This window comes from Anaeromonas frigoriresistens (genome assembly GCF_016820655.1).
GTDB lineage: Bacteria > Bacillota > Clostridia > Tissierellales > SIT17 > Anaeromonas > Anaeromonas frigoriresistens.
The window spans coordinates 1-54434 of sequence record NZ_WSFT01000048.1 but is presented as its reverse complement, the minus strand read 5'-3'; the positions used below and the strand labels follow the sequence as shown (position 1 = coordinate 54434).

The window sequence follows — 54434 nt, the reverse complement described above, 5'->3', positions numbered from 1 at the left end:
AAGCATAAAAAGTACCCTTATATCACAAATGTGACATAAGAGTACTATCTAAGCTCTTTTTTTAAAATGTCCTTGACATGGGGTCCACTTTAATGAATTCATAACTTATACCTTCATATTTATTATTTATCTATATTAATATTCTTACTTTTTTATTCACATCATAAAAGATAATATAATATCACATTGCAAGTATTCTATATTTTTAGCATTTCTATATAAAATCAAAAATCCATTTATCTTATTAGAATTTTTAATATTAGTTTAGTTTTAAAAAGAAATTATTTTTAATTCTTCTTTAAAAAGATCTGTATATTATAGTTCGAACCAATTGTTGCTAATAGAATGTCCTTAATCTCAGTTTTATATCTTCTATTTAGTGTATCAATAAGCCATTCCTGTGTCCTATCTATATCTTGTAATGCATTAATATCGATAGTTCCCTCTCTTATCACCACCGAGGGTAGTGAAAAAGGAGGTTTTAATATTTGCATATCCTGAGATGTAACAGATTGATAAGAAGAGTCTAAAAATACAGATATTCTACCTCCAGGTTCCCATAAGGCAATAGCAATCTTTTTGATATCATCTATCTTTTCAACCCTTAGTTCTGATAATAGAAAATCCAAGGAAATCTTAGCTTTAATTAAATTTTTATATATAATTTCTCCATTTCTTATAATAGGAAGTGGTGCAGGAGAAAAAAACTTTTCTATCACTCGAAATTTTAACGTTAAGTTTAAAGAAAAAATATACATAATTACTAAAACAGCAGTAGTAGTTATTGAACCTACCATTCCTAATCCTTCATCAGAAAGTGGATGAGCTAATATGTTACCTAAGGTAATAGCTATAATAAAATCTAGAAGCCTTAATTGCGAAATTGAACGTTGACCTAATATTTTTACAGCTAATAGAAGCACAAGATATGCTATAACTCCTCTTAAAATCCATTGAATAATTGTTAAAGATTCTTGCCCATAGAAAAAGTTCACATTTTATACCTCCATAGCAATTCATTCAAATTATTGCTACTAGTATACCGACTTCTATTCTTAAATATGTATTTCTTCAAATTTTAATCAAGGTTAAACATTTCACATTTTGGTAATATGATACTTCGTCTATTGCATTAGAGTTAATTATATTATAAAATTAGGCGTGTAAAGACATAATATTTAGATAATATATTTTAGAGAGGATGGTGTATATGCCTTTTGATTTAGATGTTCTATTTATGATATTTTCCTTTATAACTATATTTTTTACTTTTGTATATATAGTGAAGAATTATGATTTGAGCTTAGGTATATATCATAATATCGATATTTCAAAGGCTAAAGATTGCTATTTTAAATACATCATGCTTAATAAACTATCTACCAAAAATTATGATACTTATAATAAATTTCAATTATGGTTGTATGTAGTAGAATTCTAATATTGAAAATACTAGACTACCAAGTATATCTCAATATTAGAAGGAGTTGTATAATTTTGATGAATTTATTACAAATATTATTTGATAACATGAACAGTTTAACTAATGATTATGGATTAACCATTATACTAATAACGATGCTATTTAATGTGGTACTCTTACCTCTAACTATAAAGCAAAAGAAATCTATGAAATCCATGCAAGGTTTAACAGAGAAAACTAATGTAATAAAAGAAAAATATAAGAATAATGAATCTAAGATGAATGAGGAACTTCAGGCGCTTTATGCTAAAAACTCTAAATCTTTTTTAGGTATTTTATTAATGTTTATTCAAATGCCTGCTTTCATTGTAATGTATAGATTATTTACAAATAATATTACTAGCGTGTCAACTAATATTTTCCCTTGGTTGACATCATTATCAGTACCGGATCCATATTTCATACTTCCTATTTTATATGTACTAGTACAAATAATGCCAAACATTTTAGTAAGTATGAGTATTATAAAGACTACTGAGGTACCAAAGATATCTAAACAATTAGTTATTGTTCCAACTATAATGGCAGTTTTATTGGTATCCAATGTACCATCAGCCTTGGGAATCTACTTTGTAACATCTTCATTTATTCAAAGTACTCAAAGACTGTTTCTTTAATTTAATGATAAAAATATATCCCTCTTTTCCAATGGAAAAGAGGGACTACTTAATAGTATATTAAATTTCATTATTCAACCACTCTTCTAATTGAGCAATTTCACCTTCATAACCTACTAGAAGATTTATAGTTTCCATTACCTCAGAAGTCCCTAGATGTTGTTCTTCCTCATCAGCACATTCAATACTCAAAGACCTTTTCAAGTTATACTCTAACCAACCTAATTTATTGGAAAATCCATTTAATAATACATTATTCCAATTTGCCTGTAATTTTCCATGTTTCTTTTTATAAGCATTTATAAAGGCTAGAAACTTTTCTTTGTTAATATTTCCATTTACATCTTCAGACCAGTATATAGCTGTTTCGATTAAATCATGCATAGGATTTATATATCCAGCCGATTCCCAGTCAATAATTGTGGGAGATCCTTGATTCCACATAACATTTTTACAGTCTAAATCTCTATGGCTGATAACCATATTCGATGAAAGACTTCTGACAGATTCATTTGCCTTCTCATTCCAATAATAAAGTTTATCAATGATTTCAGATAACCTATTAGCCCATACCACATTTTCATCTTTTCCCTTTTGTACATAGTCATTCCAATCTATTAATTCTTCATCATTAGTAATATGTTCTTTTATTTCAATTTCAGCAAAATTTGTATGATGTATATCTGCTAGAATATTACCTATTTTTTTAGAATGCTCTATATTAAGTTCATTAGCTTTAAGTATTCTACCCTCTATCCAATCAAATACAAGATAAAACTGATTGTCAACTTCTTGGATAAATTTATCATTAAACCTTTTAGCCGGTAGGGCAGGTACATTATTAGATATAATCTTTGCTATTTTTTCAGAGTTAATATAGTTTTCCATTGCAATAGGTCTAAACATTATTTGAGGGTTTAATGCTTTGATTGCATATTTACCTTCTAGGGTTTTAATAGAATACATTTTGTGTAAAAGTCCTCCTGATATAGGTAAAGGAGTATCTACTATATTTCCTATTTGTAATTTATTACATAGTTTTTCAAACTGTAAATTATAGCTTTGATTATTCATTTTTATCCCCCTTCACTCTAAATTTTATTATTCATATTCTTAAGTACTCTTCTTATCGAAAAACAAATAGGTATTTAAATTGATTTTAACTATCTAAGTATTGGTAGATATTCATTGGTAAAATATCTATCGCCATTGTATCTATTCCATATAGCTTAAAATGACCTTGTCTCATACTATACACAATTCCAGCTTCATTCAAAACTTTTAGATGTTTAGAAATACAAGCTTCAGTTAATCCCAATTGATTGGAAAGCTTTTGAGTGCTCTTAGGATTTCGATATATAGCTCTTAAAATTTTAAGACGAGAATCATCTCCTAATGCCCTAAGACCTTTTTTTAAGTCCTGAGGTATTGTTTCTGTGTAATCTTCATTCCCACATGCACGAATAGTCAAATTTAATAACCCTCCTGGCATGATACCCAATAGTAAATGCGGATCAATAAAGGAACTTATATTAATAAGAATTTTTGTTATCTCTTTGAAATTTAAATCAAATCGATAATATTTATGAAAATGGAAGGCTTCGTCGTCAATCTCTATTCTATTATGTAATGTCTTTATAAACTCTAAAAATTCCATTTTTTCACTATACACCTTATGTCTTTTCAGACTTCTTACTAAGAAAGGTTCAATCTTTTTAAGTTCATCTTGAAAATGTAAGTAATAATATTCTTTAAGTATTGAAATGAATTTTTCCCTTATCTTTTGCCATTGCTCTATATCATACTCATTGTTTTCCTTACACCTTAACTTCCCAGAGTGATTTTTAATTTTATCTCCAGGTACAAAATATTTATTATTTAATACATCCATAAATACATCTAGATCAATATTCTGAATATACTCCAAAGCTTCTATGATACTTAAACTATTGACCGATTCAGATAATATTTGAAAATCCAGGGCTGAGGACCATTCAAAATATCTATTGCCAAAGTCATCAATGTCCCTTAATAATTTTTCATTTATTGCTTTTCTCTGTTCTTTTGCCCATTCTAATTTCTTTATATGATGATCTGGATTCACTAATACATGCAAGCTACAAATCATTTCAAAATAAGGAGAATAAAGAAATTCTATCTTCCAGCCATTATAAGATTGTCGGTATATCTTCATACTTTCACCTCAATACAAGAAATAAATCCATATCTATTTCATCTAATTAGTATTTTAAATTTCATATATATATCTACTTTATTGAATTCTACAGCAATTAAGATATACCTTTAAAATAAAGCCATATTTCCTGTTTTCTTAGCATATTTTTCTCCTGATTTTAGCAATAAAATCGTAATAATTATCATAATTAGTGTTACCAAAGATATTAGTGCTAAAATAGGTAGTAATTGTACCAGTTCCTCTCCTTTGAGGAAAATTCTTCTTAATATTTTAATAGAGTAAGTTAAAGGAAATATATAGCTTATAATCTTAGCCCATAAAGGGAAAATAGCCACTGGTAGTTTTACACCTCCAAATAACTCCATTGGTTCCTCTAAAATAGTAAAAAGTATTCTTGTATCTCGGGAAAATAAAAATAATGCATTCAGAAACATCCCCCAAGCTATAGCAGGAATTATTAATGTTATAGTACCTATCACCGTTAACCCAATCCCTGGAAAATATAATTCTCCATAAAATTGAAACATCATAATTGCAAAAATTATAAATAACCAAACATTCTCAAAAAGCGAAGATATGGCATTGCCTAATACAAAAGCTAGCCTACTAGCTGGAGATAGATATATTAATTCTAATGTACCCCAAAATCTTTCTGAAGAAAATCCCCAAGCTGATTGGACTAAAGAATGAAAAAACATATGGGCAATATAACCAATCAAAATAAAAATCACTAGATTATTATCATTTAAATATCCTACCTTTTCTGCTCCCGCACTCAATTTAAAAGGTTTATATGTAAAATATGCCACTGCAAAGGTTAATATTGGCCAGATTAGCATTGAAAAATACACTAACTTACTATGAAAAGTAGTACGATGTTTTTTTAATGCTTCAGCTTTTACCACTCTCCAAAAGAATCTATACATTTTTCTCCCTCCTTGCTAAGCTAATAATAGTATCTTCTAACTTAGGCTCTTCGGATAAAAATTTCTTGATTGAAGCATTATACTGAGTTAGAAGAGTTGCTATACTGGTACTAACATCTTCTTTTGTTGTTAAGTATATCTCTGCATGCTGCTCTCTTCTTGTATATTTGACCTCCCCACTAAATTGAGTGCAAATATTGTTAATAGCTTTTTCTAGTTCAAATGATAATTCATCTATCTCAATTCTTAATATTTTGTGATCATTAACTAATAGAGCTAATTCTTTAGCACTTCCTTCAGCAATTAATATACCATTATCTAATACATATATATAATCACATAATTCCTCTACTTCATTCATATAATGAGAGGTTAAAAGAATCCCCTTTTCTTCCTCATCAGCTAATTTCTTTACATATTCTCTTAAATCTCTGGCTATAGGTGCATCTAATCCTAAAGTAGGTTCATCCATAAAAATATAAGTTGGATCATTAATAAGTCCCCTTGCTATTTGTAACCTTTGCTTCATTCCTTTTGAATATCTTTCTACTGGAGTATCTTTATCATCAAAAAGACCTACAAGTTTTAAAAGCTTATTAATTCGTTTTATCAAAATGTCTTTTGGTATATTGTAAATCTGCCCATAATACCAGAGATTTTCTTTTCCGGTAAGTCTCCAGTAAAGCATTCTCTCTCCTCCAGCTATCATATTGATTTTCTTCTTGATTTCATTAGCATCCTTTTTTAAATCCAAGTCATCTATAATAGCTGTTCCTTTGGTTGGTTCTATTAGAGTAGATAGCATCTTTATAGTTGTGGTTTTCCCTGCCCCATTAATACCTAGCAGCCCCGTGATTTTCCCTTTATTAATTACCATATTTAAGTTTTGGACAGCTTCAACCTTCTTCTTTTCTTTATGAAATAACCCTTTTTTAATCTTTGTAACATATGTCTTACTTAATCCTTCTGTTTTTATCACCTAGACCCCTCCTATGCTAAGTTATTTTCTAAAGCAATTTTTTCTATTCTTTTTAATAACTTAAATCCTATAACACTATATAATATTGCTAATATCATAAGATAACCAAAGTTGTTTAGCTGCTCTGGTATTCCCATCCCTAATATAACACTATTTCTTATCATATTTAGTGAAGTAGTCACCGGTATTATATGAGAAATATATTGAACCCATTGAGGCAAATATTCTATTGGATATGTAATACCACATAAAAGTAAAATAGCTAAAAAAACTGTATTCTGTGATATATAGGTATCTCTAAAGTAAAGCATTCCCGCTGCTAAAATTAAAGACATACCAAAATAGGCCACTAAAGAAATCAAAAAAGCTAATATTGTAGCTGGTATGTTGATCCCTGTGAGATTTATCCCAAAAGGTATACTGATGATAATTGCTAATAGAAATTCCATAGAAGTAGTGAAGGTTTGTTGTAGCATATTTCCAAAAAAATAACCTACTCTATCAAAGGGAGCAATCATCAAACTATCAATTGTGCCTGTTCTCATTTCAGTGATTAAGCTTCTACTTACATTTAAAAAAGTACCTACCACAAAAAGATATATACCACCTCCTAAAATTACGTAGGACATATAATCTGATGTTCCAGTAAATTCAGAAAATGAGTCATTCAGTTGCCCTTTAAATAAAAGATTATACATAAAGTAGGCTGTTAAAACTGTATAGAAGGCACTTAAGATTTTACCTATGAAAAATTCTAATGGGTAGGCCCTCCTTTGAATAATAAAGTTTCTCTTAAATGTTGCATATAAAATTCTTGTACGCATTTTTCTCCTCCTTCTTTTAATTAACTCGTCAGTTAATTAAAAAATCACTTCCCTTAAGGTGGATGTATTATACTCACTATATATTAATCTGTCAATCTTTATTTTCTCTTATATAATTAAAATTAATAATGTACCATCTGCCCTAGGAATATACCTTCTAGCATCCTCATTTTTTCTTTAGCTTTTTCAATAAACTCATATTCAATTTAACCTCCTGAATTACAAATCTACTTATTATATTTTCTAAATAAATAAAAATATAACAAAAACTTATTAATATTCATACAATAGTATGAATATTAATATATACAATTCATTTTTATACATCTTAAGATAAAAATTAGTGAAAGAATATTTTAAAATATCTGAGGAGTTTTTATATGAAAAAAATAACTCTAAGAAAGGTTTTTTTATTGATATTTTTGATTAGTATAGTTTTTGTGTCCTGTAAGGAGCTGAGAATTAATCTAAAAAAAATCAAGTCTGCATATAAAAGTAAAGAAAATATGGGCAGTATTGATATAGAATATTCTAATAAAAAACCTGATCTTAAATTTAAAAAATCATATGATACCAGTGGTTTTAAGAAATTAATTAAAGAAAAGTACAATAATAGTGATTGGATTCCCGTAGAAAGAAAAGATAGTTATAATAATGAATTACAACTCTATAGTGAAGATAATGTTACTCTAACAGATAATATAATCACAATCACTTCAAAAAAAGAATATAAGGAAAATAAGCTTTATACCTCGGGACTTGTTGAAAGTAGAAATGCCTATAAATATGGTTATTTTGAATTTAATATTAAATTTTCTAAGGGAAAGGGACTCTTCCCAGCTATATGGTTCCTTCCTATTAGTGGAGAACCCCTTCCAGAAATTGATTTATTTGAAATGATAGGTAGTGAACCTTATACATTCTATGGTGTAATTCATTTTGAAAAAAATAATATACAAAGCTCAGATTATTTTAAATATAAGGTGTCAATAAAAGATCAATACTCTGTAGCTCTAGATTGGAAGCCTGAGTCTATTACTTGGTATATTGATGATAAAGAGATCTATACTACAACAAAGAGTATTCCACAAGAATACATGTACATAATAATAAATCAAGCAATAGGTGGAAATTGGCCTGGAAATCCTACTGATGACACAGTTTTTCCTAATACTTTTGAAGTTATCCCTACTGACATAAGTCCAACACTTAAGAAAGGTAGGGATTAATTGATGTTATTCTTTATAGTTATTTTCACCAGTACTTTTTTTTCTATATATCATTTAATAAGCTCTCTTAAATTTAAAAACATGAGAGTTTTATATGATGTTAATCAACAAGGAATCTCTATGTTAATACCTTGCTATAATGAAGAACCTATAATAAGTCATACTATAAAAGGACTAATGAATTTAGACTATGATAATTTTGAAGTTATATTTATTAACGATGGTTCTGAGGATAGTACATTTACTCTTTTATATGATTTATTAGATTTAGCTATAATAGAAAACTATGCTCTCTCTTTGTTATCTAATGAAGTAAAAGGAATATATCAATCAAATAAATACCCTTTTATTTACGTAATTGATAAATATAACGGTGGAAAGGCAGACAGTTTAAATGTAGGTACTCTGTGCTCTAAAAAAGAACTGATTTTAACCATGGATGCTGATTGTGTTTTAGAAAAAAATGCTCTTCTAAGTATGAATAAAGTATTTGATGATAAAGATGTGATTGCGTCAGGTGGTGTAATTCACATTATGCAAATGTTTAAACTAGATAATAAACTTAAGAAAATAGTTTTAATGCAAGCTCTAGATTATATAAAAGGGTTCTATATTTACAAATCATCCCTTGCCTATAATAATGCCTTAAGTATAATTTCAGGGGCCTTTGGAATATTTAAAAAAAGTATTATTTTTGAAGTTGGTGGATTCAAAACAGGTTTAGGTGAAGATATTGATATAACACTAAAGTTTCAAGAATACGGAAAAAAGCATAATAAAAAACTTGTCTTCAATAAAAATGCCATTTGTTATACAGAATGTCCTGAAAACTTAAAAGAACTATCTAAGCAACGGATTCGCTGGCAAAAAGGCTTTATTGACGCTATCTTAAATAATAGTAGTTTTCTATTTAAAAATATTTTTAAAAGTAATGTTTGTTTTTATATGATTATAGATGCTCTACTAAGCAACTCCTTTGCTACTATTGTATTTATAATTAACGTGATTTTAATCTTAGCGAAAATAATTTATAATTATCCACTATATTTATTTATTTATTATGTTAATACCATATTATTTAATATTTTTTCTTCTATCATAGCTATAAGATCAGCAAAGAAGAATATTCCAAATTTAAAGACTAAAATCCTTTATTCTATGATTATCTTTGATATGATTTTTTTTCAATTTTTAAGAATATTCTTTTTTATAATTGGAACTGTCACTTACTATTTTGATAATAAAAATTGGAATAAAGTTAGTAGAACGAATAATAGCTATAAATTGTAGTGTTTTTGGGGGGCTAAGTTTGAAAAAACAAGATAATCTATTTAGACATGAAATAAAATATTTCATTAACCAAATTCAAGCTGCTGAATTAAGATTATTTTTACAACAAAACATGGACTTAGACCCTAATTGTGATGAAACTGGTTCTTACTGGATTAGAAGTCTATATTTTGACACTATAGATAATAAAGATTATTATGAAAAAATTATAGGCCATAACATAAGAAAGAAAATCAGACTTCGCCTATATGATATAGACTCCCCCTCCATAAAATTAGAAATAAAGAATAAGTATGATAGTTATATTTTAAAAGAAACTGTTACTATGTCCCGTAAAGATGTACACAAGCTTATAAATGGTGACTCTAGCCCCTTACTTAATTACAACAAAGCGACTGCTAAAAAAGTATTTTCCTTCATGCATAGAGACCTTTATCTTCCAAAGATCATTATTGATTATGATAGAGAAGCTTATATATATCCTTTTGAAAATATTAGAGTAACTTTAGACAAAAATTTAGCTGCGTCTTTTCACTCTCATGATTTCTTTAAAGATAATAAATCTATGATACCTATATTTAATAGTCCTATATTAATATTAGAAGTTAAATACAATCATATAATCCCTATATTTTTTCAAAATTTATTATCTAATTTTGAAATACAAAGATCAGAAATAAGCAAGTATTGTTTAGGAAGAGATATATTAAAGAGATAAAAGGAGGTAGCTATGATGGATAGGTTTATAGATCAAGAAATTTTATTTAACTTATTTAACGGCATGGATTCTTTTACTATAGAAAATATAATTTTTAATATAGTCGTTACTACACTTCTGGCTTTATTTATATACTTTGTATATAAGAAGACTTTTTCTGGTGTTGTATACTCACAAAATTTTAATATCACAATAGTGATGGTTTGTATAATAACTGGTATTGTAATGATGTTAATTCAAAATAATTTAGCTTTATCTCTTGGGATGGTTGGTTCACTTTCTATTATACGTTTTCGTACTGCCATTAAAGAACCTAGGGATATTGGTTTTCTATTTTGGGCTATTGCAGTGGGTCTATCTGCTGGAACAAATAAATTTATTATTGCAATTATTGGAAGTATAATTCTATCTATTATACTATTTATATTTAATAGAGTTGTATACATCGACTACGCCTACCTATTAGTATTAAGGGGTACAAAAATAGAATCTAAAGAAGTGTCAGATATTTTAAATGAATATAAAATACCCTACAAATTACGTATGAAAACAACAAGAGATAACTTTATGGAAATAACCTACGAAATAAAATTAAAACAAATTGGAGAGGACTTCTTAATTAAGTCTCTTAAATCAATTGACAGTATAGAAGAAGTACATATCGTTTCTTATAATGGTGAGGTCAGTGGATAAGTTTAATCTAAGAAGGTGCAAATTATGAAAAAGTCATTGAATATTAGGCTCATGTTTGTGTTTGTATGTATGTTTTTTATAGCTTATATATTTCTTAAAAGAGACATCTCAGTGTTTAATCACCAAAGTGAATATAAAAGATATGATTTAGTAATTAATGAAGTAATGATAAATAACCGTAATAGTATCAGAGATAATGAAGGTGACTTTGAAGGTTGGGTTGAAATCTATAATAGAGGAGATAAAGCTGTAAATCTAAAAAATTTCGGATTATCAAATGATTCAAAACAACCTTTCTTATGGAAATTTCCCGATAAGATAGTAGAGCCAAAATCTTTTTGTTTAGTTTGGACATCATCGAAGAATATCAGCGAATCAGATTCTCCATTACACACTAATTTTAAATTAAATAATAATGATAAGGTAATAGTTCTTACTGGTCCTACTGATAACTGGAGAGATATATTTCTTCTTAAAGCTATGGAAACTAATATATCCTATGGTAGAAAGCCTGATGGAAGCTCTAGTTTGTATGGATTTGATGAAGGTACCCCTGGAAATCCAAATAGTATTAAAAGTTTAGTCAATGGACCTAATGGAGCAAGGCTTAGTCCCCCTACTTTCTCCCATGATAGTGGCTTTTTCACTGAAAGCTTTAACTTAATACTCAAAAAGAATTCTTCTGATTCTAATATTCACTACACAATAGATGGATCTACCCCTACTACCAACTCAAATATCTATACCAACCCTGTATTAATACCGTCAAATGATAAAAGTCCCACTATAATTCGCGCTAGAGTATATAAAGATGGATATCCCACAAGTAAAACCATCACCCATAGCTACTTTGTTAGTAGTGACATATATAACAAATATAATACTCCTGTAATATCTTTAGTTACCGACCCTGAAAACTTATTCGATTATGAGAAAGGAATATATATTACTGGAAAGGTATTTGAACAATGGAAATTAAGTAATCCTGAAAAAGAAATAAATAGTGCTACCCCTGCCAACTATAATCAAAGAGGTAAGAATTGGGAAAGACAAGGAACTATAGAATTAATTAATGAAAAAGGTAAATTAGACTTAGTTCAAGATATAGGTATCAGAATTTATGGAGGATATTCAAGATCTCAAAATCTTAAGTCACTATCACTATCAGCTAATAAAGACTATGATAATACGGACTATTTCTACTATGATTTTTTTAATGAGAAATCTAAAAGCCAAATTTATGATAAAGATATTGATAGATTTTCTCGAATACTTCTTAGAACTTCAGCTACAGATAGTAAACATTCTTTATTTAGAGATGTACTCATTCAAAGTTTAATAAAGACTCCTCAGTACTTAGACACACAAAGTTTCAAACCTTGTATCCTCTATATTAATGGAGACTACTATGGTATCCATAATATTAGAGAAGCCTATGACAGTGACTACATCAATGATCATTATAATATAAAAAAAGAGGATATTGTTATCATTAAAAATCCTACCGGGATAGCAGGAGTTGAAGTTGAAGAAGGATATCCTGGAGATGAAATGCACTATAATCGAATGATTAAGTATTTAAAAGTCCATGATATAAAAGAAGATGATGTTTATGATTTTATAAAAACTCAAATTGATATAGAGAATTTTATTGAGTATAATGTATTACAAATTTATTGTGATAATAGAGATTGGCCCGGAAATAACCTTCGAATATGGCGAAATAGAACCCCCACTTATGATCCAAATTCTACCTATGGTCATGATGGTCGGTGGAGATGGATGGTATTTGATTTAGATTATGGATTCGGGTTATTTCAAGGTGAGAAAGCAGTTATGAATAACTCCTTAAAAAGAGCCACAGAAAAGAATGGACCAGATTGGCCTAATCCTCCATGGTCAACTTTTTTATTAAGAACTTTACTTGAAAATGATGAATTTAAATATCAATTTATTAATACCTTTGCCGATAGACTTAATGACTCTTATTCACCTAAAATGGTACTAGATAAAGTTAATACTATTAAAGAAATCTACTCTCCTAATATAGAAGAACATATTAAAAGATGGAACCTTCATGATAATGATATAAATAATTGGATAGAAGAAATTGAGGTTATTAAAGCCTTTGCTATAAAAAGACCTGATTATATTAGACAATATATTATGGAATATTTTGATCTTAGAGGTTTGAACAAAATCGAAGTTAATATGACTGAAGGTGGATTTATTAAGGTTAATTCCTTAGAGATAAAACAATCCGATACCCCGTGGGCTGGTATTTATTTTAAGGATATCCCCCTAACTATTGAAGCTGTGCCACAAAAAGGTTTCATTTTTACAGGTTGGGAAGGAAGTAATAATTCTCAAGATAAAAAAATCAAAATAAATCTATCACAGGATAGTAATATAAAAGGAATTTTTAAAAAAATAGAATCTAACTAAATACAACCTGTTTCTAGGGGATGATTATCATTAAAATAAATAAAAAAATATATATTATATCGTTGATTATAGCAGCATTAATGTATCCTCAAACTATATTAAGCATAATTAATAATGCAAAAAATATTTATATAGCAAAACAACTTAGTATGATTCATATGGAATCTGAAAATAAAGATATTGATACAAATAATGATAAAACAAAAATTGTTTTTATGTTTGATGGTGGCTGGAAAAGTATTTATTTAGATGCTTATAAAATCATGAATAAATATAAATATCAAGGAAATATAGCGATTATACCTTCACTAATTGGTACAGAAGAACATTTATCTTATAACCAACTTTCCAAGTTATACTTACAAGGCTGGGAGCTACTAAATCACTCCTATTATCATAAGAATGATATGTATGATAAATGTGATGATCTTCTTTCGGACTTTAATAAAGCTAAAAAATGGATGGAAAATAGATATATTGGAAAATCTAGTAATAAGATAGTAATGCCCTATGGGGAAATCAATCCATATTTGATTAATCAATTAAAAAATATAGGATATCATAGTATAAGAACATCAGATAATATTCTTATTTTAGATAGTGATAAAATTCAATATCATCCAGTAACAGTGGTTAATTTATTAGCATATATAAGTGTTGATGAAGTTAAAGATATACTTATCCAAAACCAGTCCAAAGATAAAACCATTATTTTCATCTTAAATAGGATTCAAGATACTGATGATGGACTGGAATCAATATATAGCAAAGAAAAATTACAACAGATAATTAGCTTTATCAATGAGAATGAAGATAAGTTTCAAGTTATAACCTATTCTCAGATTTTTTGAAAATTTGAGAATGATAAAGAAATCCAAAACATACTTTTTTGATTTCTTTATCATTTGCCATAAAATACTCAAGTTCTTTATTTATGTCTGAATATAAATATTAGGTATATTATATGGATAATTATTGCTAACATGACTGTAGATAAACTAAAATCAATAATTAATTTAGTTATCCAATAAAAAGGAGTAAGCCCTCCAACTATCCTGAACCACTTAACATTAAATATATCAGCTAATGCTAGTATAGTAAATACTCCGAACCCTTTAGAATATGTTAATCCTTGAACTTTATCTGTTGCTAAATTGTATAATAGATATGCTATCTGTATCCCTTCTATACCTATTAAAATAGCAATTAATATTAATTGTACAAACTCTAGATTGTAAATATCTAAGAGTAAGTAAGTTAAAATGGTATACATTATACTCCCTATAAAAGGTAACAATAATCTATTGGAGATATATCCAAAATATCCTACCGGTGTTATTTTAATTAACTCCTGTATTCTAGAGTCTCGTTCATCTATCAATAAAAAAGCTGAAACAGTTCCCAGCATTAGGGGTGTTATGAGGATGCTTACCATTAGTACATATCCGTAGTACTCTATCAAATTTACCCCAGTGTATCTAAATATTAAGGGTACCACAAAGTTTAATGCTATTTTAATCAATATAGGAATAAAAATTGGTAATATAAAGAAGAGTATCAATATTGGATCTCTAACCACCATCTTGAAATCTGCTTTAAAGGAAGTTTTACTAATCATAATGCTCCTCCCTTAATTATATTTTTTATAAAAATATTCTCTACAATTAATAAAGTGAAGAAATTAATAACTGACATATATGCTATATAACCTAGTGCTTCTATCAATTTAATTCCATTAAAAGCTCCATATATTAAATTAAATCCTGACACTGGTGGCATAGCCTTTAAGACTGTTATATTAGGAAAAGAAAAATATACAAGTAGTGGAATAATCAAAATCAATAAATATGGTATCATTTTAACAAAATATTGATTAATTGTGTTACAACCACTAGCTACAATAAATCCATATAAAGTATAAAATATAGATGTTAGTAAAATACCTAAAAATAGTATAATCCAATTAAAACTATCTTTATATGTAACTAAAGTGATGGCGAATCCAGCTAATTCTGCTAATATTGTCAATGATATTGTCTTAGAAATCAAATACTCCTTAGGGCTTAGTGGTGTTATAACTAAATATTGCAAAACACCTTGAATCTTTTCTAACATAACAATTCCACCTATAAAAAAGAAACCTATAAAGGATGGATCTGTGAAAATTACTATCGGAACTACATAGTTTATAAATTTATTAGGAATTTGACCAATTACAATCATATATAATAAAGTCAATATGATATACACAAAATAAAACCCCTGTTTAAATTGAAATTTTACATCTGACTTTAATGCATTTAGTATCCTCATACAAGCTTCCTCCCTGTTAGCTTAATGAAAATATCCTCTAATGTAGCTTCTTGACTATGAATAGTTTTTATATCCTTAGTTTTTAATATCTCTCGAGGTCGTGAATTTTCTTTAAGTCCCTTTATGGGGAACTCTTCAACCCTTGTAAATTCTCCTTCATAGTACTCCATTTTAATAGACTGATTACCATACTTTACTTTAAGCTCTTTAGGACTGTCTATAACAGGAATTTTTCCTTCTACTATGAAAGCCACCCTATCACATAATTGTTCAGCTACTGTCATATTGTGAGTTGTTAAAAATATGGTCTTTCCTTCTTTCTTCATTTCTAAAATCATTTCTTTTATAATTTTAGCATTTAAAGGATCTAAACCTGAAGTTGGTTCATCAAAAAAAATTATTTCCGGATCATGAATCAAAGATCGAATAAAATTCAATCGCATTTTCATTCCCTTAGAAAAACCGTCTATCTTTTTATCTTTATCAGAAAGTAATCCTACCCGCTCTAATAAGCTTTCCATATCTTGAGGTTTCTTTTTATAATAAGAAGATATTAATTGCAAATTCTCTAGGGCTGTTAATTTGAGATATAAATTGGGAAAATCAAAAGCTACTCCAATTCTCTCATAAAACTCCCTCCCCCATGCTTTTCTCTCTTTCCCCATTATTTCTACACTACCCTCATATTCCTGTAGTAGACCTATGATTATTCTCTGAGTGGTTGTTTTACCAGCTCCACTAGGTCCTAAAAAACCAAATATTTCTCCTTTTTTTATATGAAAATTTATTCCCTTTATTACTTTTGTCTTACTCCCCTTATATGAAAAATCTAAATCAGTTACTTTAATCATATACATCCCCCTCTTATGAACAATTTACCTTTGTAAATTTAAAGATTTTAATCTTATTTACCTATAATGGCCATCATTCCACTAATATAAAAAAGTATATGTTCAGTAATTAATCTATGTCTTAACACTTTATCTTTATATTTTTTTACTATTAAAATTATTCCATTAAGAAATTGCTCTGCAGTTATTTCAGCCATTTCTAAATCCATAATTTTTGATTCGTACTTTTGAATATGCTCTATAAAATGATCTTTTAGCAATTTTATTATGATATCCTTAGTGCCTTCAAACTTTGTTCCCTCACTCCCTTCTATTAATAATACAAATTTCTCAGAAAATACAGGTATAATATTTTGTATTATTTCTGACAAAACCTCACGGTATTTCTGTAAGTCTTCCGTATCTAAAAACTCCTCTATTCCCTCTTCATCATTATGCTTCTCAATTAATTCAAGAAAATTATTATATTCTTCTTCCACTAATTCTTCAAAAAGAGTCTCTTTGTTTTCAAAATAATTATAAAAGTTACCAATAGTGGTTCCTGCTGACTTTACAATCTTTCTTAAAGATGAGTTCTTAAAACCTTTTTCTAAGAATTCTTTTTCTGCTTTTTTTAATAAACTTAGTCGGACTTGTTCTTTTTTTACTTGCATTAAAAATCACCTGACCTTTTTTAAATTTTAGCAAATATACTAAGTTGAGTCAACTAATATTTACTATATCCACAACATAATAAAAGTCTTATCATTAAAAACTTGTTTTTAATGATAAGACTTTTATTCTCACTCCAAAACAACTTAAATTTTTATTATTACTTATATAGATAGACTTTTACGATTAAAAATAATAATTCCCAATATATAAAATATTAGTGAGATTACTAATATTATAGAGGAAGATAGTATCACATATCCACTACTTTCTAATATTTTATCTATATTTATAAAAGAGTACAATGTCATATACCTCATCCATTCTAAATCTGTATTAAGTTCGCTAAGCATTTTTATAACTAAAAAAATCAAAGGTACTCCTCCTCCAAAAGCGAGGGAATACTTAGTTTCATTGAAAAGACAAGAAAAGAAAAAACCAATACTACTAACTGCTAATATAACCAAATAAGTAATAAGGTTCAATGATAAATACTTATCTATTTTTAATAACCCACTAAACATTGATTCACTTAATATAATTCCTATTACAATATTAATAATAAAAATAATTGCAATACTACTTGCAAGATATATAGCTTGAGTAATAGCAATTTTGATTCTAGAGTTTGGAGTAGTCAATAAGTAAGCCATTGAACCACTATCTACATGCTTTGCAATGAGCTTATTAGCAACTATTACACTATATATAACTGGAAATATTATATAGATAAACCCATAAAGATAGCTAGAAATATATCCCGTTAATTCTGTTCCTAGATTGCTAAATCCAAAGGCTTTTATCATTCCTTTTGGTATCATCTTTAGCATCCCTTCTACCATATCCGCACTCTCAGGATCAAACATCGTAATAGCTATTGAGGTATACATAATTAACATCAAAGTTATAAACAATCCAATTAACCAATTTGCTCTCAAGGTTGCCTTAAATAAAGTTTTATTCATGAGATATACCATCCTTTCCATAATACTTCATAAATATATCTTCTAATGTTTGTTGATTGACATCTAAATTTATTACACTACAACTAGATAGAACTTGAAAAAACTCTTTATAGCTATCACCGATAGTAATTTCAACTCTATTTTCAGATAAAGTCTTAACATCAAAACTGTGATTACTAAGTTTCGATATATCCTTTGAGTCTTTTAATGTTATTATGTAAGATTCTTTTTTCATGGCATTTAAAGCTTTTATTTCTTCCACTGCAACTATTCTTCCTTCTTTAATAATACCAGCTCTATCACAAGTTCTCTGTACTTCTTCAAATATATGAGATGACATCATTATAGTTTTACCTCTACTCTTCTCTTCTTCTATCATTTTTATAAATATATTTTGCATAAAAGGATCAAGACCACTAGTAGGTTCATCTAATATATATACTGCTGGGTCATGCATAAAGGCTGTTATTATTCCTAATTTCTGTTTCATTCCCTTAGACATTTTTTTAATCTTACCCTCTGTATCTAGATCTAGACGTTCTATTAATGAATCCCTTATAGAATTATCTTTAGTTTTTCTCATATCTCCCATAAATTTAAGAAATTGCATTCCACTCATATTATCAAAAAAAGCAATTTCACCAGGTAAATATCCTATATAGTTTTGTAAACTTGCGGCTTCACTTCTACAGTCTTTTCCATTGATAGTCGCTCTTCCCCTTGTGGCATTAGAAAAACCAAGTAAATTTCTAATAGTTGTTGTTTTACCTGAACCATTAGGTCCTAAATATCCAAACACTTCACTTTCTTTGATAGTAAAATTCAAATCGAATATCCCTTTACCACTTTTATAAATCTGAGTTAAATTTTCTACTTTTATCATTTACCTTCCCCTCCTTTTATACTTATAAAAAAAATATAAGTATATTAATAAAAATATAACTAATTTACTATACCTTTATAATAATTGTAGCAAATTTTTATAAGTAAAGTAACAATTACTTTATAATATGACTGCGAATATATAAGATAAACAATCATTCCTATTTTAGATAAACCTTTTATCTATTAAATATTATGTAAAAAATGTATATCTTATAAGATATACATTTTTTTATGTTTGATGATTTAATTTTATAGTTCTATACAGAAACTTTTTTTCTATTTACACTACATGGGCTATACCCCTTTGGAAAAACACTTCCAACCTTTATACCTAATCTATCTACTAATTCTAAAGGAGAATTTGCCTTTTCTTTTTTACATGCATTAATTAAAACATTAGCACATGCTAAACAATCATCTAAGGCATCATGATGTTTAAATTTAAATTTCAAAAAGTTGGAAAGAGTATCTAGCTTATGATTATATAAGTCAGGCCAAGTTTTCTGTGCTACTTTAACGGTACAAAGATAATTAAAAGATGGATATTCTATATTGTATAAATCTAGAGTTTTCCTTAAAACACTCATATCAAAACTTGCATTATGAGCTATGATTAATTCATCTTGAAAGTAATCTCTAAATTTTTTTTCATATAATTCATTAAACTCTGGCTGTTCTTTAACATCATTGGGTCTTATACCATGAATTGCTATATTCATAGAGTGAAACTCTAATTCTTTAGGTTTAATTAACCAAGATTTCTTCTCGACTATTTCTCCATCAACCACCTTCACAATACCAATTGAACAGGCACTGGCCCTTTTACTATTTGCTGTCTCAAAATCTATCACTGTAAAATTCATAATAACCTCCATTGAAAACATAATTAACAATACAAGTTTATCATAAAGTATCTAAAATTTCATATAGAGTAAGAGAATCCCTATTATATCTCAGTAATAAAGATTTTGATTATATTATTAGTAAATTCTGTTTTAATTAATTTTTGATCAATTAACTTATTTATTGCACAAAACCCTGTTGACTATTGTAGCCAACAGGGTTTTGAAGGACTTATCTATTTCGAATAAACAATCTTTTTTATACTATCATATGAAAGACAGAATAGATTCATCAACTGGTCAATAGAATCTCCTTGTTTAAATCGTAGTTTAATCTCCGAATTCCTTTTCTTAAAATATTCTCTTCTCCCAGTTTTCTCCCCCCAGGATTTACGTTGATCCACAGGGCTTGGAATATATACTATTTCACCTTTAACATATTTCTGAACTTCCTCAAGTAAGTTATTAGGAAGAACTTCATCAGCATTTATATATCTCATCTCAGCTCCACTCCTTAAAATAGTTTATTTTTAAGGATGCAAAGTCTGCTATATAAACTGATTATTAAGCTTTCAAGTACTTATTATGGCGATTATTTATTTCTCTCCATGCAATCAATCGCCTCTGTTTATATTACAGACTTTGCATGGAGTATGATGTGCAAGTATCCAGTACCTATGATTCTATTCATACTACTCCCTCCAATCCCACTTAATAGTATATTAAAATAATAGCAAATACTTAAGTTTCAGTCAATTCTGAATTTTCATGCCAAAACACAGACTTATTCACTTATACCTCTCTCAATATAAATAGTAATCTCTTCATTAATATTCTCTCTAACAGAATTCAATAATTTCTCAGTTGTTTTTTTATCTAGTTTTATAAATAGCTTTATTATTTCAATAAATACCTCTTCCCCAAATTTTACTTTTAATTCATGAAATAAATAGGTTCCAGCAGCATGAACTCCTTCAGGTCTTTTTCCGTCTCTAGTTTTTATTTGAGGATATTTTTGAGCTCTTTCTCTAATACCTTCCATATACTCATCATACTTTTCTTCTCCATAAACTTCTTTTATAAAAGTAAGGGCCATACATTCTGCAAATGTTTCATTTAGCCAGTCTTCCCAAGTATTAATATCCGCCCCTATTGCCCATAGGTGAGCTGCTTCATGTCCTATGAAGTGATCAATCATGGCATCATCATTCTCTGGGAGTTTTGATAATACAATCAACCCCTCCCTACAATACCCTCCTGATTTGACACTACTGTTAATAAGAATATTGAAATTACTTTTTGAAACTTCTTTCGCCTGAAATTTAGATGTATAGAATTCTATTACATTCCTAAATGAATTAATTATATAATTTGCATGTTTTTTATCCTTTTCTGTACTACTATACACTCTAAGATTAAGACCATTAATATTTGATGATAGAATATCCCAGTCCTTTACCGCAATTATATTACAATCTAAGTCTTGCGATTTATAAATCCACTTATCTTGATTTCTTTCACCTTTTAATACTCTGAATTCCTCTAGGCCTAGTAACGTTACAACCTTTTCAGCTTTCTCATCTTCAATACTTTTAAACATTGGATACCATGCAGAATAAAAATTTAAAGTTACTATATCATCTTTAATATCATTATGCCATCCTTCTACTTTTCCATTATAGTATACAGTAATACTATCTATATCTTTTGGTATATCTACAATTATTTTCTGACATTCTGATCTAAATTCCAAGTTAAAGCCTTCTTCTGTAGTATAGTTTAATCCTTCAGTTTTAGTAGTGATTTCTTTTATATTTAATAATTTGCTTAGATAGAATTCAAATATATCTACTTCTTTATCAATATTGATTTCAGTTTTTACATCAATTAACTTATTATCTACTTCTATTTTATTTTCTATATACATCCTCTTTATCATACTAACCCCCCCCCCATAATTATTAACTGTTCCCATTTTCTTCATTATCCCTTTTTTTGTTATACTATAATTTCAAAATATAACCTTATATCTATTATTACAAAATGATCTCCTAATTTTAGGAGATCATTTTGTATTTAACCAAATATCAATACAGCAATAACATGTAATGTTATATCAGCAAAAAAGTGGGCTATCATTGCATATAATAAACCTTTCTTCCAATACAATAATCCAAAACCAATTCCTGCGATACTATTAAGTAAAATTGCTCTTATTACTACAAGCGCTGTTAAAGATGCTAATGAGGTAGTCATTGGAAGATGTGCCAAAGCAAATAATATAGCTGCTGAAATCATTGATACCCAAATAATCCAAGGTTTAGGTGTGTTTTCTTTGTGGCGAACAACTAGATTTATTAACCATACTAATAGTGACATAAAAAATAATCGATAGATAATTTCTTCACCTATTCCTCCAAAAAAACTTCCAATTAATCCTTTATACCAAGCAGGTAATTCTGATGCAAAGAATGATAAGGATGAACCTAATTTGTAAAATATAAAATCAGACAATAGTAGAAAAGAACCAATAGAAAACCCAATAGCTATTGAAGACAATATAAAAGATGACCACTTAATATTGGTTTCCTTTTTTGTAACTATCGACTCTAAAACAGGCGCTCCTAAATTCACCTTTCTTGATATAAAAAGACCAAGAGTTGCAAAAATTGATAATTGAATTACCATTAATAATCCCAGTACAAAATCGGATGGTATAATTCCAACTGCATCCTCAGGCAACTGAGAGAGTAGCTCTTTTGCATAAGGAACTGCTCCAAATGATGCTAAAATGATGCCAATAAATAAAACCATTAATACTCTTTTAAAACTTTGATTTGATTTCACATTTTCCAATAATAATACCCCCTAATACTTTCCTAGTACTATTATACTATATATTTGAATTAATCAGTGTTAATAATTATGAAAATTCAGAAAGTTCCGGCATTATCATAAGATATAAGGAATAAACATTTTAGTGGATTTCATGTATTCCCTATACTTATTGCCAAATTCCATAATCATATCTTTTTCTTCTCTTTTTGCTAATCTTACATACATACCAATCATTACTGGGTACATTATTAACAAAGGCAATGTAGCCCAGTTTGCTATCATTCCAAAGGAAAGTAACAATAAGCCTGTATACTGAGGATGTCGAACATGTTTATAAACCCCTGTTTTTACTAGCTCACCTTTTCCATCTGATTTAGACCAATAATTTTTATATATATTATGCCAGCCATTTAGTATTAAAAATAGAGCTATAATACTGCAAATGTAACTAATATATAATCCTAAATGTCCCACTGAAGAAAACAATGTATGTCCCCATAGTACTCCTTCAGGAAGATTTTTCCCTAGGACCCCAGAAATTAAATACATACTAAAGGGAATCCCGTGCATCTCAATGGCAAAAGCAATTACAAAAGCAATGTAAGTACCTATAGGTTTTTTATCCATCTTTCTATAAAAAGGGATAAATAAAATTACGATTCCATAAAGAATAATAAAAAATAATACACCAAACCAATTATGAAAATGATTACTAAACTCCTCCATTTACCATACCTCCTATACAATATAAATTGATTACACAACTAAATATTTGTATTCTTAAACCTTTATTTATAATATATCAATCAAATCTTAAAAGAAGATACGATTAACCTTAAATCTATCTTAAATTGAATTGATGGTTATTCTAAATATATATATCTTTTGGTATGAACTTTTACTTAATAGACTTTCTCCTATTCTTCAAAACTTTCCCTTATTAAATATATATTCTAATATACTTTCTGTTTTTTTATGAGTAATATATTACATATAATTTTACAGAGTTATGATGTCTCATAATATAAAAAATGAGCTTGTGATAATATAAAGCTTATCACAAGCTCATTTCAATTATTATTCTAATTCTTCATCATAAACTTATTATCTACATTATCCCATATATAGAATTATTTATTATTTGAAATAAATAATTAATCTATTTCAAATAATGGACCTTCCTTGTATAGGATTTCTTCAATTCTATTTACTATCTCCGGGGTTTTTATAAAACTATAATTACTCAATAATATTATAGTTAAATCCTTTGGTGGATATATAACATATATTGATTTAAATCCTGGTAATCCACCATCTTGATAGAAAAATTCTATTTTATCATTTTTCTTATAGAATATTTTGCCGTATCCATAATAGAAATTATCATATATGAGACCATAGTCTTCTAATAGTTTTGTGTTGTATTCTTCACTTAAAAGCTTTCCTTTTACTAAACCTTCAGTCCACTTATATAAATCTTCAATAGTAGAATATATATCTCCAGAACCTTTAAAGTTAGAAAAGTCCCAAATATCACTGTTTATAATTTTATTATTCTTTTTTTCATATCCTGAGGCCATATCTTTTATTATATTCTCATTTCTATAGCATCCAGTATCTTTCATTGAAAGCTTTTTAAAAATATTCTCTTTTATAAACTCTTCATACTTTTTCCTAGATACTTTTTCTATAATATAAGCTAAAAGTGTATATCCCATATTTGAATATTCAAACCTATCTCCTGGTTCAAAATCTAGAGGTTTATTCTTATATCTATCTATGAGTTCATCCATAGTATGTGACTTTTTAACTATATCCAAGAAATTAGGATCTCCCCATATGCCTGATGAATGATTTAATAAGTTATGAATAGTAATTTTATCACCATTTAAGAAATCTGGTATATACTTATCCAAGGTATCGTGAACATTTAATTTATTTTCTTCCTCAAGTATCATTATTGCCATAGCAGTAATTGACTTAGTTATTGATGCTATTAAAAACTTACTATTTATCGTATTTGGTATGTTATAGGTATGATTCGTCACCCCGTAGCTCTCTTTTAATATGATACCTTCACCCTTGGCTACTAGTACAGTCCCACTAAATTGTTGATTTTCTTCAAGTTTTTTAAAATATGTATCAATTTTTGATTCCATAATCCCCTATCTCCTCTCCAATTATTTCTATTCCTTATTAATAAATTTAATTTATTAAAATATTCTGTCTTTTTTCTGTTCTACATAATGATAAGTAAATCCTTTATGTTTATTATAATAAACATAAAGGATTTACAATCTATAAAACATCTCAAACTAATATTCATTTTGTTTATTCTTCTTCATATTTATTGTTTTGAAAATTAATATAGAAAAGTATTCTCCAATCTATTTACAATGAATTTCTTCATTTCTCTTACCTGTTCCATGAGCTGAATATCTTTTTCTTGATTCATACACAAAATACATAACTTTCTTAGATGTTGTTTTATATGCTCAATTCTTATCCCAATATCTATCTGATCTAAATGATCCTCAGGATCATAATATTCTATAAATTTCATCGCAATATATTTATCATCTATGTAATATGTAGTTCTTGCTATTTCATAAACCCACCAGTTGGCTCTACACTCATCCCAATCAATTATTCTAGGCTCATCTTCTTTGTATATTATATTAGATGGAAACATATCTCCATAAATAAGTACACTTTTCTTAGTAGATACTTTTTCAGCTAACTTAGATATACCTTCCAGAGCATATTCAAGAAACTCTTTCTCTAATATACCTTTATCAACTAAATCACTAAGAATAATACCTTCATCTTTCACATTTCCAAAGGACCAGCGAATAACTTCATCTATATTTCTATAATACTCTTGAAGATTATCAAATTTTACAATCCCTCTAATATCTCCAAAATGGTCGAATCTAATTCTATGCACCTCTTTTAATACTTCAGCAAAATCTCTAAGCCAAAGTATTTCATCATTTTCTTCATAGTCTATATCATCATTAGAAATTCTTACATCTCCATCAATCCACTCCTGAATAATGAATCCATAGGGTGCTATATCACTAGTTATATCATGATGGATTATATTATAGTATTTAAATCCCCTTGACTTAAGTAACTCATAACATTTACTCAGATCTTCTACATTTGGGTAACCATCTTTAGATATTATTTTAAGAAATAATTTAATATTTTTATCGCTATTTACTTCATTGCCTTCGATAAAATAATTCAAATTCTGTCCATCTTCAATCTCTAATATTCCTTTCACTTCTATCTCATATTTACATTTAAGTAACTCTTCAATTTTCAATAGTATTTTTCTCATTTCATCCTCTGTAGGAGTTAAAAACTTCTTGATTTTTAGTATAATATTTATCATCTCCTGAAGTCACTTATCTTTTTTCCATGAATACCGCTTCGCCCTCAACTACTAAACCACATTTTTCGTAAAGCTTTTGAGCAGCAATATTATTGGTATATAATCTAAGTGCCATTGCTCCTGTCTTGGTTTGAAGTTCACAAGCCTTTTTCATTAATTCATAGGCTATGCCTTTTCTTCTAAACTCTGGTGCTGTCCAAAGCTCATCTACAAATATTGTTCCTTTTTGCCATTTACCTATCTTAGGTATATAGGTTAAGGCAATCCAACCGATAAATCTTCCTTCATATTCCGCAGCATACACATAAAAGTCTTCATGTTCTAACTCCTTGTAAGCTTCTTTATATATAGTATTCTTACTTCTTTCTTTTTCTTCATCGGTTCGTTCATTACCATTTATTCTCCAATATACCATATCATTAAATTTATGATAATTATATTTATTGATAGGTTTTATATTAAAATTTATAGTATTACTCATTTTAATCTCTCCAATTTAATTATTTAGATGAAATTTTAACCTTATTACAAGTCATTTTGTATATTATCATAATGGCTTTCTTCCTATAATGATTACTTCTTTCTCATAGGATAATCCAAACTTCTTTACATTCTCTTTAATTTCTTCAGCTCTTTGCTTAATTTCTCCATATTCATCATAATCTTCTATTGTGTTAACCCTTTTATCAATCTTATCTAAAAAAGAACTTATTGATTTTTTATCTTTTTTAATTTTATAATCAAATAAAAAATCAAAATCTTCTATTGATTCCAATCCTACATTATTTGTTATTTCTAAAATTTCATTTCTTTTAAGTGTCTTAAAATGATTTTTCCCTAGGATTGCATCTATATCTGCTATAAAATGATGATAGTCTACTACTACTTGACCTGCCCCTTCATGATTATCACAAAACATTTCCTTTACAATAAAAAGGCCACCTGGTTTTAATACTCTCTTCATTTCCAGAAACATTTTACTTATATCTTCTTTTGTAGGTATATGATGAAGGACTTGTGCAATAGTGACTGTATCAAAATAATCATCTTCAAATTCAAGTTTATCTCCTGACATTAATTGTAGTTTAACTCTAAACTGGGATAAATTTTCTTCAGCCTTTTTCAAAATCTTAGCATTAACATCAATTCCAATAATTTCATCATATTCTTTAAAATTTTCAGCCATAATCCATGCAAATTGTCCTCTTCCAACCCCTACATCTAGTACTCTGCCAGCTGATATGTCTTTAAGTCTATTTTTTAATGTTTCCATAAACAAACCATCTCCTTTAGGAATATAAAATTATTCTATCATAATATTTTCTGAATTATCAGTCTATTTTCAATTATTTTTATATGATATAATATAGATATAAGAAATGTCCTCTTTCAAGAGGACATTTCTTATATTTTTAATAAGTTTTTCTCATAGCAATAAATTCTTTTTGTTCATCATTTACATTCCATACAAATTCTTCAATTATTTCAAAGTCTAACTTTTCATATATTCTTATAGCTCTTTGATTAAATTTAGCAACCAATAATACTAAAGTATTAAAGTCATATGTTTTTTTACCAAAGTCTAATATGGTTTTAACGATTTCAGTTCCCTTGCCTTTTCCCGTCAAGTCTGGTCTCATCTGGACACCAAACATATACTCTCCGTCTTCTAAGTCAAAACTACAATTACCTATTAATTCATTATTTTCATTATAAATAACATAAGCATTTTCTTCATTATGAATATTTCTAGCCCATTCATTTTTAGTTTCTGTTTTGTCATTATCATAAAAAGAATATTCTCCTTCATACTTCCAAGTAGCAATATCACTACCATCTTGTTCTGTTGGTTTTCTAAATTCAAGATTCATCATATTCCATCCCACTCCCTAAAGTATTTACATTATTAGTTTATCATCACAATCTTTATATTAAAATCTCATAGTTAATTATGAACTAAACTTGAGACTCTATATAAATAGAAAAATTTCAGCACTAGACTATTCTAATGCTGAAATACTACATTGTTATAAGTTTATAGACTTTTCGTTATTTATTATTCTTCTTATGCTTTTATCTGATAGATGATACATTTCAGCCAACTCTATTATTGTAAGTCCTAATGTATATTTCTTAAATATTTCTTCATTTCTCTTTCTAAAGTAGGCCTTTGTTCCATTCTTCTCACCCCAGGACTTTTGATTTTCATCCTTTCTTGGAACATATAAATATTCTCCATCTATATATTGCTGAATTAGCTCTATTACTTGTTCAGGTAAAACGTTTTGTGCACTAATATACCCCATATCTTTGCCCTCCTAATTAATATTCCTATATGAGCAAAGACTACTTTAAAGTGCTTAATATGTTAGTTCAGTCCTTCATAGCAGTCTTTGCTATGAAGTAATAAACTTCTTTAGAGAAGGATATTTCATAAAAATCACCTCTATCATCCATAATATTTATAAGATTCTGACTAATATTAGTTTGATTTTATCATTTATTTTATAAGAAGTCTATTTTCTTAATAGTAAAATTTTCTTAATCTTACCATTCTATATCAAACCTTTCTCTAATTATATTACACTTATTTTCTAACTTGTTTCTTACCAAATCTACCCAGACAGTATTTAAGTTCAATGTAGTCATATACTATTAATCTGTTATAACCTATAAATTCTACTAGCTAAACCCTAATAAATAAATTGATTTTCCAACACCTATCGTTTTTATTAATAATGAAATCCTTGGCCCACTATCGCCATTAAGAATCAATCTATATATTATATTAAATAATCTTTTTTGATTATTTCTTTTCAGTTTTTTATCTTCATTATCACATATAGAATATATTCTACTCATTAATTCATCGCTATTTAAATCTTCACTATTCCTAATTATTATACAAAGTTCCTTTAACCACCCTCTTTCCTTTTCAGATAAAGTATTATAGTAATCATTATCTCTTTTATCCTTTAGTGTTATAACTTTTTTACTATTATAGTTTTTTATCCAGTATTCTGCTCTATTACTTATTTCTTTTATATTATCTATAGCATAGACTTCTCCATTTTGTCTTAAAACTTCTCTCAATATCTCATCTTCAAAATTTATCAAAGGTAAAACTCCTGCAACTTGATTAAATCTAGGTAGGTTAGAATTATTATCATCAACAGATGCCAATTCTAATGTATAACAAATATCTTCATTATTTAATTTCCCTAAAGAGAAACTAGATTTATATCTCTCATATTCTGTATAATTCTTGATAACATCTTCATCAAATCCAATATTAAATGCAGAACTTGGGTTGTATTTTGCAAACATAAATAGAATTAATTCTGGAATATAGATATTTAATAATTCTTTTGGAGTTAGAGCATTTCCTTGAGAACTGGACATTTTACCATTTACACCTTTTATTCCAATAAACTCGTAGGGAATATATTCTGGAGCTGGATGATTAAATATTTTATCTACTATTTTTTTTGACACATTATAACTTCCCGTTTCTGAAGAATGATCTCTACCCCCTGGCTCAAATACTACATCTTCCACCATCCATCTCATGGGCCAATCAACTTTCCAATTAAGCTTTATATTTTCAGACTTTAACACATCTTCTGATCCTTCATTGCCACATTTGCAGTTATATTTCATTACTTCTGTTAACTCATTAAAATCAACTATTTTTGTATCATCTTTCCTACATTTGTTACAATAAAGAGTTATAGGGTAAAAATTATTTCTATCTTTTTCACAAGGCTCTTGAGTTTTAAATTCCATTAAAATATCATATATTTTCTTTCTTGCTTTTAATGCATGAAGTATATATTTATTGTATCTTCCGGACTTGTATTCTTCACTTTGATATATAAATTCAACATCAATACCGAATATATCTAATGCTTCTTCAAATTCTTTTTCAAAATGCTCTGCATAGGATTCATGACATCCATAGGGATCTGGTATCTCAGAGTAAGGCATCCCAATGTATTTTTCAAAAGATCTATCTATATTCTTAGGGACTTTTCTAAACCTGTCATAATCATCCCAAGAAAATATAAACCTAGTTTTCTTGCCTAATTCATCTAATGATTTCACTACAAAATATGTTGTAATTATTTCTCTAAAGTTCCCTATATGAACAGATCCAGAGGGACTTATTCCTGAAGCACATACATATGTTTCTTTTTCAGGATATTTATTAATAATTTCTTCTGCTACTATTTGTGACCAATGCATATTATCACTCCTTTATATTTATTAATTCTCTATTTAAATAAATTCATTAATTTTTGGTAAATAAAAAACCCTCACCCCCAAGACTTCTAATCTTAAGGACGAGAGTTGTTAACTTCGTGGTACCACCTTAGTTTATCTATATATCACTATATAGATCTCTTCGAGTACGGTAAATAATACTTATACTCTATCTCTATAACGGGAGATCCCGTCGTATCATCCCTAACATTAAGTTAGTTCAATACGAAGCTCCAAGTCTTTTTTCATTAAGAGATTCAATACTCCTTCTCAGCAACCGGAGTTCTCTGTAAAATCTTCCACTTAACTACTCTTCTTTTCACAGCTTATAATTTCTTATTTAAATTGACCTAATTTTATCAAATTCAAAATATTTTGTCAACATTCATTTTCCTTAGTCTACTAATAAATATAATTGTCCCATATTATGTAAGTCTATTACTTGATTTACCATGGATCATAAAGTACATAACTATTTTACTAGTAAATTTTATTTTAATATTATAAATTTATTGAATATTACATAACTTTTTCTTGCCTTGGAAAGAAATTAGTCATACAATAGTTATTATGTGAGCCATATTATTTCATAAAAAATATAAAAAAGGACTGTTGCATTTATGGATATAAATAAGAAATTTGTTACATCTATCAATTGTATAGATGGAAGAACTCAAGAACCTATTATTAAATATCTAAAATCTGAGTATAATGCAGATTATATTGATATGATAACTGAAGCTGGACCCAATAAGATTCTAGCTGAATATACTGATACTTCTATTGTAGAATCTATCAAGTCAAGAGTTGAAGTATCAACTGGTAAGCATCTTTCAAAAATTATATCAATTGTTGGTCATTATGATTGTGGTGGAAATCCTGCTGATGAATTAACTCAAAAAGAACAAATCAAATCTTCAGTTAATAATGTACAAGCTTGGAATGAAGCTGTCACAGTTATTGGTTTATGGGTGGATGACACATGGACAGTTAATAGAGTAATATAAAAAACTTATACTTTAAGGAGGAATAACAATGAATACCAAAACAATAAATCGTTGGTATGTTGTATTAGGTGCAGTATTATTACAAATGTGTATAGGTGCTATTTATACTTGGAGTTTATTTAATGAACCCCTTATAGAAAAATTTGGGTGGGAAAAAAGTGAAGTAGTGCTTACTTATTCAATAGCAATTTTTGTTTTTGCTTTTTCAACTATTTTTTCAGGTAGATTACAAGATAAAATGGGACCTAAAAAAGTTGCTACTATTGGTGCTATTCTTTATGGTGGAGGATTAATGCTAACTTCTACTGCTACATCTCTTATGCAATTATATATTTATTATGGGGTTATAGCTGGTGCAGGAGTAGGTTTTGCTTATGTTTGTCCATTATCTACTTGTGTTAAGTGGTTTCCTGAAAGGAAAGGATTTATTACAGGTATAGCAGTTGGTGCTTTTGGTCTAGGAAGTTTAGTTTTCAAATCAGTAATTCAATATTTCATAGCTAACAACGGAGTATCAGAGACATTTCTTTATTTAGGAGTAATTTATGCCCTGTTAGGTTTAATTGGAGCTCAATTCTTAATACTTCCTCCAGTGGGACATGGTAAGGCAGTTAACACTTATCTTGCTAATAAAGAAACTAACTTTAAAGTTGGAGAAATGATTAAGACCAAATCTTTTTATTTTGTTTGGATAATGTTTTTATTTGGTTGTATGAGTGGACTTTTAGTTATAGGTCTTGCAAAAGATATTGGTATGCAATTGGCTGGGCTAGACGCTGCTGTGGCAGCAAATGCAGTTGCTATGATTGCATTATTTAATGCTGGTGGAAGACTTATATGGGGTACTCTTTCAGATAAATTAGGTAGAATAAAAGTTGTAACTATGATGTTTATAATAACTGCAATTGCCATGATAACAATGAGTCTAGTTACTTTGAATTATATTACTTTCTTCGCTTGTTTAGCTGGTATTGCATTCTGTTTTGGAGGATTCCTAGCAGTATTCCCAACACTAACAGGAGAATACTTTGGTATCAAAAATCTAGGTGCAAACTATGGCATAGTTTATCAAGCATATGGGGTAGCGGCATTAGTCGGACCAATAATAGTTGCAAATGTTGGAGGATTAAAACCTACATTTCTAATAGCTGCTGTCCTTGCTATCATAGGCGCTGGCTTAACTTTTATAGTAAAGCCCCCTACAATAGATACTATATAAATATTAAATGCGATCATTGCTTCATATGATCGCATTTTTTAATGCTTATTTGACACTATAAAAGCAGCCAAAATAGCCCCAACTATATTAAATATCAAATCAAGATTCGTATCTAATAAACCATGCTGATTAGTAGTATTAAAAATCATATCTAGACTAAATTCAAATATCTCCAATAAAACACCAGTGGTTATTCCAATAGAGCTTATCAAAATAAAAACTAATATTTTCGAGTTTAAATCACTTCCCCATAATGATCTTAGAACTTGATACGAAAACAAAGATATCGTAAATGTACCTATTACGTGAAGTATTTTATCAAAATATATACTAGTTTCATATAGCTTAAAATATTGTCCTATTGCTAAATGTAATATTAATACAAGAGCTATTAATAACTTAACTAAATTACTAATATCAATTTTTTCTTTCCTCTCAAAATAAATCATCAATATATATCCTATATAAATAAAAATTGTATTATAAATAAATCTATATTCTCTATTCAATATAAATCCTATTATTAAAGTAATGTTTATAGCAGTAAATAAAAAAAATAAAACCTTTGAAAACTTGTTATTTTTCAATGTTATGATCCTTTCGTGCTAATATATTTATTAAGTATTGTTATTTAAGTAGTAAATTTAACTTTTCTTGTTGTTCTTGAGAATGACATGAATTCCTTCATCTTGTTTCCATTCTGCATATAAAACATCTTTTATATTTTCTATACCATAATTATGTATTTGATTTTTTAACCACTGTTCATCAAATCCTATAGTTTTGAGATTATCATATATAACTTCCCCATCTAATATTAGATTTATAGATAGATAAATAGGTTTTTGTGATAAATTCAAATCTTCAATTGTAGGTATAGCATATTTTGATTTTTTCAAAACACTGATTGCACCACTTGACTCTAATATCGCAAATTCTACTTCCCTTATAGAAAATATTTCTTTTTGTCTTAGCATACCTAACAATTCATTTATATCTAATTTTTCCTTCTTTAAAACATTATAATCTATTTGACCATCTCTAATTACTATAGCTGGATCACCTTCTAGTATCTTCCTTGATCGTCTAAATTTTTGAGTAATTTTTTCTATAATAAACATCAAACATCCCCATATAAAAACTGCATACAGTATATATGTAATATTAATATCATCATCATATATTGCATTTCCTACAAGTTCTCCTAATACTAATGCTGATATAAAGTCAAAGGGTGTTATTTGAGTTATTTGAGTTCTTCTTAAAAACTTAGTTATTGCAAATAGTGCTAAAAAGCCAACAGTTAATTCCACCGTTAAATCAAAAAACTTTGATTCCATTCTAATTTCATCCCCTTATATTTTTAAATGATTTATCATTCTTCATTCACTATGATTCCCTATACTAAAGATTGATATAAGGATTTTATAAATATTAATTAATTCAATAAAAATATATGTAATTTATTGACATTTATAATATGTATTATTATAGTTCCATTAGTTAAAATTAAATATGAAATATAAAAATTTTGGTAGGTGATGAATATGACTGTTGCTTCTCAGGTAAAACAAACTATTGCAACTCTAAAGGGTATTGAAAGCACCTTAGAACTATATTCTTTACAATCTTATAATGAAGATGAAAAGTCAGTATATAACAATTCTTTGGATACAACAAAGAAAGTAATATATGATTTAGAAAAAAGATTAAAACAACTTGAATATGAAGAACCCCAATATAAAGGTCTTTAAGTGAGGTTATAGAAATGTCAAATTGGATTGAAATATTACTTAGATCAATAAGCTTATTTTTTATAGTCTTAGGACTAACTAGAATAATGGGAAAAAGACAATTAACTAAATTAACCCCATTTCATTTCATTAGTTATTCCATAGTTGGTATATTAGCTGCTTTAATCTCAACCAAAGTTATTGATAATTTAGTCTTTGGATTTTTATCTTTAGGTACTTGGGTAACTTTTTATCTAATACTAGATTATTTTGCTTTAAAAAGTAAAATAATACATGATTGGATTAATGGGAGAGAAACAGTTCTAATAAAAAATGGGAAAGTAATGGAAGAGAGCCTAAAACAAGTAAGATTTACAGGAGAGGAATTGCTCAGAGAACTTCGCACAAAAAATGCATTTAATCTGGCTGATGTTGAATTTGCTGTTATGGAAACTACAGGTGAACTGAATGTTCTCTTGAAATCAGATAAAAAACCTGTCACTCCCTTTGACTTAGGTAAAAGAGTTTCACCTAAATCTGCTCCTCAAACTGTTATTTTAGATGGAAACATTTTGGATGAGCCATTAAATAACATAGGTTTAAATAGAGGATGGTTAAGTGTAGAGTTAGATAAAATTGGAGTCTCCCTAGACAATATATTTATTGGTCAAATAGATTCTTCTGGTGATCTATATGTTGATCTTTTTGATGATGCAATACAGGTTCCTCAACCTAAAGTCAAAGAAGCTCTTTTTGCTAATCTTCAAAAATGTCAATCAGATCTTACTAAATATGGATTAGAAACTCAAGATAATAATGCACAACAAATGTATTCACAAAATTCCGATAAGCTAAAAGATTTAATCGAAACCCTAGAACCCTATTTATTACATTAGAAGGGAATGAAAATATGTCTAGTAAAAAAAATAAAAAATTAACTCCTACTCAACAAAAGTATCAAGCTTTTGCAAAAGCGAGAGAACCAAAGCCTTCAGTATTAAAAAATTGTTTTAAAGCTTTTTTAGTTGGAGGTCTTATATGTACTTTTGGTCAAGTACTTCAGATGCTTTATATAAAGTATTTTAATTTTACAGAAGATACTGCAGGAGACCCAACTGTAGCAACTTTAATAATTATTACTGTTCTTTTAACTGGGTTTGGTGTGTATGATCATATAGCTCAATGGGCTGGAGCAGGTACAATTATACCGGTTACAGGTTTTGCAAATACTGTTGCCTCCGCTTCAATAGAACATAGAAGTGAAGGCTTTGTACTGGGTGTAGGTAGTAATATGTTTAAGCTTGCTGGATCTGTAATAGCTTATGGAGTTTTTTCAGCCTTTGTTGTTACACTTATAAAAGTTACTATTCAAGCGTTAGGTGGGATATAAATGCTTAAGGGTCATCAATCATGGATTTTTAATTCTAAACCGGTAATAATATCTTCTGCAGCAGTTGGAGGTCCCTTTGAAGCAGAAGGTGCTATATCTGAAGATTTTGATATGCTTCACCAAGATATATGGTTAGGTCAAGATAGTTTTGAAAAAGCAGAGAAGAAACTTCTAGAACAAGCATGTGAGATTTCAATACAAAAAGCAAATATGAAAAAAGAAGATATTGATTTTTTTATTAGTGGAGACTTAATGAATCAAATCATATCTAGTAGCTTTACAGCTAGAACCATAGGGGCTCCATATCTCGGTATTTTTGGTGCCTGTTCAAGTTCTATGGAAGGCTTAGCAATTGGTAGTTTACTTATAGATAGTAAATCTGCAAATTACGTTCTTGCTGGTGCATCTAGCCATAATGGATCAGTTGAAAAACAATTTAGATATCCTACTGAATATGGATCCCAAAAACCCCCTACAGCTCAATGGACAGTGACAGGTGCTGGGGCAGCTCTATTAGCCAAAGAAGGCAAAGGTCCAAGAGTTACTTCAGCTACTATTGGCCGAGTTATAGATATGGGATTATCAGATCCATTTAATATGGGAGCAGCTATGGCTCCTGCAGCAGTAGATACTATAGAAGCCCACTTTAGAGATTTAAATATAGAGCCTTCTTATTATGATTTAATTGCCACAGGGGACCTTGGTACTATTGGCCATCAAATTACAGGAGACCTTTTAACTGACCATGGTCTTCATATACCTAAAGATATATTTAATGATTGCGGTCTTTTAATATATAAAAAAGAACAACCTGTAATAGCTGGTGGAAGTGGTTGTGCCTGCTCAGCTACTGTAACTTATGGTCACTTGCTTAATCGAATGATAAAAGGAGAATTAAATAGAATATTAGTTATAGCTACTGGAGCATTGCTATCCCCCCTTTCTTATCAACAGAAAGAAAGTATCCCTTGTATAGCTCATGCAGTATCAATAGAAATGTCATAATTTATATTTAGTATAGAGAAAGTGAGGTGCTATTATTTTATGGAAAAATTTTTTTGGGCTTTTATTGTAGGTGGTTTGATATGTGTTGTAGCCCAAATAATGATGGATATATTTAAACTCACACCAGCTCATACCACTAGTACCCTTGTTGTAGTAGGAGCTATCCTAGGAGGTCTTGGCTGGTATGAGCCTATAATAAAGTTTGCAGGAGCCGGAGCATCAGTTCCAATTAGTAGTTTTGGAAACTCTTTAGTGAAGGGTGCACTAGAAGAAGCAAATAAGAGTGGAATTATAGGTATACTCACAGGAATATTTCATGTTACTAGTGCTGGTATTTCAGCTGCTATCATTTTTGGTTTTATGGGAGCTTTAATATTTAAGCCTAAAGGATAATATATTATATGTTGAGAGGAGGTGAAATTAATGACTGTAGGAACTCAAATGCAACAAGCAATTGCAGGTGTTCAGAGTGCAGCAGCTACAATGAAAACTTTCGCACTTGAAACTCAAGATCAGAATGCTAAACAAGAATTCCAACAATTAGCTCAAACCCTTGATAATACTCTTCAAACATTACAAAACAGACAACAATATATTGAAACTCAAGAACCCCAATACAAACAACAATAATATCCACTGTTATTATTAATGTTAGTGAATATATTTATATTGTTAATAATAAAATTATAGTAAAACCACCTAATCTAAAAATAAATTAGGTGGTTTGAGTTACTCTCCAAATTACTCCTGTATTAGGAATGTATCCATGATGTCCATCCTCAGCTTGTATTCCAAAATCTACAATAAACATCTCTTCATCCATTCCAAATAGAATATCTATTGGTCTTTCTAATCCACCGTCTCCAGTATAAGATGCTGCAAAACCTGACTTATTTATGGCAAAAGGATATATACTTCCAGTATTCATATCAATTCTAGATACTCTATGACCTACTTCAGGTAAAGGTTTACCACCAGTAGTACGAGGAGCCTCACTTCCAAACTCTGCTATATAAACATCTCCAGAACTCTCAAATTTTTGTGTGTAATTAAAGTCAAATCCCATTATTGCAGAGTGAGGAGTAAATACAGATATAGGTTTAGGAGGAGTCATAGGATGATATCTTAATAAAAATTCAGGCTGTGGTTTTCCTTCAGGCTTAAAATTAGGCGAAGTTATTGGTATACCTCCAGTATAATCGGGCCATCCGTACCAAATTCCTGGAACCACCATATAAAATTCATCTGGTGAATTTGCTATAGGACGACTTCCCCTAATATCCATCCCGTGATTAGTGGAAAACAAATTATTCCAATAATCAAACTTCATCCTAAATGGATTTCTTAATCCCCATGCAATTAACTCCAATTCCGATCCATCTGGATTTGCCCTTAATATACTTCCGCTAGCTCTTATTATTCCTTTTACTACTTCATTTGGACAATTTGATATATTAAAAGGTGAAAATCCTCCTGTTATAGCATAATCATACTTATCAGAAGTTAAGTAATTTTCAGTGATAAAGTTATTCCCATTTAATAATATTGACTCGCCAGGATAATCATGAAAAAACGGGTGATTTTGAACCCAGTCCATATTATCCTCACCTACTACTCCAGAGTTGGTTGCTGTTCCTTGTCCAAAATACATTTTTTTATCAGGACCAAAAACAACTCTATTATTATGATGATCTCCCCAACTTGGCAATCCAGTAATAATATCCTCCTTTGCACCCCCCTCTTTAACTAAGGTTATTGCTCCTCTATGGGCTACATAAATACCATTTTCATGGCTAGTAATCCCAGTAAGAGGTGGATTAAATCCTTCCGCTATTAATTCAAGTCCATTAGTAGTTATCTTTAATACTTTTCCATTTCCAGAGGTTATTCCTGCATCTGCTACTAAAAGGTCCCCTTCTATAGAATATATTAGATTTATTGGTGTAGTTAATCCTTCTATAAACCTCTCTATTTTATAGCCTTTAGGTAAAAGTATATCCTGAGGATTAATTCTTCTTGTGTGTTCAAGCTCATCTCTATGATTATTTCTTTTCATATACCACACCTCTTATTTTAAAAGTAAAGTTATCATTAATAGTATATTCTTTCTATTTTCCACAATATACTATTTTATATAATTCATTATTACTAACCTAGCATTTGAGTATCTGAATAAGTATTATCTATTAGTCATAAAAAAATGAGCTAAGGAGTATTTCCTTTAGCTCATTTTTTTACTTATATTTTAAAATTTATATATTATCTTTTTTATTGTTCTTTAACTTCATCAGCATATATTTTTGGTATAGGTCTTGGAGCTATTATTACAAAACATGATAAATTATCTTCTGTATTATTCTTCATACTAAAGACCTCGTTGCCTTCACAATAAACTACGTCTCCTTCTGAAATACTCTGAATTTTCCCGTCTACTTCTAATTCTCCACTACCTTTTATCACGTGAAGTATAAGATCACTTTCCTCATGGGTATGAGGTGGTAGCTCTTGTCCTGGTTTAAAATTCAACATAAAATTAAGAACTTTTTCTTCATTAAATAATAATCTTTTTGTAAACGTACTATCTGAATATACAATTCTATCACTTACCTTTTCTATTTTCATATTATCACTCCTCGTTAAGTTAATGTCTTATTATTATTATACCTTTATTTGTATCTCTTAATCTTTCTTAGAGATTAAAAGATGCATTCATCATTTAATTTTTATTAAATATTACTATAACCTTATATAGTATTTATTATTTACTGTGCAAGTTTTATTTATTATTATGATATCTTATTATTTTTTCTAAGTCTTTGATATAAATCACTATTGTCTAATACAAATAATTATGCTATTATGAATTTACAACTAAAAGGGAGTAGCATAAAAGTAGATTCAACAACACGAAAACAATCTGGATCTATTTACTTTGAATATCAAAGGAGCAAGACTTTTAGTTAGTGTATTCATAAAGATACACTAGCTTTTGTTTTGCTCTTCTTTTATTTATATTATTTTATCTAATTTTTTAAGGAGGTATAACTATGAATTATCTATTATTGTTACTTGGTTTTGTTTTTCTTATTAAAGGGGCTGATTTTTTTGTAGATGGTGCTTCTTCAATATCTAAAAAGTTGAAGATCCCTCCTATGTTAATCGGATTAACTATAGTTGCCTTTGGTACCAGTGCTCCAGAAGCAGCTGTCAGTATAAATGCTTCTCTAAATAATTCTAATGAAATAGCTTTAGGAAATATTATTGGATCTAATGTATTTAATATTTTACTTGTAGTAGGTGTAGCATCTATTATTAAACCCATTAATATTAAAATAAAAACTATTTTAAAAGAATTTCCATTTATGATATTAGCTACAATAGTTCTTTTTATCCTAGGAAATGATATTGCTTTGCAAGGAAACCAGCTTAACCAATTATCACCAGGAGATGGTCTCATCTTACTCTGTATATTTGGAGTATTTCTTTATTATTTAGTAGAAATGGCTTTTCTTACAAAGGAAGTTGAAATTGAGAATGATTCTAATGATATTAAAGAACAGTCTATATTAAAAAGTAGTATAATTGGAATTGTTGGAGTAGCAGGAATAATAATAGGTTCTAATTTTGTTGTTGAGTCTAGTTCTATAATTGCAATTCAGTTAGGGATGAGTGAAACACTAGTAGGACTAACTATTATAGCTATAGGAACCTCTTTACCCGAACTAGTAACGTCTATTGTAGCTGCATATAAAGGTGAAAGTGATATTGCCTTAGGTAATGCTATTGGTTCTAATCTATTTAATGTGTTATTTATTCTAGGAGTATCCTCTGTAATTAATCCTATAATGGTAGATAGTAAAATGTTATTTGATATACTATTTTTATTAGGTGCTACTTTTATAGCATATATTATAGCAACTACTAAAAAAACTTCTTCTCGCTTTGAAGGTGTTTTTCTTATATTCCTCTACATTACTTATATGATATTTATAATAATCAGAAACTAAATTAAAAATGCACACTATAAAAAGTCCCTAAGCTATAACTTAGGGACTTTAAATGTTATCTTAATCCGTTATTTTGAGGGTATTTGTTTCTATTTTGCTGTAATTTTTGTCTAACATTTTGCATTTCCGCTGGACCTACAGCTTTAGAACTACTAAGACTTGGAACATTTCCCATTGTATTTGTAAAATTCATCTGGCTCATGCCTGGAGTTTGATTCATAGAATTTCTAACCTTCTGTCTTTCTCCTTGACCTACAGCTTTAGAATTCTTTAAACTAGGGATTCTATTATTCATATTATTCATCAGTGTGTTCCACCCTTCTTTTATTAGTTTAGTAGTCTACATAAAATATTCTGCCCGAATTATATAATTTATATATACTCTAAGTTATTGAATTAAAGGATAAAAATTCTAAAGCTAATTTATCATTTTCATTTAAAGAATAAAAACCACTTATCAATTCTTACTTAAAATAGAATCTGGTCTATTAATTAAATAACTAATAAACCAGATTAAAAAATATGTTATTTACTTTAAATAGTTACCCTCTTTAAGTTTTTGTTGAATTTGATTTAATGAAACTTCTCCTTCATTATAATCAACTGTTACAGTATTTTCTATAGGATCAAACCTTGCTGCATTGACCCCACCAAGTCCATGAATATCATTAGTAATAGAATTTGCAAGGGATTTTAAATCTTTAGTTCCCCTTAGAGAATCATCCAATTTAAATTTATCAGCTTTCATTGTCATAAAATCACCTCTATTATAGTATGTCCTCTATAATTTAAAATATTAATTATAAAAACAAAAACTATATGGCAATTACTATTTTACTTACTTATCTTTTTTATTTTTAGTAAAATCTTCTTTAGTTAAACCGAAAAGTATCTCATCACAATATCTTCCATCAGTATAGATTTGTTGTCTTCTAATACCTTCTTGTACACATCCAAGTTTTTTTAGCATTGTTGCTGATGCAATATTATCTTCTATAACACTACCATAATACTTGTTTAATCTCCTTTCAAAAAAAGCATATCTTAGTAATATTCTCATAGCTGCAGTTCCATAACCTTTTGAACGATATTCTGAGCCAATTTGCATTCCGATTGAGAAAGTTCCATTTTTTTCATCAATAGAATTCATATTAAAACTACCTACAGAAATGCCATCTAAGGTTTCAATAACAAACATTAGTCTTCCCGATGCTGGATCAAAATTTGAAAATTTTTCAGTGTTTTCTTTTTCTGCTACTATAGTAGGTGGTAACTCAATTTCATACTGAAGTCTTCTACGAGCTATACTATCATATAAATCAGTAAAGTGATTATCCCAATCTTCAGGTTGCATTGCTCTTAATCTAACTAAATCATTCTGCCAATAATAATTATCATAACAAATCTCTTTCATCAACTTTTCCCCCTTTTTTTTATATCAAATTTCAATCAATTTTTCCTCTATATTACATGAAACTTTCAATTAAATATAGCATTATTTAATTCCCCTTTAATCAGCTTATCTGAAAATCTTGATAAAGTTATTATTCCACTATTATAACCTATATACCTGCTAAATTTTTATTTTTTATAATAAAAAAGAATGGGCATTTTTATACAATTCACCCATTTCTTACTTTTAAAGTTATATATTAAATTGAATACCCTTTTTATAGTTGAATCTATTCAGAAACTTTCCCCTTACTTCTTCGTTGTTTTATTAGGCTTATAACTAAGATGATTATTGGGATAATAAATTGAAAAGGTATAGCATAAAAAGGATATATTTCTTTTGCTACTCTAAACATATCAGGTGCATTATCGTAAATCCAATGGGACAAGGATACACTAATTATAACAATAGGAAATACAAAAGGTTTATAGTCATTAAAATTAAACATCTGGCTAATTGCTATTAATAAAGCATATAAAAATATCCATATCTGAAGTGCAGCTAATATTAATTGACTTACTGATATAAATGGATCGAATATAGCACCAGGATGTATGGTTTCTATAAGATGTGATGAAAAATAACCCCTTTCAAGTATATTTTCTCCTAGTACAGTAATATTTCTTAAAGATATCAATAAAAATATTACTCCTACAATGGATACTGAAATAAAAGAAGATTTAAATAAGTTTTCCTTTTTGTTTATTAAAGGAAAAACCATTAAAAATACAATCCCTTCACCAAAGGGAAATGTTAATAAATTGAAAGATGACTTTAATACAGGTTTAATTCCATATTTTAAAATAGGTTGTAAATTTGTAATATCAATATGATCAATCACGCTCATTGTGCTGATAATAAGAGTTATTGGTATAATTAAACTAACTATTATACCAGTCCTTCCTATTGCTTCCATACCATATTTTAATCCTATAGCCAAAGGTATACTACTTAATATAGCCATATATATTAAAGGAGTTTCAGGATAATTGGCTATAATCATATACTCACTATAACTTCTAAGAACTAATGATGATAAATGCAAAAAATACCATATATATATTAATGATAAAGCCCTTCCAAAAAAATCACCAAATATATCAATTAATATTTCAACCAAGGTTTTATTAGGATTTAGTTTTGCAATATAAACATACATTCCTATTAAAATATAACTTACTAACCAAGTTAGTATTATTGATATCCAAGCATCACGACCTGCCCCACTCACAGGATTAATGATTAAAGCATCTCCTAAAAGAAATCCTGTCATCAATATAATTAACTGCTTATTTGAAATTTGTATTTTATTTAGCATACTTACACCTCAATATATTATCGCTGTTACTATCTTTTCAATTAAAACAACTGGACTCTTGGGTATTTTATCTATTATTTGCAATAGACTCATTGTAAATCCTACTATCATAAGTAAAGAATAAACTATCAATATTCTATTAGCTGATTTTTTCTTTAGAATATAGGGGATATCAATAATTATTAAAATTAAAAATATCACTATTAATCCTAGTATCATACCTAACCCTCTCCTCCTTATTCAACCTTTGTTGGATGGTTAATTAATCCACTATTTCGAATCTCGAATTTCACATTAACTTCTATTAATGAGTGAGAAAATTCTTCACTCCAATTGGGCTTTACTTCTTCCCAATAATATGGGTATTTCTTATTTAATTTTTCTCCAAATCCAAAAACATCACTCTTATATTTATCTTGGGCTAAAGAGATAATATTTTCTATCTTTTCTTTAATTGACTTTTCTATCTGACCCTCTAGATTACTTAGAGCATCTTTTGTAGTTAAATCAGCTTCACCTTCCTCTCCACCAATATTTCCTTCTGCATCTACTTCTATCATGAATACTAATTTTTCATCTTCAAATTTAACATTTATTGTTGTGTCTGATCTTTTTTGTTCAATGGTTACAAACTTACCTTTATTAAAAGGATTCTCTGTTTCAATAATCCCATTATGAGAGGTATTTAATACATAATTTAATCCCTCAATATCCTTTTCATCCAACCATCCTATAAATTTATCTTTTTTTAATATTGCTCCTCCTTTCACCTTCATATCTGCAATATTTAAATCATTTTTTTCATTCTCTATCTCAATAACTCCTACAGTAGGATTTTGCCCAGGATATCTTAAATTCCTAATTAAATTAATAAAACTCATATTATGTATACCAAAATTATTTTTATTATTTAATAATATTTCCATTATATGCATAGCAGGGACATTTTCTAAATCACTTTTAGCAGATAGGACCTTTTTCGCTGTAGTTTCCTTTGCAATCAATACGGTAGGAGATAATCTCGGTTCTCTATCTCTCTCAAATAAATCTATCACTTCTTGAATTCCTGTTTTGGCCAATTCATCCCCAATTATTATTACCTGTACATGACTATAAAAAGGTTTTCTATTAATTGTCTGTAACTGATTTCTCATAGCTTTAAATAAAGTCTTTCCTTTAGTGGAATAAACCCATACAGTATCACTACTTCCCTGGGATCCTTCTCCATAGTTTATTGATGTAGGTTTAACAACTTGTAAAGTAAGTTCTATCATATTATCCTCAGTTTTATCTATACCAACACCCATAACCATTGCTTTTTCAGTTATAGGAACATTATCCCAGCATCCACTTGTCTCTAACATAATGAAAAATATTATAGTTATTAAAGTTAATCTATGCAATAATCTTTCCATGTTATTCCTCTTTTTCATTAAAGTTTTTATTTATACTATATCTTCCAGAGTATTTCCATGATAATGACTCTGTCTTTCGAAACATAGTCCATAAAGGCATCCTGATTAATGTATCCTTCATTCCCTTACTCCTAAAAGGTGCAAAGGGACTCATGTATGGAACACCAAAGGACCTTAATGAGCTAATATGTAGAATTACTATTACTACAATTAGCACTATACCCATATAGCCTAAAATATTCGCTCCAATTATTAATGCTAATCTAATAAATGGAAGGATTTCTGAAAGAGATGGTACAATAAAGCCACTTATTGCTGTTAATGCAACTATAATTATCATAATATCACTAACTAGTCCAGCTTCTACTACAGCTTGCCCTATGACCAAAGCCCCTACTATACTTACTGTCTGACCTATTGGTTTAGGCATTCTAACTCCAGCTTCTCTTATAAGTTCAAATATTATGAGCATAAAGATTGCTTCCCATACTGGCTCAAATGGGATTCCTTCATTGGAATTAAGAATAGAGAATACTAGTTTAACAGGTATAACTTCCGTATGAAAGTTAAGTATTGCCACATATAATGCAGGTAGCATCGTTGTAATTATTAATGAAACAAACCTTAATAATCTATTAAATGAACTATAAAGAGTTCTAGAATAATAGTCTTCATTACTTTGGAGAGACTCTATAAATAAATAAGGCACTGTTAAAACAAATGGTGTACCATCACATAAAATTGCTATTCTTCCCTCTAAAATTTTACCAGCTACTTTATCTGGTCTCTCACTAACTCCTATAGTAGGAAAAGGAGAAAAAGGTGCATCCTCTATAAATTGTTCTATGTACCCAGACTCTAATATTCCATCAGATTTAATACATGATAATCTCTTTTTTAAATCTCTTATTATATTGTCATCTGCAATTCCCTTTAGATAACATATGCATGCTTCTGTCCTGGTTTGCTCACCTAATTCTATACTTTCAAACTTTAAATTAGGATTTTTGATTTTTCGCCTTATCATTGAAGTATTAGTTCTTAAGGTTTCTACAAATCCTTCTCTGGGTCCCCTTATCACAGATTCCGTATTTGGTTCAGAAATAGCTCGAGCTTCCCATCCTCGCATAGATACCACAAATGAAGACTCTGTACCATCTATGAATATAACTGTATCTCCTGAAAGTATAGCTTTAATTGTTCTATTAAAATCATCAACTTTTTTTATCTCTGAAGCCGTTATCAATGTTTCTTCAAATAACTCTATAATATTTCTTTTGCTTATACTCTCATCATCTATTACTTTTTGTGACTCCAATAATAATGGCTTAAGTATGTTATCATCTATAAGCTGCTTATCTATAAGACCATCTATATATGCAATTAAAATTCTTGTTTTGAACTGATTACCTGTAGTAATCTTTCTTATGATAAAATCATTACTATCTTGAAATATTTCTTTAAGCTTAAATTCTATATTATCTATATGATTAGGGATTTGCTGGTTTATATTCTCTGAAATATTTATTTTATCCTTTCTTAACTTTTCCTTATCTAGTTTTATATACTTAAATATGTGTTTTAGTTTTCTAAACATGATAGCCTCCATCAATTATTATAATTGTTTAGACATATACAAGGAATTATTACCAAAATCTTCTTTTCATATACTATATATAAATACCCAAGCTAATATTAGCTTGGGTATTTATATATAGTATATTTGATTAGATTTATATTTTTTATTCTTGAACCCTCATATTTAATACATCTTGAGGTAATATCTCTAGAGCTTCTCTTAACACATCTACCGCATTTTTTTCCTTATCCCAAGGTGGTGTTATTAATTGCCTCCAATTTTTGCTACCTCTCACACCATAAAATAGGCCCATAGCATGTTTTAATACATTATATTCCCTTGTATTATCATCTAAATTTGATAGATATTGAATTAGTCCTTCAATAACTTCCCTTCTAGATATGTTATTAATTTCTCCATCATCAAAGAACTTATCTACTTCAGACAGTATGAAAGGAGTATCATATGCTGCTCTACCTATCATTACTCCATCTACATAATTAAGGTGTTCTTTTATCTCCTTAGTAGTTTTAATCCCTCCATTTATTTCAATATTTAAATGAGGAAAGTCATTTTTAAGCTTATATACATCTGCGTATCTAATAGGAGGTATTTCTCTATTTTCTTTTGGACTAAGACCAGCTAATATTGCAATTCTAGCATGTACTGTAAATCTATCTACCTTAGCCTCTTCAACTATATCTACAAATTTTGTTAAATCTTCGTATTTATCTAATAGTTTTCTACCAAAATTATCAGGTAAAACTCCATTGCCATCTATACCTATCCTATGTTTCACAGTAATAGGTTTGTCTGTATTTTCTTTCATCACTTTTACCATATCCCTAACCAATTCTGGATATGCCATTAAAGAAGCCCCCATCTCATTTCCTGATACTCTATCTGAAGGACATCCTACATTTAAATTAATCTCATCATAGTCCCACCCTTCTGCTATCTTTACTGCTTTACCAATATTCTTTGCATCACATCCTGCAATTTGTAATGCTAAAGGTCTTTCAAAAACATCAAAATCTAATAACATATTTCTATCTCCATGAATTATAGCCTGAGCTGTTATCATCTCCGTATATAATAAAGATTTCTTTGTTAATAGTCTAGTAAAATACCTAAAATGTCTATCTGTTCTATCAACCATAGGAGCAATACTCACTTTAGGTGATTTTATATTTGATATATATTGGGACATTGTAATTCCTCCTAAATTTCTATTATTTCCTAATTATTTTACCCAACAATATAGGTTTTTTATCAGATATCCTAATTAGGCTATTTATAGTATAGAAATTATCTATATTTCTTTTAATAGATATAGATAATACAAATTCGACAATTTCTATCGGTTTACTATACAATTATAAAGGACAAAAATATTTTATATCCTAAGGAGGATTTTTATGAAAAAAATAGTTACTTTGTTAATAATAGCATTAATGGTATTTTCATTAGCTGCTTGTTCTAATGATGAAAGCACAAATAGTGATGACAATAATAAAGAAAAAGTATTTAAAATAGGCGGAATTCCTGATCAAAATGCTTCAAAACTAAATAGACGTTTTGAAGATCTAGCAAAATACATAGGAGAAGAAACTGGGCTTACTGTAGAATATGTTCCTACTGTAGATTATTCAGCATTAGTTACTGCTTTTGAAAGAGGGGAAATTCATTTAGGTTGGTTTGGTGGTCTTACAGGAGTACAGGCTAGAAATGTTGTAGATGGTGCAGAGGCTATAGCCCAAAGACCTAGAGATGAAGAATTCCATTCAGTATTTATTGCTCAAAAGGATTTAGAATTAAAAAAATTAACAGATGTTAAAGGTCTTAGTTTTACTTTTGGAAGTGAAAGCTCTACTTCTGGACACTTAATGCCCCGTCATTTTCTAATAGAAGAAGGATTAGATCCTAAAAGTGACTTTGATGGCCAAGTAAACTTCTCAGGTTCCCATGATAAAACTTGGAAACTCGTTGAGTCAGGTGCATTTCAAACGGGTGCATTAAATGAAGCAGTTTGGGAAAGTGCAGTTGAAGAAGGTAAAGTAGATCTTGATAAAGTATCAGTATTCTATACTACTCCAGCTTATTATGATTATAACTGGACAATAAACAATGTAGATAAAGATTTCGGTAAGGGTACGAAAGAAGAGGTTAAAGAAGCTCTACTTTCTGTAGGAGAAGATCAAAAAGAAATCATGGAATTATTTGAGGCGGATAAATTCATAGAAACAAAAAATGAAAATTATGAAGCTATAAAGTCAGTAGCCAAGAAACTAGGTATAATAAAGTAAAGGAGTATTTCTATGCTGAAAAAGGAAATAATTAGTATAAATAATATATCTAAAGAATTTAAAGGGAAGAAAGCTTTATCTTCCCTTTCTTTTAATATACAAAAGGGTGAATTGATAGCCTTGATTGGCTCTAGCGGATCCGGTAAAACAACTCTATTAAATATATTTTCATCAAGCATAGATCCTACTCAGGGTGAAGTAATAATAGATGGAAAGGGTATTAATGAATATAAATCTAATAAAGTGTTTGCAAAAAAAGTTGGTATGATAAGGCAACAATTTGATTTAGTTGAGGAATTACCAGTTATTCATAATGTATTAGCTGGAAGGCTTAGCCAATGGAGTACAACAAAATCAATATTATCTTTACTAATTCCTCAAGATAAAACTTTAGCAATAAAGTCTCTAAAAAGAGTTGGACTAGAGGATAAACTATATGAAAAAACTAGTAATTTATCTGGAGGTCAAAAGCAAAGAGTTGCTTTAGCCAGATTACTAGTACAAAATCCCGAAATTGTTTTAGCGGATGAACCAGTAGCATCCCTTGATCCAACTCGATCAGAGGATGTTCTATCCTTATTAGTATCATTGGCTAAAGAAGAAAATAAAACCCTTATAACTAGCCTCCACTCAGTTAAATATGCAAAAAAACACTTTAATAGAATAATAGCATTAAGAAACGGAAAAATTTTTTTTGATTTACCTACTAAAGATATAACAGAAAGTAGATTAGAAGATCTATATTCTCTTCAGGAGTTAGATAATAATGAATAATTCTAAGAAGTTTATTCACTTATACAGTAAATCTCTATTAAGCTTAGGGCTTTTATTAATCTTTATATTGAGTCTATTTAGTATCAATTGGGAAGATAAACTTATTCACTCTGGAGGTAAAGCAACATTAGCACAAATAAGTAGAGCAATATTTTCCCCAGATTTTTCTGGTGAAATATTACATTTAAGCTTCATATCTACTTGGAGAACCCTAGTCTATGCAGTTGCAGGTATTTCCCTTGCTATTATTATAGCTTTTATTTTTGGTGTTTTATCCTCAGGTATTCTTTTTAAAAATAAGACTACAAAAAAAATATTTATGCATATATTTAGAAGAATATTAGGTTTTATGAGATCTATTCACGAATTAATATGGGCATGGCTATTTGTAGCAGCATTAGGATTAACACCCTTCTCAGCTATATTTGCTCTTGCTATTCCCTATGGTGGTACTCTTGGTAGAATATTTTCTGATATGCTTAAGGACGTTTCCAACAAACCAATAGAGGCGTTAGATTCTAGTGGAGCTTCAAATTTCCAAATTTTATTCTATGGTTATTTACCTATGGTTAAGCTAGATATGATTAGTTATACTATGTATAGATTTGAATGTGCTGTACGGTCATCTGCTATTATGAGTTTCATTGGATTAGGAGGACTAGGATATCAAATCCAGTTATCTTTAGCTGATTTAGCATACAATGAAGTTTGGACATTTATTTTCTTTTTAGTATCACTTGTTATTTTTATAGACCTTTGGAGTAATATTCTTAGAAATATATTAATTAAGGACAATAATAAATCATCAATATTTGGATTGAATTTTAAAAAGCTTTCATTTTTATTAATACTCACACTACTGATTTCTTCTTGGTGGTTCATATTTAAAATAGAAGGTGCAGATATATTTTCATTTTTTTCAGAAAAAAACTATTATTATACAAAGAAATTTCTATCAGAATTAATAGGTATTGGAAGAGATGATATAGCATATTTGAATTTATTCCATTGGAAAAATGCATTAGTCCTTACCCTTCAAACCTTGAATATGAGTATATTAGCCATAGGATTTTCCACTATAGGGATGCTTATTACAGTTATTCCTGTCGCTAGAAATATTTCAGATGGTTCCTTAGGTAGAACAGCAAAATGGTATAATAGGATTTTATTTAGCATTATAAGATTTATATATATTTTTTCTCGTGCAGTACCAGAATTAATATGGGCAATGATTGTCATATTTGTTTTTAAACCAGGAATTCTCCCAGGAGCAATAGCATTAGCCCTTCACAACTTTGGTATTCTTGGTAAGCTATCAGCTGAAGCCATAGAAGGTATTGATGCAAGGCCTATTAAAAATTTATCTACTTCAGGAGCTAATTCACCTGAACAATTATTCTATGGAATAATACCTGATATAATGAAAAAATTCATTACCTATATTATATATAGGTGGGAAGTCATTCTTCGTACTACCATCATAGTAGGCTTTGTAGGGGCAGGAGGATTAGGTCATCAGTTTAAACTCAGTATGAGCTATTTTCACTACACAGAAATAACATTAATTCTAGTCTGTTATATCCTTCTAGTATGGTTTGCTGATATATTATCAGATAAAATGAGAGAAATAATAAAATAAAGTATGGGAATCAATTCCCATACTTTATTTTATTCATACTTTGGTAATATCAATATTGCCTTAAATAAATCTCCATCTATTTCGATTTTAAATTCTCCCTTTTGTAATTCAATAAGACTCTTAGCTATTGAAAGACCTAACCCACTTCCAGGACTATGTCTAGATTCATCTCCTCTTTTAAATCTCTCCATTAATTCATTCGGATGAATATTTAATTCATAGGCTGATATATTCTTAATTGTTAAATATATATTACCCTCTAACTCCCCGATATCTATATATACTCTTGATTCTGATTGTGCATATTTTAGCACATTATTGAGTAAATTCTCTATAGATCGCCATAATAATTTCCCATCAGCCTTTGCATATACCTTTTCTTTAGGCTTAGTTATCTTAAATTGTAGTTTTGATTCTTTTATTCTATCATTTAGTTCACCTAGTCCTTGAGTTAAAAGAGATAAAACATCTATTTTCTCATAATTAACTGGTATATTTCCACTGGTAGCCTTTGATGCTTCAAATAAATCATCGGTTAATACCTTTAATCTTTGTGATTTTTGATCTATTACTTTTATATACTCTTCATTTTTTTGAGGGTCATTTTCATTTTTTAATAAGTCTACATAGGTTATTATTGATGTTAAAGGCGTTCTAATATCATGGGATACATTGCTAATAAGTTCTGTCTTTAAACGTTCACTTCTAAGTTCATTATCTACTGCATTGTTTAGTCCATCAGCAATGCTATTTATATTAGTAGCCAGCTTACCAAACTCCCCTTTACTATTAACATCTATTTCATGACTAAGGTCACCATCTTTAACCTTTTCTACTCCATCTTTAATAGCATTGAATTCCTTTACTTTCTTAAGAGCTAGCCATGCAGCAAACCCTACGGTGACTGGGAACATGAAGAATGTTAGTGCTACTAATAAAGGATATCCTATAACTATTAGAACTATCTTTACTCCTACACTTCCGCTATTGTAGGTGTCTTTGAAAAAATTGAATAGTTTAGAGAATACCATATAAGTTATAGAATATTTAAAGAAGGTTCTATTTTTAATATGCTTTATTAAAGAAAGTACAAGTAAAAATCCTACAGTAGATATTAATATTGTAATTGGAATTATTATTTCATAAATCATATCATTGATAGTATTGCCAATAATCATAATCCATATAAATATTAATGTCCCCGCTAAAACTATTTTAATATCATTAAATATTTTATCAATAAAGTTTAAATGAATATCATCATCTGTAGATTTTCTTCCTATGCTATATATTAGATAGATAAAAGATAGAAGAAATGCAGTTAGTAATAGTAGCATATCATATACAATTTGTGTAGCTAAGTCTTTATCTTCTTTCCAGTCTTCTATTATTGGATTTAAATACTCTTTGGTAAATGCAATATATAGTTTGTTTTCATTAGAATTTGAGTATGGCATACTTCTAGGTATCCAATCAAAATCCCTATTTTCCGTTACATCTTCTGGATGAACTTCTATGCCTTGATTGTCAAATATTAAATAAGAAGGATATGATTGAAAATATTCTTTGTTAGTATTAGATGTATTCTTAAATACACTTTCTTCACTTTTAGCATAGTATAATATGTTATTATACTTATCTAAATTATTCAAATACATATTATAATTCTGTAAATCATCTAATATCTGTGATTCTTTCTGAGCTTCTATCCTATCTTTATATTCTTTTTCAAATACTTTGAAATTTTCTTCTTCTGATTTGTTAGGATTGTAATTAGTAGAGTTACTCTGCCATTCATAAAAAAGATTATATTTTCTTTCTTTAAAATAATCCTCATTAATTGTATTACCTGCTCTAATCTCTTCTTCACTTTTATATTCACTTAATAATGTAGTTAAGCTATTTGCAACTGTATCTAAGGTAAGAAAATAATCTCTACTCTCATAGTAGTTATCTTCTGCTAGAATCCCTAAATTTCCATCTGTCCTATTAATAAACTCTATAAAATTAAATATTCCCATGATAAAACATACTATTGCCAATACAAAAGCTATCACCTTTATTATTGGTGAATGACTAAAGCTTTTCAATTTTGTATCCAATACCCCACACCACCTTTAAATATTTTGGCTCCTTTGGATTTATTTCTATTTGCTCCCTTATTTTTCTTATATGAACTGCTACAGTGTTTTCTGGATTAAAGGAGGTTTCTTTCCATACTTTTTCATATATTTCATCTATAGAATATACTTTTCCTGAATTGGCAGTTAATAACCTGAGTATTTTATACTGTACTGGAGTGAGCTTAACCTCTTCTCCATCCACTGTTACTTTCTTACTCTCATCATCTACTATAAGTCCACCGGTCATATATACATTTGATTTTTTCTCCATACTACCTAAGCTGGTATATCTTCTAAGCTGAGATCTAACCCTAGCTATCAACTCTAATGGATTGAAAGGTTTAGTTATGTAATCATCAGCTCCCATATTTAGCCCCATTATTTTATCAGTATCTTCTGATTTCGCCGATAACATTATTACTGGGATGTTTTTGTTCTCCCTTAATTTCATTGTTGCTCTTAACCCATCCATTTGAGGCATCATTATATCCATTATAATAAGATGAATTTCGTTCTCTTCTATTATTTCTAATGCCTCTACTCCATTATATCCCTTAAATACTTTATGACCTTCATTCTGTAAGTATATCTGTATAGCATCGACTATTTCCTTTTCATCATCACATATTAAGATATTCATCATAATACCTCCACCGTATAAATTTGTACATATTATATCACACACCTTTATAATTTACTGTAATATAATAATAGCAATTGAATCTTAAGAAACACTTGATGTAAATCTTAAGATTTTCTTAAGATAATAAAAAAACAAGATTCTTCGTTTCAGTGAGGAGGATAAAACTATAAGATGAATTCTAAAGATAGTAAATAATAAGACTCTTCGACAAGCTCAGAGTGACAGATATAATGAAATAATAAAGACAAAAAATAAGATCCTTCGTTTCACTCAGGATGACACTATTGTTAGGCTTTATGGTGTCATTCTGAACGGAGTGAAGAATCTTATCTTTTGTATCAATATTATATAAAATCGAGTAGGAGGTAATTAATTATTTTAATTACCGTCCTCTCACACCACCGTACGTACCGT

General features: G+C 28.7%; 58 protein-coding genes and 1 other annotated feature. Of the genes, 20 read left to right on the top strand and 38 right to left on the bottom strand.

Going from position 1 to position 54434, the window contains the following annotated elements:
* Positions 1 to 287: 287 nt before the first annotated feature.
* Positions 288 to 995: a DUF421 domain-containing protein gene (locus tag GOQ27_RS12985; RefSeq protein WP_203367305.1), complete on the bottom strand. Its 708-nt coding sequence runs from the start codon at positions 993 to 995 to the stop codon at positions 288 to 290.
* A 215-nt stretch (positions 996 to 1210) separates the two neighbouring features.
* On the opposite strand from GOQ27_RS12985, the gene GOQ27_RS12980 reads away from it, so the two are divergent.
* Complete coding sequence (locus GOQ27_RS12980) at positions 1211 to 1441, top strand: hypothetical protein (RefSeq protein ID WP_203367304.1); 231 nt, start codon at positions 1211 to 1213, stop codon at positions 1439 to 1441.
* 59 nt (positions 1442 to 1500) lie between these two features.
* A complete protein-coding gene (locus GOQ27_RS12975; RefSeq protein WP_203367303.1) occupies positions 1501 to 2100 on the top strand; it encodes a YidC/Oxa1 family membrane protein insertase in 600 nt (199 codons plus the stop codon).
* 60 nt (positions 2101 to 2160) lie between these two features.
* Here GOQ27_RS12975 and GOQ27_RS12970 read toward each other — a convergent pair whose 3' ends face one another.
* From GOQ27_RS12970 to GOQ27_RS12950, 5 genes are all read right to left on the bottom strand, one after another.
* Positions 2161 to 3174, bottom strand: coding sequence for a phosphotransferase (locus GOQ27_RS12970; RefSeq protein ID WP_203367302.1), 1014 nt, complete (start codon positions 3172 to 3174; stop codon positions 2161 to 2163).
* A gap of 85 nt (positions 3175 to 3259) precedes the next feature.
* The gene (locus GOQ27_RS12965) at positions 3260 to 4294 is read right to left on the bottom strand and encodes an ArsR/SmtB family transcription factor (RefSeq protein WP_203367301.1); all 1035 of its coding nucleotides are present in this window, start codon (positions 4292 to 4294) and stop codon (positions 3260 to 3262) included.
* A gap of 110 nt (positions 4295 to 4404) precedes the next feature.
* On the bottom strand, positions 4405 to 5223 hold the full coding sequence (locus GOQ27_RS12960; protein ID WP_203367300.1) for an ABC transporter permease: 819 nt from the start codon (positions 5221 to 5223) through the stop codon (positions 4405 to 4407).
* A complete protein-coding gene (locus GOQ27_RS12955; protein ID WP_203367299.1) occupies positions 5216 to 6202 on the bottom strand; it encodes an ABC transporter ATP-binding protein in 987 nt (328 codons plus the stop codon). Before GOQ27_RS12955 ends, GOQ27_RS12960 begins: the two co-directional genes overlap by 8 nt.
* Before the next feature lie 11 nt (positions 6203 to 6213).
* Complete coding sequence (locus GOQ27_RS12950) at positions 6214 to 7026, bottom strand: ABC transporter permease (protein ID WP_203367298.1); 813 nt, start codon at positions 7024 to 7026, stop codon at positions 6214 to 6216.
* A gap of 380 nt (positions 7027 to 7406) precedes the next feature.
* Between GOQ27_RS12950 and GOQ27_RS12945 the strand changes: the two genes are divergently transcribed.
* The 6 genes from GOQ27_RS12945 (at position 7407) to GOQ27_RS12920 (ending at position 14252) form a co-directional block, all read left to right on the top strand.
* Positions 7407 to 8255 (top strand): glycoside hydrolase family 16 protein, encoded by an 849-nt coding sequence (locus GOQ27_RS12945; RefSeq protein ID WP_203367297.1) that lies wholly within the window; start codon positions 7407 to 7409, stop codon positions 8253 to 8255.
* A gap of 81 nt (positions 8256 to 8336) precedes the next feature.
* Positions 8337 to 9545, top strand: a complete 1209-nt coding sequence (locus GOQ27_RS12940; protein WP_203367296.1) for a glycosyltransferase family 2 protein — start codon at positions 8337 to 8339, stop codon at positions 9543 to 9545.
* Positions 9546 to 9564: 19 nt separating this feature from the next.
* Positions 9565 to 10263 carry a polyphosphate polymerase domain-containing protein gene (locus GOQ27_RS12935; protein WP_203367295.1) on the top strand — a complete coding sequence of 233 codons (699 nt, stop codon included), beginning with the start codon at positions 9565 to 9567 and terminating at the stop codon, positions 10261 to 10263.
* 15 nt (positions 10264 to 10278) lie between these two features.
* The gene (locus tag GOQ27_RS12930) at positions 10279 to 10956 is read left to right on the top strand and encodes a DUF4956 domain-containing protein (RefSeq protein WP_203367294.1); all 678 of its coding nucleotides are present in this window, start codon (positions 10279 to 10281) and stop codon (positions 10954 to 10956) included.
* A gap of 24 nt (positions 10957 to 10980) precedes the next feature.
* A complete protein-coding gene (locus GOQ27_RS12925) occupies positions 10981 to 13401 on the top strand; it encodes a CotH kinase family protein (protein ID WP_203367293.1) in 2421 nt (806 codons plus the stop codon).
* 20 nt (positions 13402 to 13421) lie between these two features.
* A complete protein-coding gene (locus tag GOQ27_RS12920; RefSeq protein ID WP_203367292.1) occupies positions 13422 to 14252 on the top strand; it encodes a polysaccharide deacetylase family protein in 831 nt (276 codons plus the stop codon).
* 77 nt (positions 14253 to 14329) lie between these two features.
* Here GOQ27_RS12920 and GOQ27_RS12915 read toward each other — a convergent pair whose 3' ends face one another.
* The 18 genes from GOQ27_RS12915 to lysS form a co-directional block, all read right to left on the bottom strand.
* Positions 14330 to 15019, bottom strand: a complete 690-nt coding sequence (locus GOQ27_RS12915) for a hypothetical protein (RefSeq protein ID WP_203367291.1) — start codon at positions 15017 to 15019, stop codon at positions 14330 to 14332.
* Complete coding sequence (locus GOQ27_RS12910) at positions 15016 to 15714, bottom strand: fluoroquinolone export ABC transporter permease subunit (RefSeq protein WP_203367290.1); 699 nt, start codon at positions 15712 to 15714, stop codon at positions 15016 to 15018. The genes GOQ27_RS12915 and GOQ27_RS12910 overlap by 4 nt, the downstream gene beginning before the upstream one ends.
* The gene (locus GOQ27_RS12905; RefSeq protein ID WP_203367289.1) at positions 15711 to 16565 is read right to left on the bottom strand and encodes an ABC transporter ATP-binding protein; all 855 of its coding nucleotides are present in this window, start codon (positions 16563 to 16565) and stop codon (positions 15711 to 15713) included. The genes GOQ27_RS12910 and GOQ27_RS12905 overlap by 4 nt, the downstream gene beginning before the upstream one ends.
* Before the next feature lie 53 nt (positions 16566 to 16618).
* Positions 16619 to 17218, bottom strand: coding sequence for a TetR/AcrR family transcriptional regulator (locus GOQ27_RS12900; protein WP_203367288.1), 600 nt, complete (start codon positions 17216 to 17218; stop codon positions 16619 to 16621).
* 162 nt (positions 17219 to 17380) lie between these two features.
* Positions 17381 to 18181 (bottom strand): ABC transporter permease subunit, encoded by an 801-nt coding sequence (locus tag GOQ27_RS12895; protein WP_203367287.1) that lies wholly within the window; start codon positions 18179 to 18181, stop codon positions 17381 to 17383.
* Positions 18174 to 19064: an ABC transporter ATP-binding protein gene (locus GOQ27_RS12890; RefSeq protein ID WP_203367286.1), complete on the bottom strand. Its 891-nt coding sequence runs from the start codon at positions 19062 to 19064 to the stop codon at positions 18174 to 18176. The genes GOQ27_RS12895 and GOQ27_RS12890 overlap by 8 nt, the downstream gene beginning before the upstream one ends.
* A gap of 259 nt (positions 19065 to 19323) precedes the next feature.
* Positions 19324 to 19929: an exonuclease domain-containing protein gene (locus tag GOQ27_RS12885; RefSeq protein WP_203367285.1), complete on the bottom strand. Its 606-nt coding sequence runs from the start codon at positions 19927 to 19929 to the stop codon at positions 19324 to 19326.
* 215 nt (positions 19930 to 20144) lie between these two features.
* Positions 20145 to 20408 carry a CD3324 family protein gene (locus GOQ27_RS12880; protein WP_203367284.1) on the bottom strand — a complete coding sequence of 88 codons (264 nt, stop codon included), beginning with the start codon at positions 20406 to 20408 and terminating at the stop codon, positions 20145 to 20147.
* A 284-nt stretch (positions 20409 to 20692) separates the two neighbouring features.
* Positions 20693 to 21847 (bottom strand): M1 aminopeptidase family protein, encoded by a 1155-nt coding sequence (locus GOQ27_RS12875; protein ID WP_203367283.1) that lies wholly within the window; start codon positions 21845 to 21847, stop codon positions 20693 to 20695.
* A 137-nt stretch (positions 21848 to 21984) separates the two neighbouring features.
* Complete coding sequence (locus tag GOQ27_RS12870; protein WP_350445920.1) at positions 21985 to 22755, bottom strand: CPBP family intramembrane glutamic endopeptidase; 771 nt, start codon at positions 22753 to 22755, stop codon at positions 21985 to 21987.
* Positions 22756 to 22860: 105 nt separating this feature from the next.
* The gene (locus GOQ27_RS12865; RefSeq protein ID WP_203367281.1) at positions 22861 to 23472 is read right to left on the bottom strand and encodes a methyltransferase family protein; all 612 of its coding nucleotides are present in this window, start codon (positions 23470 to 23472) and stop codon (positions 22861 to 22863) included.
* A 428-nt stretch (positions 23473 to 23900) separates the two neighbouring features.
* Positions 23901 to 24905: a serine hydrolase domain-containing protein gene (locus tag GOQ27_RS12860; protein WP_203367280.1), complete on the bottom strand. Its 1005-nt coding sequence runs from the start codon at positions 24903 to 24905 to the stop codon at positions 23901 to 23903.
* 203 nt (positions 24906 to 25108) lie between these two features.
* Complete coding sequence (locus tag GOQ27_RS12855) at positions 25109 to 26146, bottom strand: aminoglycoside phosphotransferase family protein (RefSeq protein WP_203367279.1); 1038 nt, start codon at positions 26144 to 26146, stop codon at positions 25109 to 25111.
* Positions 26147 to 26159: 13 nt separating this feature from the next.
* Positions 26160 to 26627: a GNAT family N-acetyltransferase gene (locus GOQ27_RS12850; RefSeq protein ID WP_203367278.1), complete on the bottom strand. Its 468-nt coding sequence runs from the start codon at positions 26625 to 26627 to the stop codon at positions 26160 to 26162.
* Between the two features lie 66 nt (positions 26628 to 26693).
* A complete protein-coding gene (locus tag GOQ27_RS12845) occupies positions 26694 to 27425 on the bottom strand; it encodes a class I SAM-dependent methyltransferase (protein WP_286673035.1) in 732 nt (243 codons plus the stop codon).
* Between the two features lie 133 nt (positions 27426 to 27558).
* Positions 27559 to 28017 (bottom strand): GNAT family N-acetyltransferase, encoded by a 459-nt coding sequence (locus GOQ27_RS12840; RefSeq protein ID WP_203367276.1) that lies wholly within the window; start codon positions 28015 to 28017, stop codon positions 27559 to 27561.
* 156 nt (positions 28018 to 28173) lie between these two features.
* Positions 28174 to 28452 carry a CD3324 family protein gene (locus GOQ27_RS12835; protein ID WP_203367275.1) on the bottom strand — a complete coding sequence of 93 codons (279 nt, stop codon included), beginning with the start codon at positions 28450 to 28452 and terminating at the stop codon, positions 28174 to 28176.
* A 376-nt stretch (positions 28453 to 28828) separates the two neighbouring features.
* On the bottom strand, positions 28829 to 30391 hold the full coding sequence (gene lysS, locus GOQ27_RS12830) for a lysine--tRNA ligase (protein WP_203367274.1): 1563 nt from the start codon (positions 30389 to 30391) through the stop codon (positions 28829 to 28831).
* Positions 30392 to 30482: 91 nt separating this feature from the next.
* Positions 30483 to 30741, bottom strand: a binding site (T-box leader).
* A gap of 288 nt (positions 30742 to 31029) precedes the next feature.
* Between lysS and GOQ27_RS12825 the strand changes: the two genes are divergently transcribed.
* Positions 31030 to 31416, top strand: coding sequence for a carbonic anhydrase (locus GOQ27_RS12825; RefSeq protein ID WP_203367273.1), 387 nt, complete (start codon positions 31030 to 31032; stop codon positions 31414 to 31416).
* 28 nt (positions 31417 to 31444) lie between these two features.
* Positions 31445 to 32635, top strand: coding sequence for an L-lactate MFS transporter (locus tag GOQ27_RS12820; RefSeq protein WP_203367272.1), 1191 nt, complete (start codon positions 31445 to 31447; stop codon positions 32633 to 32635).
* A gap of 38 nt (positions 32636 to 32673) precedes the next feature.
* Here the strand turns inward: GOQ27_RS12820 and GOQ27_RS12815 are convergent, their stop codons facing one another.
* Together GOQ27_RS12815 and GOQ27_RS12810 are read right to left on the bottom strand one after the other, a co-directional pair.
* Positions 32674 to 33222, bottom strand: coding sequence for a DUF2238 domain-containing protein (locus GOQ27_RS12815; protein ID WP_484477126.1), 549 nt, complete (start codon positions 33220 to 33222; stop codon positions 32674 to 32676).
* 57 nt (positions 33223 to 33279) lie between these two features.
* The gene (locus GOQ27_RS12810; RefSeq protein WP_203367270.1) at positions 33280 to 33975 is read right to left on the bottom strand and encodes a DUF421 domain-containing protein; all 696 of its coding nucleotides are present in this window, start codon (positions 33973 to 33975) and stop codon (positions 33280 to 33282) included.
* Positions 33976 to 34176: 201 nt separating this feature from the next.
* Between GOQ27_RS12810 and GOQ27_RS12805 the strand changes: the two genes are divergently transcribed.
* The 6 genes from GOQ27_RS12805 to GOQ27_RS12780 are packed head-to-tail and all read left to right on the top strand — an operon-like array spanning position 34177 to position 37393.
* A complete protein-coding gene (locus tag GOQ27_RS12805) occupies positions 34177 to 34389 on the top strand; it encodes a DUF1657 domain-containing protein (protein ID WP_484477127.1) in 213 nt (70 codons plus the stop codon).
* 14 nt (positions 34390 to 34403) lie between these two features.
* Positions 34404 to 35264, top strand: coding sequence for a DUF421 domain-containing protein (locus GOQ27_RS12800; protein ID WP_203367269.1), 861 nt, complete (start codon positions 34404 to 34406; stop codon positions 35262 to 35264).
* A gap of 14 nt (positions 35265 to 35278) precedes the next feature.
* On the top strand, positions 35279 to 35758 hold the full coding sequence (spoVAC, locus tag GOQ27_RS12795; RefSeq protein WP_203367268.1) for a stage V sporulation protein AC: 480 nt from the start codon (positions 35279 to 35281) through the stop codon (positions 35756 to 35758).
* Positions 35759 to 36763 (top strand): stage V sporulation protein AD, encoded by a 1005-nt coding sequence (gene spoVAD, locus GOQ27_RS12790; protein WP_203367267.1) that lies wholly within the window; start codon positions 35759 to 35761, stop codon positions 36761 to 36763. It abuts the gene before it with no gap.
* A 39-nt stretch (positions 36764 to 36802) separates the two neighbouring features.
* Positions 36803 to 37156, top strand: coding sequence for a stage V sporulation protein AE (spoVAE, locus tag GOQ27_RS12785; RefSeq protein WP_203367266.1), 354 nt, complete (start codon positions 36803 to 36805; stop codon positions 37154 to 37156).
* Between the two features lie 30 nt (positions 37157 to 37186).
* Positions 37187 to 37393: a DUF1657 domain-containing protein gene (locus GOQ27_RS12780; RefSeq protein ID WP_203367265.1), complete on the top strand. Its 207-nt coding sequence runs from the start codon at positions 37187 to 37189 to the stop codon at positions 37391 to 37393.
* Positions 37394 to 37478: 85 nt separating this feature from the next.
* On the opposite strand, the gene GOQ27_RS12775 is transcribed toward GOQ27_RS12780, so the two are convergent.
* Both GOQ27_RS12775 and GOQ27_RS12770 read right to left on the bottom strand, forming a co-directional pair.
* Positions 37479 to 38819 (bottom strand): PQQ-dependent sugar dehydrogenase, encoded by a 1341-nt coding sequence (locus tag GOQ27_RS12775; RefSeq protein ID WP_203367264.1) that lies wholly within the window; start codon positions 38817 to 38819, stop codon positions 37479 to 37481.
* Positions 38820 to 39031: 212 nt separating this feature from the next.
* Entirely contained in the window at positions 39032 to 39385 is a 354-nt protein-coding gene (locus tag GOQ27_RS12770; RefSeq protein WP_203367263.1) for a cupin domain-containing protein, read from the bottom strand.
* A gap of 425 nt (positions 39386 to 39810) precedes the next feature.
* On the opposite strand from GOQ27_RS12770, the gene GOQ27_RS12765 reads away from it, so the two are divergent.
* Positions 39811 to 40770, top strand: a complete 960-nt coding sequence (locus tag GOQ27_RS12765) for a calcium/sodium antiporter (RefSeq protein WP_203367262.1) — start codon at positions 39811 to 39813, stop codon at positions 40768 to 40770.
* A gap of 55 nt (positions 40771 to 40825) precedes the next feature.
* Here GOQ27_RS12765 and GOQ27_RS12760 read toward each other — a convergent pair whose 3' ends face one another.
* The 8 genes from GOQ27_RS12760 to dusA all read right to left on the bottom strand — a co-directional run bounded on the left by GOQ27_RS12760 (position 40826) and on the right by dusA (position 47745).
* Positions 40826 to 41074: a hypothetical protein gene (locus GOQ27_RS12760; protein ID WP_203367261.1), complete on the bottom strand. Its 249-nt coding sequence runs from the start codon at positions 41072 to 41074 to the stop codon at positions 40826 to 40828.
* Positions 41075 to 41299: 225 nt separating this feature from the next.
* Positions 41300 to 41524 carry a heavy-metal-associated domain-containing protein gene (locus tag GOQ27_RS12755; protein WP_203367260.1) on the bottom strand — a complete coding sequence of 75 codons (225 nt, stop codon included), beginning with the start codon at positions 41522 to 41524 and terminating at the stop codon, positions 41300 to 41302.
* Between the two features lie 84 nt (positions 41525 to 41608).
* The gene (locus GOQ27_RS12750) at positions 41609 to 42184 is read right to left on the bottom strand and encodes a GNAT family N-acetyltransferase (protein ID WP_203367259.1); all 576 of its coding nucleotides are present in this window, start codon (positions 42182 to 42184) and stop codon (positions 41609 to 41611) included.
* A 268-nt stretch (positions 42185 to 42452) separates the two neighbouring features.
* Positions 42453 to 43541: a GerAB/ArcD/ProY family transporter gene (locus tag GOQ27_RS12745; RefSeq protein ID WP_203367258.1), complete on the bottom strand. Its 1089-nt coding sequence runs from the start codon at positions 43539 to 43541 to the stop codon at positions 42453 to 42455.
* A 9-nt stretch (positions 43542 to 43550) separates the two neighbouring features.
* Positions 43551 to 43760 (bottom strand): hypothetical protein, encoded by a 210-nt coding sequence (locus GOQ27_RS12740; RefSeq protein WP_203367257.1) that lies wholly within the window; start codon positions 43758 to 43760, stop codon positions 43551 to 43553.
* Positions 43761 to 43777: 17 nt separating this feature from the next.
* Positions 43778 to 44956, bottom strand: a complete 1179-nt coding sequence (locus tag GOQ27_RS12735) for a Ger(x)C family spore germination protein (RefSeq protein WP_203367256.1) — start codon at positions 44954 to 44956, stop codon at positions 43778 to 43780.
* A 1-nt stretch (position 44957) separates the two neighbouring features.
* Entirely contained in the window at positions 44958 to 46553 is a 1596-nt protein-coding gene (locus GOQ27_RS12730; RefSeq protein WP_203367255.1) for a spore germination protein, read from the bottom strand.
* A 145-nt stretch (positions 46554 to 46698) separates the two neighbouring features.
* A complete protein-coding gene (dusA, locus tag GOQ27_RS12725; protein ID WP_203367254.1) occupies positions 46699 to 47745 on the bottom strand; it encodes a tRNA dihydrouridine(20/20a) synthase DusA in 1047 nt (348 codons plus the stop codon).
* Positions 47746 to 47953: 208 nt separating this feature from the next.
* Here dusA and GOQ27_RS12720 point away from each other — a divergent pair, with 208 nt between their 5' ends.
* Genes GOQ27_RS12720 through GOQ27_RS12710 form a run of 3 tightly spaced genes read left to right on the top strand, consistent with a single transcriptional unit; the run spans position 47954 to position 51254 of the window.
* The gene (locus GOQ27_RS12720) at positions 47954 to 48841 is read left to right on the top strand and encodes a putative selenate ABC transporter substrate-binding protein (protein WP_203367253.1); all 888 of its coding nucleotides are present in this window, start codon (positions 47954 to 47956) and stop codon (positions 48839 to 48841) included.
* 12 nt (positions 48842 to 48853) lie between these two features.
* The gene (locus GOQ27_RS12715) at positions 48854 to 49615 is read left to right on the top strand and encodes a phosphonate ABC transporter ATP-binding protein (protein ID WP_203367252.1); all 762 of its coding nucleotides are present in this window, start codon (positions 48854 to 48856) and stop codon (positions 49613 to 49615) included.
* Entirely contained in the window at positions 49608 to 51254 is a 1647-nt protein-coding gene (locus GOQ27_RS12710) for a PhnE/PtxC family ABC transporter permease (RefSeq protein WP_203367251.1), read from the top strand. Before GOQ27_RS12715 ends, GOQ27_RS12710 begins: the two co-directional genes overlap by 8 nt.
* A 29-nt stretch (positions 51255 to 51283) precedes the next feature.
* On the opposite strand, the gene GOQ27_RS12705 is transcribed toward GOQ27_RS12710, so the two are convergent.
* Positions 51284 to 53356: a HAMP domain-containing sensor histidine kinase gene (locus GOQ27_RS12705; protein WP_203367250.1), complete on the bottom strand. Its 2073-nt coding sequence runs from the start codon at positions 53354 to 53356 to the stop codon at positions 51284 to 51286.
* Positions 53331 to 54017 (bottom strand): response regulator transcription factor, encoded by a 687-nt coding sequence (locus tag GOQ27_RS12700; protein WP_203367249.1) that lies wholly within the window; start codon positions 54015 to 54017, stop codon positions 53331 to 53333. The genes GOQ27_RS12705 and GOQ27_RS12700 overlap by 26 nt, the downstream gene beginning before the upstream one ends.
* Positions 54018 to 54434 lie beyond the last annotated feature (417 nt).

Excerpts from the sequence above, each read along its gene's own strand:
- spoVAE (WP_203367266.1), top strand. The coding sequence starts at position 36,803 with ATGGAAAAATTTTTTTGGGCTTTTATTGTAGGTGGTTTGATATGTGTT.
- GOQ27_RS12915 (WP_203367291.1), bottom strand. The coding sequence starts at position 15,019 with ATGATTAGTAAAACTTCCTTTAAAGCAGATTTCAAGATGGTGGTTAGA.
- GOQ27_RS12975 (WP_203367303.1), top strand. The coding sequence starts at position 1,501 with ATGAATTTATTACAAATATTATTTGATAACATGAACAGTTTAACTAAT.
- GOQ27_RS12720 (WP_203367253.1), top strand. The coding sequence starts at position 47,954 with ATGAAAAAAATAGTTACTTTGTTAATAATAGCATTAATGGTATTTTCA.
- GOQ27_RS12950 (WP_203367298.1), bottom strand. The coding sequence starts at position 7,026 with ATGCGTACAAGAATTTTATATGCAACATTTAAGAGAAACTTTATTATT.
- GOQ27_RS12805 (WP_484477127.1), top strand. The coding sequence starts at position 34,177 with ATGAATATGACTGTTGCTTCTCAGGTAAAACAAACTATTGCAACTCTA.
- lysS (WP_203367274.1), bottom strand. The coding sequence starts at position 30,391 with ATGCATTGGTCACAAATAGTAGCAGAAGAAATTATTAATAAATATCCT.
- GOQ27_RS12860 (WP_203367280.1), bottom strand. The coding sequence starts at position 24,905 with ATGGAATCAAAAATTGATACATATTTTAAAAAACTTGAAGAAAATCAA.
- GOQ27_RS12880 (WP_203367284.1), bottom strand. The coding sequence starts at position 20,408 with ATGAGATATATAAATGCTGATGAAGTTCTTCCTAATAACTTACTTGAG.
- GOQ27_RS12755 (WP_203367260.1), bottom strand. The coding sequence starts at position 41,524 with ATGACAATGAAAGCTGATAAATTTAAATTGGATGATTCTCTAAGGGGA.
- GOQ27_RS12890 (WP_203367286.1), bottom strand. The coding sequence starts at position 19,064 with ATGATAAAAGTAGAAAATTTAACTCAGATTTATAAAAGTGGTAAAGGG.
- GOQ27_RS12835 (WP_203367275.1), bottom strand. The coding sequence starts at position 28,452 with ATGGGGTATATTAGTGCACAAAACGTTTTACCTGAACAAGTAATAGAG.
- GOQ27_RS12745 (WP_203367258.1), bottom strand. The coding sequence starts at position 43,541 with ATGCTAAATAAAATACAAATTTCAAATAAGCAGTTAATTATATTGATG.
- GOQ27_RS12765 (WP_203367262.1), top strand. The coding sequence starts at position 39,811 with ATGAATTATCTATTATTGTTACTTGGTTTTGTTTTTCTTATTAAAGGG.
- GOQ27_RS12945 (WP_203367297.1), top strand. The coding sequence starts at position 7,407 with ATGAAAAAAATAACTCTAAGAAAGGTTTTTTTATTGATATTTTTGATT.
- GOQ27_RS12970 (WP_203367302.1), bottom strand. The coding sequence starts at position 3,174 with ATGAATAATCAAAGCTATAATTTACAGTTTGAAAAACTATGTAATAAA.
- GOQ27_RS12980 (WP_203367304.1), top strand. The coding sequence starts at position 1,211 with ATGCCTTTTGATTTAGATGTTCTATTTATGATATTTTCCTTTATAACT.
- GOQ27_RS12760 (WP_203367261.1), bottom strand. The coding sequence starts at position 41,074 with ATGAATAATATGAATAATAGAATCCCTAGTTTAAAGAATTCTAAAGCT.
- GOQ27_RS12900 (WP_203367288.1), bottom strand. The coding sequence starts at position 17,218 with ATGCAAGTAAAAAAAGAACAAGTCCGACTAAGTTTATTAAAAAAAGCA.
- GOQ27_RS12715 (WP_203367252.1), top strand. The coding sequence starts at position 48,854 with ATGCTGAAAAAGGAAATAATTAGTATAAATAATATATCTAAAGAATTT.
- GOQ27_RS12710 (WP_203367251.1), top strand. The coding sequence starts at position 49,608 with ATGAATAATTCTAAGAAGTTTATTCACTTATACAGTAAATCTCTATTA.
- GOQ27_RS12735 (WP_203367256.1), bottom strand. The coding sequence starts at position 44,956 with ATGGAAAGATTATTGCATAGATTAACTTTAATAACTATAATATTTTTC.
- dusA (WP_203367254.1), bottom strand. The coding sequence starts at position 47,745 with ATGTCCCAATATATATCAAATATAAAATCACCTAAAGTGAGTATTGCT.
- GOQ27_RS12850 (WP_203367278.1), bottom strand. The coding sequence starts at position 26,627 with ATGAGTAATACTATAAATTTTAATATAAAACCTATCAATAAATATAAT.
- GOQ27_RS12875 (WP_203367283.1), bottom strand. The coding sequence starts at position 21,847 with ATGATAAAGAGGATGTATATAGAAAATAAAATAGAAGTAGATAATAAG.
- spoVAD (WP_203367267.1), top strand. The coding sequence starts at position 35,759 with ATGCTTAAGGGTCATCAATCATGGATTTTTAATTCTAAACCGGTAATA.
- GOQ27_RS12895 (WP_203367287.1), bottom strand. The coding sequence starts at position 18,181 with ATGAATAAAACTTTATTTAAGGCAACCTTGAGAGCAAATTGGTTAATT.
- GOQ27_RS12840 (WP_203367276.1), bottom strand. The coding sequence starts at position 28,017 with ATGAATCTTGAATTTAGAAAACCAACAGAACAAGATGGTAGTGATATT.
- GOQ27_RS12965 (WP_203367301.1), bottom strand. The coding sequence starts at position 4,294 with ATGAAGATATACCGACAATCTTATAATGGCTGGAAGATAGAATTTCTT.
- GOQ27_RS12770 (WP_203367263.1), bottom strand. The coding sequence starts at position 39,385 with ATGAAAATAGAAAAGGTAAGTGATAGAATTGTATATTCAGATAGTACG.
- GOQ27_RS12920 (WP_203367292.1), top strand. The coding sequence starts at position 13,422 with ATGATTATCATTAAAATAAATAAAAAAATATATATTATATCGTTGATT.
- GOQ27_RS12930 (WP_203367294.1), top strand. The coding sequence starts at position 10,279 with ATGGATAGGTTTATAGATCAAGAAATTTTATTTAACTTATTTAACGGC.
- GOQ27_RS12905 (WP_203367289.1), bottom strand. The coding sequence starts at position 16,565 with ATGATTAAAGTAACTGATTTAGATTTTTCATATAAGGGGAGTAAGACA.
- GOQ27_RS12750 (WP_203367259.1), bottom strand. The coding sequence starts at position 42,184 with ATGAAAGAGATTTGTTATGATAATTATTATTGGCAGAATGATTTAGTT.
- GOQ27_RS12800 (WP_203367269.1), top strand. The coding sequence starts at position 34,404 with ATGTCAAATTGGATTGAAATATTACTTAGATCAATAAGCTTATTTTTT.
- GOQ27_RS12700 (WP_203367249.1), bottom strand. The coding sequence starts at position 54,017 with ATGAATATCTTAATATGTGATGATGAAAAGGAAATAGTCGATGCTATA.
- GOQ27_RS12940 (WP_203367296.1), top strand. The coding sequence starts at position 8,337 with ATGAGAGTTTTATATGATGTTAATCAACAAGGAATCTCTATGTTAATA.
- GOQ27_RS12780 (WP_203367265.1), top strand. The coding sequence starts at position 37,187 with ATGACTGTAGGAACTCAAATGCAACAAGCAATTGCAGGTGTTCAGAGT.
- GOQ27_RS12730 (WP_203367255.1), bottom strand. The coding sequence starts at position 46,553 with ATGTTTAGAAAACTAAAACACATATTTAAGTATATAAAACTAGATAAG.
- GOQ27_RS12825 (WP_203367273.1), top strand. The coding sequence starts at position 31,030 with ATGGATATAAATAAGAAATTTGTTACATCTATCAATTGTATAGATGGA.
- GOQ27_RS12925 (WP_203367293.1), top strand. The coding sequence starts at position 10,981 with ATGAAAAAGTCATTGAATATTAGGCTCATGTTTGTGTTTGTATGTATG.
- GOQ27_RS12775 (WP_203367264.1), bottom strand. The coding sequence starts at position 38,819 with ATGAAAAGAAATAATCATAGAGATGAGCTTGAACACACAAGAAGAATT.
- GOQ27_RS12855 (WP_203367279.1), bottom strand. The coding sequence starts at position 26,146 with ATGATAAATATTATACTAAAAATCAAGAAGTTTTTAACTCCTACAGAG.
- spoVAC (WP_203367268.1), top strand. The coding sequence starts at position 35,279 with ATGTCTAGTAAAAAAAATAAAAAATTAACTCCTACTCAACAAAAGTAT.
- GOQ27_RS12885 (WP_203367285.1), bottom strand. The coding sequence starts at position 19,929 with ATGAATTTTACAGTGATAGATTTTGAGACAGCAAATAGTAAAAGGGCC.
- GOQ27_RS12820 (WP_203367272.1), top strand. The coding sequence starts at position 31,445 with ATGAATACCAAAACAATAAATCGTTGGTATGTTGTATTAGGTGCAGTA.
- GOQ27_RS12810 (WP_203367270.1), bottom strand. The coding sequence starts at position 33,975 with ATGGAATCAAAGTTTTTTGATTTAACGGTGGAATTAACTGTTGGCTTT.
- GOQ27_RS12910 (WP_203367290.1), bottom strand. The coding sequence starts at position 15,714 with ATGAGGATACTAAATGCATTAAAGTCAGATGTAAAATTTCAATTTAAA.
- GOQ27_RS12960 (WP_203367300.1), bottom strand. The coding sequence starts at position 5,223 with ATGTATAGATTCTTTTGGAGAGTGGTAAAAGCTGAAGCATTAAAAAAA.
- GOQ27_RS12865 (WP_203367281.1), bottom strand. The coding sequence starts at position 23,472 with ATGGAGGAGTTTAGTAATCATTTTCATAATTGGTTTGGTGTATTATTT.
- GOQ27_RS12740 (WP_203367257.1), bottom strand. The coding sequence starts at position 43,760 with ATGATACTAGGATTAATAGTGATATTTTTAATTTTAATAATTATTGAT.